We start from the raw sequence: 57,212 nt of genomic DNA, 5'->3' as shown, positions 1-57,212 counted from the left end.
CCGACAGCTGGTCCGACAGCACAGCCTTGCTGTCGTAAAGCAGGCGGCCGATCAGCGTGCTCTTGCCGTCGTCGACGCTGCCCGCCGTGATGAACCGCAACACGCCGAGGTCTTCAGCTTGATAAATGCTCATGATCTGTTTTCCGTTTGGCGTGGTGCTTAGAAATAACCTTGCTTCTTGCGCTGTTCCATCGCGGCTTCCGATGCCTGGTCGTCCATCCGCGTGGCGCCGCGCTCCGTGATTTCCGTCACGGCCGTCTCCGCGATGATCTTCTCGACGTCGTCCGCATCGCTTGCAACCGGGCATGTGCAGCTGATGTCGCCGACGGTGCGGAAGCGCACTTGCGCGACTTCGGCGGTTTCGCCTTCGCGCAGCGGCGTGAGCGGCGTGAGCGGCACGAGCAATCCATTGCGGCGAATGATCTCGCGCTCATGTGCGTAATAGATCGACGGCAGTTCGAGCTTCTCGCGGGCGATGTACTGCCACACGTCGAGCTCGGTCCAGTTCGAGATCGGGAACACGCGCAGGTGCTCGCCCGCATGCAGGCGCGCGTTATAGATGCTCCACAGTTCCGGCCGCTGGGCCTTCGGGTCCCATTGGCCGAATTCGTCGCGAAACGAGAAGATGCGCTCCTTCGCACGCGCCTTTTCTTCATCGCGGCGCGCGCCGCCGATCATCGCCGTGTAGCCGTATTGCTCGATGGTCTCCAGGAGCGTCACCGCTTGCGCGGCGTTGCGCGAGTCCGTCTCGCGGCGCAGGCGAACGGTGCCCTTCCTGATCGAGTCCTCGACATGCCCGACCACCAGTTCCGCACCAATCTCCTTCGCACGGCGGTCGCGGAAATCGATCACTTCGTCGAAATTGTGACCGGTGTCGATGTGAACCAGCGGAAACGGCAGCTGCGTCTTGCGGCCGGCGCCGAGGCCGAACGCCTTCAGCGCGAGATGCAGCACGACGACGGAATCCTTGCCGCCCGAGAACAGGAGCGCCGGCTTGCTGCACTCGGCGACGAGTTCGCGCAGGATGTGGATCGACTCGGCTTCGAGCCAGTCGAGGTGGTCCATCCGGGTCGCCTTATTGGCGATCGGGGCGATGACGGTTGAGTCGAGCGTAGTGCTCATGTTCGTCGATCCTTTTTTTTGCATCGCATTCAGCTTGTGGCGAAGACGCTGCGTTCAATGACAGAGGGTTTGATCCGGCGGCGCATCATCCGTGCGCCTTCGCCGTCAGATGGCCGAGCTGGGTGCTTCCTCGACGATCCGGATGTTCGTGATGTGCAGGCCGCATTCCTTCGTATCGCGCGACTCCCACCACCAGCGGCCCGCGCGGCTGTCTTCGCCGGGACGGACCGCGCGCGTACACGGCTCGCAGCCGATGCTCGGATACCCGCGCGCATGCAGCGGATTCACCGGCACGTCGAAGGCCTTGAGGTAGTCCCACACGTCGGCTTCCGTCCAGTCCGCGAGCGGATTGAACTTCGCGATGCCACGCGGCGCGTCGTGCTCTTCCTCGTGCAGCTCGGTGCGCGTCACCGACTGCTCGCGGCGCTGGCCCGTCACCCACGCGCTCACGTCCGACAGCGCGCGATTGAGCGGCTCGACCTTGCGGATGCCGCAGCAGCTCTTGCGCAGGTCGATGCTTTCGTAGAACGCGTTGAGACCGTGATCGCGGACATACGCCTCGACCGCTTCGGGCCGGGGATGAAACTGCTCGATCTCGTAGCCGTAGCGCTCCTTCACGCGATCGATCATGCCGAGCGTTTCGGCGTGAAGGCGTCCCGTGTTCAGCGAGAAGATTCCGATCGCCACGCCGCGCGAAAGAATGGCGTGGGTGAGCAGCATGTCTTCGGCTGCGAGGCTGCTGGCTAGCTTGACCTTCTCATGACGCTGCGCGATCGAATCGAGCAGCGCGTCGAGCCGTTCAACCCTGGCTTGCAGTTCGGGTGTCATCGCGACGCTCCGGCTGCGGCGATGAGGGCCGCGCGGCGGCGAAAGAGCGGCTCCGGATTGTCGGTCGCGCCCTGATAGTGTTCGCTGAATTCGTCGAAGGCGTGCAGCGCGTCGTTGATGTCCTTGTCTTCGCGCACCGCGAACGCGTCGAAGCCGCAGCGCGCATGGAACAGCAACTGGTCGCGCAGCACGTCGCCGATCGCGCGCAGCTCGCCCGTCCACTGATAGCGCTCGCGCAAGAGGCGCCCGATCGAAAAGCCGCGGCCGTCGCGGAACACCGGGAAATCCACGGCGATGAGCGCAATCTTGTCGAAGTCGGCGACGAGATCCGCGGGTTCGTCGTCGGGCGCGAGCCACACGCCGAGTTCATCCTTCGAGCGCGATGCAACGAGCGCGTCCTTCTGCTCCTTCCACAGCGAAAAAGGCACCAGCACGCGGCCTGCGGCAAGCGCGCCGGCGGCGGGCAATGCGCCGTCAGCGGGCGCACGCACAACGGTCCAGTCGTCGTTCACCACGGCGCGGTTCTTGATAATCAAAGCCATCTGCAAATTCCTCGATTAGGGTCGTGACTTACGCGTGCGCCTGGCGCGACGCGTACACGCGATCCTTGAACGGCGCGATGCCGATGCGGTTGAACGTCTCGATGAAGCGCTCGCCTTCGGCACGGTTCTCGACGAACGTATCGATCACCTGCGAGACGACGTCCGGCATTTCCTCCGCCGAGAATGACGGGCCGATCACCTTGCCGAGGTGCGCGCCGGTCGCGCCCGAGCTCTGCTCGCCGCCGAGCGTCACCTGATACCACTCGGAGCCGTCCTTATCCACGCCGAGCACGCCGATGTTGCCGATGTGATGGTGCCCGCACGCGTTGATGCAGCCCGAGATGTTGAGCGTCAGGTCGCCGAGGTCGTACACATAGTCGAGGTCGCTGAAACGCTCCTGGATCGCACGCGCGATCGGAATCGACTTCGCGTTCGCGAGCGAGCAGAAGTCGCCGCCCGGGCACGCGATGATGTCCGTCAGAAGGCCGATGTTCGATGTCGCGAACCCTACCTGCTTCGCGCGCTCCCACACCGTGTACAGATCGCGCTTCTTCACGTTCGCGAGAATCAGGTTCTGCTCGTGCGACACGCGGATCTCGCCGAACGAGAACTCGTCGGCCAGATCGGCGACGTCGTCCATCTGCTTGTCCGTCGCGTCGCCGGGGGCGATGCCCGTCGGCTTGAGCGAGAGCGTCACCGACGCATAGCCCGGCACCTTGTGCGGACGCACGTTGCGCTCCACCCAGCGGGCGAACGGCTTGCTTTCGATCAGATGCTTTTCGAACGACGCGTCGGTGCCCGGCAGCTTCTCGTAGACCGGCGGCGCGAAGAACTTCGACACGCGGTCGAGTTCTTCCTGCGTGAGCGTCGACGGGCCGTCCTTCAGGTGCTGCCACTCTTCCTCGACCTGCTTCGCGAATTTCTCGGGCGAGAGCGCCTTCACGAGAATCTTGATGCGCGCCTTGTACATGTTGTCGCGGCGGCCGTAGCGGTTGTAGACGCGCAGGACGGCTTCGCAGTAGGTCAGCAGGTGCTGCCAGGGCAGATCTTCCCTGATCACCGCGCCGACGATCGGCGTGCGCCCGAGCCCGCCGCCCGCGAGAATGCTCGCGACCACTTCGCCGGCCTCGTTCTTCTTCAGATAGACGCCGAGGTCGTGCACCTGCACGGCCGCGCGATCCTCGACGGACCCGCTCACGGCGATCTTGAACTTGCGCGGCAGCCACGCGAATTCCGGGTGGAACGTCGACCACTGGCGCAGGATTTCGGCCCACGGACGCGGATCGACCACTTCGTCGGGCGCGACGCCCGCGAACTGGTCGGCGGTGATGTTGCGAATGCAGTTGCCCGACGTCTGAATGGCGTGCATCTGCACCGACGCGAGCTTGCGCAGGATCTCCGGCGTTTCCTCGAGCTCGACCCAGTTGAACTGGATGTTCGTGCGCGTCGAGAAATGGCCGTAGCCGCGGTCGTGCTCGCGCGCGATCGTCGCGAGCACGCGCATCTGGTCGCTGCGCAGATTGCCGTACGGAATCGCGATGCGGTGCATGTACGCGTGGCGCTGCATGTAGAGACCGTTCTGCAGGCGCAGCGGGCGAAACTCCTCTTCGCTCAATTCGCCCGACAGCCGGCGGCGGACCTGGTCGCTGTATTGCGCGACACGTTCGTCGACGATGGTCTGGTCGATCTGATCGTATTGGTACATTCGGGGACCCCAAGGTTTCTTGTTTCGCGCGGACGTCCTGCTACGCGCACCGTGATATCCATTGATCCGCCGTTTCGAATGCCGTTCAGATCGAACGCTCATTTGCTAATGACGAATACAGATATGGATATTGGAAAAATTGGACAAATCGTAATAAACTTTCTTTATATAGCAAACGACTGAAAAATTACTTTGATATGCGGATGGGTTATAAATGAACCTCCACCAGTTCCGCTTCGTGCGTGAGGCCGTCCGCCAGAACTTTAATCTGACGGAAGCCGCTAAGGCCCTCTTTACGTCACAGCCGGGGGTTTCCAAGGCGATCATCGAGCTGGAGGACGAGCTGGGCGTCGAAATCTTCACGCGCCACGGCAAGCGCGTGCGCTCGCTGACCGAGCCGGGGCGCATCATCCTGGCGTCGGTGGAAAAAATACTGCAGGAAGTGGAGAGCCTGAAGCGCGTCGGTAAGGATTACGCGGCGCAGGATCAGGGCAACCTCGTGATCGCGGCCACGCACACGCAAGCGCGCTACTCGCTGCCAACCGCCATCGCCGAATTCAAGCGGCGCTTTCCGAAGGTTCACCTGTCGATTCTTCAGGGCAGCCCGACGCAGGTCGCCGAAATGGTGATCCACGACCAGGCCGACATCGCGATCGCCACCGAAGCGCTCACCAATTACAAGGAACTCGTCTCGCTGCCCTGCTTCCAGTGGCAGCATCTCGCGGTCATGCTGCCCGATCATCCGCTGCTCGAGCGCAAGCTCCTGACGCTCGACGATATCGTCCAGTACCCGCTCATCACCTACGACAACGCGTTCGCCGGCCGCTCCAAAATCAATCAGGCGTTCTCGCTGCGCAATCTGACCCCGGATATCGTGCTCGAGGCGATCGACGCCGACGTGATCAAGACCTACGTCGAACTGGGGCTCGGCGTCGGGATCATGGCCGACATCGCGTTCAACCCGGAGCGCGACAAGCACCTGCGCGCGATGCCGGTCGGCCACCTGTTCGGGACCAACGTGACGCGCCTCGCGCTCAAGCAGGGCGCGTATCTGCGCAGTTATGTATACACGCTCGTCGAGCTGCTTTCGCCGTCCATGAACCGCAAGCTCATCGAACAGGCGCTTTCCGGTGAGCACGAAAGCTACGAGCTCTGACCGGCCGGCCCCTTCATTCGTCAAAACAACCCGTCAACAACACGTTTTTAACCTTCCGCCACGGAGAGACCTTCCATGACGTTGTCGAAGTCCATGCGCCGCCTTGCCTTGTGCGCATTTGCCGCCTTCAGCGTGGCCGCTCACGCCCAGATCAAGGTCGGCGTCGATTTGTCGAGCACCGGCCCCGCGGCCGCGATCGGCATCACCAGCAAGAACGCGATGCTGATGTGGCCGAAAACGATCGCCGGTCAAGAAGCGCAGTACCTGATTCTCGACGACGGCTCCGACCCCGGCGCCGCCGTGCGCAACATCCGCAAGCTGATCACCGAGGACAAGGTCGACGTGATCGTCGGCCCGAACATCACGCCGGCGGCGCTGGCGGCGCTCGATCCGGTCGCCGAATACGAGACGCCGATGATCACGCTGATCGGCTCGGCCTCGGTCGTCGAGCCGCAGGAAGGCAAGAAGGTGTGGGCGTTCAAGATGGCGCAGACCGACCGCGCGATGGCCGACGTGATGACGCGCTACATGGCCAATCACGGCGTGAAGACGGTCGGTTTCATCGGTTTCGCGGACAGCTACGGCGACAGCTGGTTCAACGAGTTCTCGAAGTTTGCCGAGCTGCGGCATATCAAGATCGTCGCGAGCGAGCGCTTCAACCGCACCGACGCGAGCGTCACGGGCCAGATCCTGAAGCTGATGGCGGCCAAACCCGACGCGGTGCTGATCGCCGGCGCCGGGACGCCGACCGTGCTGCCGCAGCGCACGCTCGTCGAGCGCGGCTACAAGGGCGCGATCTACCAGACGCACGGCATCGCGACGCCCGAGTTCATCAAGCTCGGCGGGAAGGATGTCGAAGGCACGCTGTTCCCGACGCAGCCGGTGGTCGTCGCGCGCACGCTGCCGGCCGATCATCCGTCAAAAAAGGCGGCGCTCGCGTTCGTGAACGCCTACGAGGCGAAGTACGGCCCGGGCACCGTCACCCAGTTCGCGGGCGATGCGGCGGGCGTCTATCCGCGCCTGCAGGACGCCGTCGCGCGTGCGCTGAAGGCCGGGCAGCCCGGCACGCAGGCGTTTCGCGTGGCGTTGCGCTCGGAGCTCGAGCACGCGCACGAGCTCGTCGTGCCGAACGGCGTGGTCAACACGAGCCAGACCGATCACGTCGGTCTCGATCAGCGGGCAAGCGTGATGGGCGTGATCAAGGACGGCAAGTTCACGTACCTGAGCCAGTGAGCCCAAGTCGTGCGGGGCGGCGCGCTTGCCGCCGCCCTCGAAATCCGACATAATCGCTGACTTGCCCGCTGGCGCGAACCGGATTTTTGCGGTTTTCAATCCGCGCCCGGCAAGGCAGCGATGTACGGAATGCCCAGGTGGTGAAATTGGTAGACGCAGGGGACTCAAAATCCCCCGCCGCAAGGCGTGCCGGTTCGATTCCGGCCCTGGGCACCAGCCGCTTTCCGCTTCGTTCTCTTCCTTCGGATCCGCGTTTCAACTCCCCCGATTCAGATTGCACGCTCGCCACCGCCAGCGAAGGCGCGCAGTCGCGCGCTCAATTTTCGCTGGTGCCACAGCGCGCATCGCATCAATTCAGATGATTGAATGTGCGCGATCCGCTAGTTCCGCTCGGCCGCTGCGCCCGAGAATCATGTGACGTAAGCGAGGCGGGAGCCTTGCTGCGAAACAACAACAGACCGCCGGGAAAAGCACGCCTCACACACAAAATTGTCCGTTAGTACGACGCTCTTTTGTTCTGCTGAGGTATTCTCGCCGCGAGAATCGTTGCGCCCGGGCATCATCGACGCCGGGCGAAAACCCATCGGGGCCGCCATGATTCGTACAGACCATTCCTTTTCGCTCGATACCGTCATTTGCGGCCGCTGCGGCGGCACGTCGAAGTCGGTCGAAGAGAGATGTCCGCATTGCGGCGCCGATCGCGACGGCGCGATCTTCACCTCGGGTGCCGAGCCCGTGATCGACGACGAGGTGCCGAAGAGGCGCTTGCGCAACTGGCTCGTCGGCCGTCTGCGCAAGCGCCTGGTGGGCACCTATCCGAGCATCCGCGAGGCGGCGGAAGGCGGCTGGCAGCACGACCGCAAGCGCACGTCGGCGGGCACGTTCGTGCTGGTCGGCTGTGGCGCGATTTGTCTGTTCATTGCGACGTTCTTCTACATGCAGGCCGACCCGCCGATCCGGCAGGCGCACGAATCGGCGGCGCAGCGCGCGGCGGGCTCGATTGCCGCGGCGCCGGCAAGCGCTCCGGCGGTTGCGTCGCTGGCGTCGAATGGCCCGCTGCCGGCGACGAAGCCCGCTTCGGCCACGGCTGTCGCTGCGGTCCCTGTCACAAAACCCGCCACACGCGCAGCCACCACGCTTGCCGCATCCCCGCCGACGAAGTCCGCCACGCCCGCATCGACGGTGCTCGCTGCGTCGCCGGCAGTGAAGCCGGAGGCTCCCGCTGTCGGCGCTCCGGCGACTACGGATGTAGCTGCCGCCCCTGTTACAAAACCCGCTGCGCGCGCACCCGCGGCCACCGCTCTTGCTGCGGCCCCGGCGGCGAAACCCTCCGGCTCCGAATCGACGGCGCTCGCCGCGTCGCCTGCAGTGAAGCCTGCGGCTCCCGCTGTCAGCGCTCCGGCGACTACGGATGTAGCTGCCGCCCCTGTTACAAAACCCGCTGCGCGCGCACCCGCGGCCACCGCTCTCGCTGCGGCCCCGGCGGCGAAACCCTCCGGCTCCGAATCGACGGCCCTCGCTGCGTCGCCGGCGGCGAAGCCTGCGGCTCCCGCTGTCGGCGCTCCGGCGACTACGGATGTGGCTGCGGCCCCTGTTACAAAACCCGCTGCGCGCGCACCCGCGGCCACCGCTCTTGCTGCGGCCCCGGCGGTGAAGGCCTCCGCCTCCGAATCGACGGCCCTCGCTGCGTCGCCGGCGGCGAAGCCTGCGGCTCCCGCTGTCGGCGCCCCCGCGACCACGGCTGTGGCAGCGGCCCCCGTTTCAAACCCCGCGGCGCGCGCACCCGCGGCCACCGCTGTTGCTGCGTCGCCTGTGACAAAGGCAGCCACACCCGCGACCCGGAAACTCGCCACGACCACCCTCGCTGCGTCCCCGGTAACGAAGCCCTCACCGGCCCGCACACCCGCGACTACGCGCGTTGCGGCCGCCCGCGCCACGAAGCCGGCCGCGCCCACAACTGCCGCGCCGACCAGATCGGCAGCGACGAAGTCCGCGCAACCGGCCGAGCTCACCGCAGCCGCTTCGCCCGCCGACTCTGACGACGACGCATCGCTCGCGGACGACATCGTCGCGATCAACCGCGCGCTCGGAAGCAAGGATCTCGCGAGCGCCCGCAAGCAGATGCAGGCCCTTTCCGCAAGCCAGGAGCGCAGTCCGGAGCTTCAACGGCTCGCTGAACAGGTGGCGCGCCTCGAACGACAGCGCGACGCCGCCTTGCAGCGCGCCCGGTCGTGCGAGACGTCGAAGGCATCGACGTGCGTGGTGCGCTACGCGAACCGGGCGCTCGCCATCGATGCAAGGAACGCGCAGGCCCATTCGCTCGTGCGGCGCGCCAGCGTGCATCCGAAGCCGACGGCCGTCGTGACCGCCATGTCGCCGGACGCCGAGGCGAACGCGCCGCTGATCGCCGCCCTCGTTGCCGACCAGCGCCACTCCGGGCCGGACGAACGGAACACCACACGCCAGGGCATCGCGGACACGCAATCAGCGCAAGCGGACTCGCCAGGATTGGCGGTATACGGCTGGGGCGCGCCGGCTGCGTCGAAGGGTCGCGGCGAAGCGCATTGAGCGCATTGAGCGCATTGCGTCGGGCGTCGGGCGTCGGGCGTCGGGCGTCGGGCGTCGGGCGAGCGTACGTTTCGAGACGTGCGCTTACCATGGGCGGCGCGCACTTCAGCCGTTGCGCGCCACCGCTGCGAATGCGGCATGATGCGCCGTCGCACGAGCCGACGACAAAGCCGCGACGCAGCTCGCATGGGCCAGCAAGTGCATCACGATCGCGCCCCGGGCGCGCAGCACGCGCGACGCGGCCACCCGCACATTCGGCGAACTGCACGTTCGCACCCCGGGCCTAGCCCACACGCGTTGAAATAAACCGCCGATGCGCAATCACCCGCGCGCGGGTACGCTAGTCTGTGGCTCCCGCAATCTCGCTTCACACCTCGATGCAACTCGGCCCGTTCGCCCTCCCGCTTCCTCCCCTGCTCTTCGCGCTCGGCGTGCTGATCGCGCTCGCCGCGGGCCGCCGCATCGCGGGCGGCGCACAGCAGGCCGGGCAGTACGAGACCGCCCTGCTTTCGACGCTCCTCCTCGCCCTGTGTGCCGCGCGCGCATCGTTCGCCGCCATGCACTGGACGCAGTTTTCCGACGCGTGGCTGCGCATCGCCGACATCCGCGACCTCGGCTTCGAGCCGGTCGCGGGCATCGCGGTGGCGATCGCGTGCGTGGCCTTTTACGTCGTGCGCTCGAAGCCGCTGCGCCGGCCGCTCGTATTCGGCATCGCGGCCGGGCTCGCGAGCGGCGCGCTGGCGTTCGGTATCGCGGCGCGGCTCGCCGGGCCGCTGCCGCCGCTTCCCGCCATCACGCTGACGACGCTCGACGGCCGTCCCGCGCCGCTGCGTGCATCGGACGGACGGCCGACGATCCTGAACGTCTGGGCCACCTGGTGCGGGCCGTGCCGTCGCGAGCTGCCGGTGTTCGAAGCGGCGCAACGGCGGCATCCCGACGTGCGATTCGTGTTCGCCAACGTCGGCGAATCGCGCGAGACCGTGGGCACTTTCCTCCTGAGCCAGCAGCTTCGGCTCGACAACACGCTGCTCGACCGCGAACGGCAGCTCGAAGCGGCGCTGCATATCGCGGGCTTTCCGAGCACCTTCACCTACGACGCCGACGGCCGCTCGATCGCGTCGCACTTCGGCGAGATGTCCGAAGCGACGCTCGCGGATGCAATCGCGCGGGTCACGCACGCGGGCCGCTGACGCACGAGCCGGCGCACGACACAAGGCCCGCACACGGCCCGCGCACGCGACGTTGGTAAAATGCGCGACTCACTCTCCGCTCTCCGATGGACCTCGAAAGCATCCTCTTTTCCCAAGGCTTCGGTTCGCGCCGGCAATGCCGCACGATCGTCGCGCAAGGCCGCGTGCGGATCGCGGGCAGCGTCTGCACGGACGCGGATGCCGAATTCGCGAGCGCACCCGCGCCCGAGTTCGAAGTCGACGGGACCGCGTGGCGGTATCGCGAAAAGGCGTACATCGCGCTCAACAAGCCGGCGGGCTACGAGTGCTCGCGCGATCCGCAGCACCATCTGAGCGTGTTCCATCTGCTGCCCGCGCAGCTCTGCGCGCGCGGCGTGCAGAGCGTCGGCCGGCTCGACCAGGACACGACCGGCCTCTTGCTGCTCTCCGACGACGGCGCCTTCGTCCACGCGTTCACCTCGCCCAGGCGCAAGGTGCCGAAGGTCTATCTCGCGCGCACGCGCCATCCGCTCGACGATGCGCAGATCGACGCGCTGCGCGGGGGCGTGCTGCTGCACGGCGAGCCGAAGCCGATCGCCGCCGTCGCGGCAGAGCGGCGCGACGAGCGCCTGCTTGAGTTGACCGTGCTCGAGGGCAAGTATCACCAGGTCAAGCGCATGGTCGCGGCCGCGGGCAACCGGGTGGAGGCGCTGCATCGCGAGCGGATCGGCGGATTCGCACTGCCGCCGACGCTCGCCGAAGGTGCGTGGTGCTGGCTCGACGAAGCGGATCTCGCGGCGCTGCGCGGCGACTGAGTGCGCCCGGCGCCGGACGCCCCGACGCCTGTGTGGCATAGCGCTCGTACGCTTTCGCACACAAGGCGCGAAATCGGTGTAAGCACCTACCACCGGGCGTTGCGGCGCAGCATGCCTTCTGTAAGGCGGAAACTTATACTTTTCCTACGGGTACCGAATACGACTACCAAAAAAAGCAGGAGGGCATCATGGTCTCCCATATGACCGTCGCGCTGATCGCGTTCGCTGCGCTAAGCGTGGTTCTGATCGGGGTCTTGCTCATCTCGATGCACATACGCCACAAGTACGAGCCGAACCTCATCGGCGCACTGATCGGCGCGCTGATGTGCTTCCTGCTTCTCGAGACCATTCCGGCGCTGATCTAGCCGCGCAGGAAATCGTCGACCGTCGGGTAGCGCAAGGCGTAGCGCAGTTCGCGCTTCATCCGCGTGTTGAGAAGCCGGCGCGACTCGCGCATGAACGAGAGCGTCATCGGCTCGAGCCGGGTCTCGGCCGCTTCCCGCGTGATGCGCGGCACGCGCGGCAGGCCACGCGCGTCGGCCACTCGATCGAAATAGTCCGCCATGCGCAAATCCGTGTCGTCCGACGCGTGGATCACGCGCTGCGGCCGGGCGCGTCCGATGGACCGCACGAGGATGGCCGCGAGGTCGTCGGCGTGGATGTGATTGGTGAAGACGTCGTCTTCGGCGACGAGCGCCGGAGCGCGCCGCCTGAGGCGTTCGAGCGGCAACCGGCTGGCTGCGTAGATGCCCGGAATCCGCACGATCGACACGCGCAAGCGGCCACGCGCCGCCGCGCGCCGCAATTGCGACTCGGCGTCGACACGCCGCTTCGCGCGCGCGTTTTCCGGTCGCACCGGCCGCGTTTCATCGATCAGCGCGCCGCCGCAGTCGCCGTATACCCCCGTCGTGCTCGCATAGACGAGCCTCACGGACCGCCGCGGCGCGGTGCGCAATACCCTTTGACGCATCGGCCGGCCGGTCTCGTCCTGTGGCCGCCGGCGCGGCGCCCGGGAGGACCCGTCGGGTACAATGCAAGGAGCTTTCGCGGACTTTCGCGCACGCGCCGGAGCTTTCGCGGCGGCGGCACGGAACCAGGCGCGCCACGCGCGATGTGCCGCGCTCGCGCTGCAGGCGCTGTACGCGACGCTGCGGTGCGGCGCGCATAGGGCCGCGATTAGCGCGCGGGTGCGGCGATCGTCGTCGCCGTCCTTCTGCGGCGGCGCGAGGTGCAGCACGGTTGGCGCCAGGCCCGCGAGCCGGCAGAGGCTGGCGCGGCGGTCGAGGTCGCCGACGATCGGCGTCGTGCCCGCGGCGCGCAGTTCGCCGCTGCGCTCGGCGTGGCTCGTGAGCGCGATCACGCGGGGCGACGCGGCGCGCGCCCTGAAAAGCGGCACAGAGCGCAGCCCGACATCGCCGCATCCGACGATGAGCACGCGCCGGCGGCGCAGGATTCGAGTGGCAATCATGCCGTGCATTGTATCCGCCGCATGACGCACGTCAGGCATCACGTATTCGACTCACCCAACTCATGACGATCTATGGCTTTTAACGTAACGCTCCGGCAAAGCGGCCGGCAGTTTCAAGTGGAACCCGACGAAGCCGTGCTCACCGCGGCGCTGCGCCAGGGCATCGGCCTGCCATACGGCTGCAAGAACGGCGCCTGCGGCTCGTGCAAGGGCACCATCGTGACCGGCGAAGTCGAGCAGGCGCCGCACTCGTCGTCGGCGCTGTCGAACGACGAAAAAACACGCGGCATGGCGCTCTTTTGCTGCGCGACCGCGCAGACCGACCTCGAAATCGACGTGCGCGAAGTGGCGGGCGTCGGCGACGTGCAGGTGAAGAAGCTCCCCTGCCGCGTCAACGCGCTCGAGCGCCGCGCGGACGACGTCATCGAACTGAAGCTGCAGTTGCCCGCGAACGAGCGGCTGCAATATCTCGCGGGCCAGTACATCGAATTCATCCTGAAGGACGGCAAGCGCCGCAGCTATTCGATGGCGAGCCCGCCGCACCACGAAGGCCCGCTCGAACTGCACATCCGCCACATGCCCGGCGGCACGTTCACGGACCACGTGTTCGGCGCGATGAAGGAGCGCGACATCCTGCGCTTCGAAGGCCCGCTCGGCACGTTCTTCCTGCGCGACGAATCCGACAAGCCGATCGTGCTGCTCGCCTCGGGTACGGGCTTCGCACCGATCAAGGCGATCATCGAGCATGCGGTGTTCAAGAACCTGAACCGCCCGATGACACTCTACTGGGGCGGGCGCCGCAAGAAAGACCTGTACATGATGGAGCTCGCCGAGCAATGGGCGAAGGAAGTGCCGGACTTCAAGTTCGTGCCGGTGCTCTCGGAGCCCGACGCGAGCGACGCATGGACCGGCCGTACCGGCTTCGTTCATCGTGCCGTCATCGAGGATCTGCCAGACTTGAGCGCGTATCAGGTGTATGCGTGCGGCGCGCCGGTGATGGTCGAATCGGCGCAGCGCGATTTCACGAACCATCACCGCCTGCCGGACGACGAGTTCTACGCCGACTCGTTCACGAGCGCGGCCGATCTCGCGCATCCGGTCTGACGCTTTCAGCCTGCCTCGGGCGGAAAAAAATCCGTCCGTTGCGGTTTACATGCACAAACCTCGTATCGTATCCTTCGCGAATGATCGAAATCCAGACCAGCCTCCGACGTCGCCGCTCGCCGCTTCCCTAGGGATGCCGCTGGCTCGTCACGGATTTGCGCTCATGTAAGCTTTCGAAGCGCAGGAAATGAAGCCACGGGATACCGTGGCTTTTGTTTTTTCCGGCGCCGCTTGTAATTGACCCTGCCATCAACCCGTTGTCGCCCTCGTGGAGCCCGCTGTCATGAATTTCAATGAGTACCCTGTCGAATCGCTGATGTTCATCACGAACCGTCCTGAAATCGTGTTCACGCACGGCAAGGGCTCATGGCTCTACGACAATACCGGCAAACGCTACCTGGACTTCATCCAGGGCTGGGCGGTCAATGCGCTCGGCCATTGCAACGACGGCATGATCGAGGCGATCGAGAAGCAGGCGCGCACGCTGATCAACCCGTCGCCGGCTTTCTACAACGCGCCGATGGCGCAGCTCGCGGGCCTGCTCACCGAGCACAGCTGCTTTGACAAGGTGTTCTTCGCGAACAGCGGCGCCGAGGCGAACGAAGGCGCAATCAAGCTCGCGCGCAAGTGGGGCCGCAAGTTCAAGGGCGGCGCGTACGAAATCATTACGTTCGACCACAGCTTCCACGGCCGCACGCTCGCGACCATGTCGGCGAGCGGCAAGGCCGGCTGGGACACGATCTACGCGCCGCAGGTGCCGGGCTTCCCGAAGGCCGATCTGAACGACATCGCGTCGGTGGAAAAGCTCATCACCGACAAGACCGTCGGCGTGATGCTCGAACCGATCCAGGGCGAAGGCGGCGTGATTCCCGCAACGCGCGAATTCATGCAGCAACTGCGCGCGCTCACGAAGAAGCACAACATCCTGCTGATCGTCGATGAAGTGCAAAGCGGCTGCGGGCGCGCCGGAACGCTCTTCGCGTACGAGCTTTCGGGCATCGAGCCGGACATCATGACGCTCGGCAAGGGCATCGGCGGCGGCGTGCCGCTCGCGGCGCTGCTGTCGAAGGCGGAGATTGCCTGCTTCGAGCCGGGCGATCAGGGCGGCACGTACAACGGCAATCCGCTGATGACGGCGGTCGGTTTCTCGGTGATCTCCCAGCTGACGGCGCCCGGCTTTCTCGAAGGCGTGCGCGAACGCGGCGAATATCTGAAGGCGCAGTTGCTTCAACTGTCGGACGAGCGCGGATTCAATGGCGAACGCGGCGATGGCCTGCTGCGCGCGCTGCTGCTCGACAGCGACAAGGGACCGCAGATCGTCGAAAAGGCGCGTCTCATGCAGCCCGACGGCCTGCTGCTCAATGCCGCACGCCCGAATCTGCTGCGCTTCATGCCGGCGCTGAACGTGACGAAGGACGAGATCGACCAGATGATGGCGATGCTGCGTTCGGTGCTGGACTCGCTGTGAAGATCCGCGTGTTCGAGGCGCGCGACACCGATGCGGTGATCGCGCTCTGGCAGCGCTCGTTTCCCGAATACGCCGACCCCGCGAAGCCGCAGCGCGACCCGCGCGTGTCGATCGCGAACAAGCTCGCGACGCAGCCGGAGCTGTTCCTCGTGGGCGAGGTCGGAGCGCGCGTGATCGGCACGATCATGGCGGGTTACGACGGGCATCGCGGATGGCTGTACTCGCTCGCCGTCGCCGAAGAGATGCGCGGCAAGGGTTTCGGCCGCGCGCTCGTCCATCACGCGGAGGCCGAACTCGCGCGGCTCGGCTGTCCGAAGGTGAACCTGCAGGTCCTGGCCGCGAAAGCCGGCGTGCAGGCGTTTTACGCGAAGCTCGGATATCACGCCGACGAAGTCGTGAGCCTCGGCAAGCGGCTCCAACGCGCATAAAAAAACCGCATGCGTTTCAGCGCATGCGGTTTTTTCGTTCGAAGCGGCGAAATCAGCTCGAAGCCGCGGGGGATCACTCGCCCAGATAAGCCGCCCGCACCTTCGGATCGTCGAGCATCTGCTTCGCGTCGCCCGTCATGGTGACGAGCCCCGAGTCCATCACGTAACCGCGGTTCGCCGCCTGCAGCGCGAGCCGCGCGTTCTGCTCGACGAGCAGCACCGTCAGCCCTTCCGCGGAAATCTCGCGCACCACCTCGAAGATCTTCTCGACCATGATCGGCGAGAGGCCCATCGACGGCTCGTCGAGCAGCAGCAGCTTGGGACGCGAAAGCAGCGCGCGCGCCATCGCGAGCATCTGCTGTTCGCCACCCGAGAGCGTGCCCGCGTACTGCGAGGCGCGCTCCTTCAGCCGCGGGAAGAAGCCGAACATGCGCTCGGTGTCCTTCTGGATGCCGTCGTTGTCGTTGCGCAGGTACGCGCCCATCTGCATGTTTTCCAGAATCGACATGCGCGCGAAAATGCCGCGCCCTTCCGGCACCATCGCGAGACCGCGCTTGAGCAACTCGTGCGTCGGCACGCCCTTGATCGACTTGCCCATGTACTCGATGTCGCCCGCCGAATACGGCTTGAGACCCGTGATCGCCTTCATCGTGGTCGTCTTGCCCGCGCCGTTCGCGCCGATCAGCGTGACCAGTTCGCCCTGCCCGACTTCCAGATCCACGCCCTTGACGGCCTGAATGCCGCCGTAATTGACCTGCAGGCCCTTGATTTTCAACATCGCGTTCGTCGTAGCCATCAGTGGACCCCTGCACCCAGATATGCCTCGATCACCTTCGGGTCCTTCTGCACGTCCTGCGGCAGACCCTCGGCGATCACCTTGCCGTAATCGAGCACCGTCATGCGGTTGCACAATCCCATCACCAGCTTCACGTCGTGTTCGATCAGGAGAATCGTCTTGCCATCGGAGCGAATCTTGTCGAGCAGCCGCGTGAGTTCGACCTTTTCCGTCGCGTTCATGCCGGCGGCGGGTTCGTCGAGGGCGAGCAGCTTCGGATCGGTCGCAAGCGCGCGCGCGATTTCCAGACGCCGCTGGTGACCGTACGACAGGTTGCGCGACGTGTAGTCCGCGTACTGCAGCACGCCCACGTAGTCGAGCAGTTCCAGTGCGCGCTCCTTGATCTCGCGCTCTTCGCGGCGCTCGGCCGGCGTCTGGAACACCGCGCCGATCAGGCCGTGCTTCGTGCGCACGTGGCGCCCGACCATCACGTTTTCCAGCGCGGTCATGCCGCCGAAGAGACGAATGTTCTGGAACGTGCGCGCGATGCCCGCCTTCGCCACCTGATAGACGGCGGTCGGCGTGTACGCTTCGCCGTCGAGCTTGAATTCGCCAGAATCCGGCGTGTAGAGGCCCGTGATCACGTTGAAGAACGTGGTCTTGCCCGCGCCGTTCGGGCCGATCAGGCCGTAGATCTCGCCTTCCTTGATTTCGAGGCGCACTTCCGAAAGAGCCTGCAAGCCGCCAAAGCGCTTGTTCACGCCCGTCACGGACAATCGTGTACGTTTATCGCTCATTTTTATTCCCCCGCCTCAGGCGCGCACCGGCTTCTTGCCAGCGCGCTTCGCGATCTTCGCGATCTTGTCTTCGTGTTTCGCCGCCGGCCACAGGCCTTCCGAGCGATACAGCATGATCAGCACCATCGCCAGGCCGTACAGCAGCTGACGGATGACTTCGGTATCGACGATCTGATGGCCGAAGATGGCGTGCTGCAGCGGTCCCATCGTCGAGCGCAGGAATTCGGGGAACACGGCGAGCAGCACCGCGCCGAGAATCACGCCCGGAATGTGGCCCATGCCGCCGAGCACCACGCACGCCAGCACGACGATCGATTCCCAGAACGTGAACGATTCCGGCGACACGAAGCCCTGGAACGCACCGAACATCGCGCCCGACAGCCCGCCGAACGACGCGCCCATCGCGAACGCGAGCAGCTTGACGTTACGGGTGTTGATGCCCATCGCCTTCGCGGCGATTTCGTCCTCGCGGATCGCGGCCCACGCGCGGCCGATGCGCGAGTGCTGCAGGCGCGTGCAGACCCAGATCACGAACAGCGCGCACAGCACGAACAGGTAGTAATACATGTAGACGGACGGGAACTTCAGTCCGAACAGTTCATGAGTCTGCGACAGGTTGAAGCCCACCACCGTCACCGGATCGATACCGGTAATGCCCTTCGGGCCGTTCGTGATGTTGATCGGGCGATCGAGGTTGTTCATGAAGATCCGGACGATTTCCCCGAAGCCCAACGTCACGATGGCCAGGTAGTCGCCGCGCAGACGCAGCGTCGGTGCGCCGAGCAGCACGCCGAAGGTCGCTGCGAGCGCCATCGCGCACGGCACGATCAGCAGGAACGGCACGTGCAGCCCGCCGGGTGCGAGATGCGCGATCCATTCGAACTGCGTCGACAGTTGCGGCGAGGAAAGCAGTGCCGCCGTGTAGGCGCCGACCGCGTAGAACGCGATGTAGCCCAGATCCAGCAGGCCGGCGAAGCCGACCACCACGTTCAGGCCCAGCGCGAGCATCACGTACAGCATCGCGAAGTCGAGCACGCGCACCCAGTAGTTGCCGCCCGCCGCGCCGATCACCATCGGCGCCATGATCACGAGCGCCGCCACCAGGATGGTGATCGCGTAGGTCTTCGCGCCTTTTTTCTCGGGAATGAGCGTTGTGGACGGCTCAATCGGTTGAATCGATGTCATTTTGGTCTTCTCCCTTAAGCCCGGTCTGCAACACGTTCGCCGAGCAAGCCGGACGGACGGAACACAAGCACGATGATCAGCACGATGAAAGCGAACACGTCCTGGTAGTTACTGCCGAAGACGCCGCCCGTCAGGTTGCCGATGTAACCCGCGCCAAGCTGTTCGATGAGACCCAGCAGCACGCCGCCGACCATGGCGCCGCCCAGGTTGCCGATCCCGCCCAGCACCGCGGCCGTGAACGCCTTCAGGCCCGGAATGAAGCCCATGTAGAAGTGCGCGTTGCCGTATTCGGACGCGATCATGACGCCGGCGAGCGCGGCAAGCGCCGAGCCGATCATGAAGGTCGCGGAAATCACGAAGTTCGGGTTCACGCCCATCAGGCTCGCGACGCCGGGGTTCTCGGCGATCGCCCGCATCGCGCGGCCGAGCTTGGTCTTGTGCACGAGCAGGAGCAGGCCCGCCATCACGAGGAACGCGACCACGATGATCACGATTTCGGTCATCGAGATCACGGCGCCCGGACGCGTTTCCGTCGCGGCGATCACGTTGATCGGATCGGTGGGCAGCAGTTGCGGGAACGGCAGCGGGTTGCGGCCCCAGATCATCATCGCGAGCGTCTGGAGAAGGATCGAGACGCCGATCGCCGTGATGAGCGGCGCGAGGCGCGGTGCCTTGCGTAACGGCCGGTAGGCCACGCGCTCGATCGTGTAGCCGACCAGCGCACACACCACCGCCGCCACCGCCAGCGCGATCACGAGCATGATCGGCCCGGGCAAGCCCGGAAAGTGGTTCGTCATAACGCCGATGGCAGAGAGCGCCACCATGGCGCCGACCATCAGCACATCGCCGTGGGCGAAGTTGATGATGCCCAGAATGCCGTACACCATCGTGTAGCCCAGTGCGATGATGGCGTAGACGCTGCCAAGCACCAGACCGTTCAAGATCTGCTGGATGAAAATATCCATTTAAAGCTCCTTAGCCCGTGCGACTGGATATCCGCTTTATCACCGGCCGATAAACCGGTGTGAAGCGAAATCGAGAACGGCACTGCGCGTACTTGAAAAAAAGACCGGTAAGGGTTAAACGCCTCGACCCGCGCCCGCTGCCGGATGTGGCGGCGAGTACATGTCGGACGGATACGAAAACGGCGCCGTCGGGTAGCCGGCGCCGTCAGGCTGCAAACGCCCCGACGTCACTGTTTCACGACGTCGAGGACATTTTTCTTCTTGTCCTTGAAGTCATACAGCGTGATCGTGCCTGCCTTCAAATCGCCCTTGTCGTCGAATGCGATGTGTCCCGTCAGACCATTGAAATCGGTCGACGCGATCGCAGCGAGCACCTTGGGCGCTTCGATGGAATTGGCGCGCTTCATTGCATCGACGATCACGTACACGGCGTCATACGTGAAAGGCGCGTAAATCTGCACTGGCGTGTGAAAACGGGCTTCGTACTTCTGGGAGAAGTCCGCTCCCTTGTCCATCTTCGAAAGCGCGAGACCCGCCTCCGAACAGACCAGGTTTTGCACCGCGTCGCCCGCGAGCTCCACCACCTTGTCGGTACATACGCCGTCGCCGGCAAGGATTTTTGCCTTGATGCCCAGTGCGGCCGCTTCCTTGGCGAACGGCCCGCCCGTCACGTCCATTCCCCCGTACATCACGGCATCGGGCTGGGCACGTTTGATTTTTGTCAGTATGGCCTTGAAGTTGCGGGCCTTTTCGCTGGTCGCCTCGCGGGCGATGACCTTCACGCCCCCCGCCTCCACCGTCTTTGCAAACTCGTCCGCGAGACCGCGGCCGTAGGCCGACGTGTCATCGACGATCACGACTTTCTTCACGTGCAGCGTCTTCATCGCGTAGTCGGCGAGCACGGGACCCTGCAGCGCGTCTGTCGCGACGACGCGAAACGTCGTCTTGTAACCTTGCTTCGTGTATTCCGGGTTGGTCGTCGAGGGCGAGATCTGCGCCACGTTCGCGTCGCTGTAGATCTTCGATGCCGGAATCGACACGCCCGAGTTCAGGTGACCGATCACCGCGACCACGTGGTCGTCGACGAGCCTCTGCGCCGCTTCGGTTCCCACGCGCGGGTCGGCCCCGTCGTCCTGCGCGTCCAGTTCGAGATGGATCGCGCGGCCGTCGATGGTGAGGCCCTGCGCGCTGATTTCCTCCACCGCGAGCCGCGCGCCGTTCTCGTTGTCCTTGCCGAGATGCGCCTGCAAGCCGGTCAGCGGAGCCACATGGCCGATCTTCACGACAGTCGCCGCGCTCGCCGGTGCCGCCGCGGCCGGCGCGGCGGCGGAACTTGCAGCCGATGCCTCAGTGCCCGCCCCGCCATCGCTCTTCTTGCCGCATGCGGTTGCCATTGCAACCGCAGCCGCGATGGACACGGCGTAAGCAAACTTGACTCGCATTCAGTAGGTCTCCTGCGCCCTGAAAAACCGATGTTTCAGGCCCCTTCCGGCCTGGAACGCGCGCATTGTAACTCTAATTATGGGACGGGCAATATTGTTATGTGACAGGGGTTTTCCTGCATTGCAACCGCTATTTTCGACCGATTTTCGCGCTCTGGCGCAACCAGGTTGCGATCCGCATTTGTGCAGCAGTTGCACCATAATCGACTGACGATGCGCAATCTGGATTGTAAGGTTTTTGTATTGCGCTTCGTTATAAGGGGATAGCCGAAGTCAGCCGCGTGACGCGGCGCACCATTTTAGTGCGATCGTGCGTGCTTTTGTTCGCACCGTTTCCGCTGGAGTCCGGCACACGACGATAAATATAGCGCAAACGGGCTAATGAATGACCATGAAAAACGCCCCGAAGGGCGTCTCTGATTTACTGTGGCAAGGACAATCCGCGCGGCAATGGAAACGAAATCGTCTCCTCGATGCCTTCCAGCGAGCGCACGTTGCGCACCCCCAGATCCCGCAATCTCGCGATCACCGCCTGCGCGAGCACTTCCGGCGCCGATGCGCCCGCCGTCACGCCGATGCGCTTCTTGCCCTCCACCCATTTCGGATCGATCTGCGTCGGCGAATCCACCATATAGGCGGGAATGCCGCGCTTTTCCGCCACTTCGCGCAGACGGCTCGAATTCGAGCTGTTCGGGCTGCCGACCACGATCACCACGTCGCACTGCGGCGCGAGAAACTTCACCGCGTCCTGGCGGTTCTGCGTCGCGTAGCAGATGTCCTGCTTCTTCGGTTCCTTGACGAGCGGGTATTTCGACTTGAGCGCGTCGATGATCGCCGAGGCATCGTCCACCGAAAGCGTCGTCTGCGTCACGTAGGCGATGCGCTCCGGATCCGGCAGCGCGAGTGCCATGACGTCGTCGATGTCCTCGACGAGGTGCATGCCTTCGCCCGTCTGCCCCATCGTGCCCTCGACCTCGGGGTGCCCCTTGTGGCCGATCATGACGATGTCGAATCCTTCCTGGCGCATCTTCGCCACTTCCATGTGCACCTTGGTCACGAGCGGACAGGTGGCGTCGAACACGCGCAGGCCGCGCGTTTCGGCTTCCGCACGCACCGCCTTCGAGACGCCGTGCGCGCTGAAGATCAGCGTGCTGCCCATCGGCACGTCCGCGAGGTCTTCGATGAAAATCGCCCCCTTTTTGCGCAGATCCTCCACCACGTAGGCGTTGTGCACGATTTCGTGACGCACGTAGATCGGCGCGCCGAACAGCTTGATCGCGCGCTCCACGATCTCGATCGCGCGATCGACGCCCGCGCAGAACCCGCGCGGCTGCGCGAGCAGGATTTCGACTTCCGTGAGGGTATCAGCGAGGCTCATGGCTACAGAATTCCGATGATTTTCACTTCGAAGGCCAGCGCCTGGCCGGCGAGCGGATGGTTGAAATCGAACAGCGCCGACGTTTCGCCGACTTCCTTCAGCACGCCCGCATAGCGGCCGCCGCCGGGCGCGTTGAATTCGACGAGATCGCCCGGAGAAAAATCCTCACCGATCATGCTGTTTTCGCGCAGCGTCGCGAGCGACACGCGCTGGATCAATTCCGGATTACGGGGACCGAACGCCTCATCCGGCGTTAGCTGAAAGGTCGAATGGTGGCCGACCTTCAGCCCGAGCAGAATGGCTTCGAGCGGCGGTGCGAGCTGGCCCGCGCCGAGCAGGAGCGTCGCGGGCTTGTCGGTGAAGGTATTGATGATGTCTGCACCGTCGGCCAGTGCGAGCCGGTAATGAAGCGTGACGTGCGAGCCGGACTTCACCTCGGAGATATCGATGATGCTCATGTGTATTGGATCAAGCCTTTCAGTCGGCCACCAGACGCACACACGGTGTGCCATGGCTGCCGGGGGGCGCAGCGCGCGAAACCGCTATTGTAAGCCACAGTGGCGAACCGACGCGCCGCGCCGGATCACCACGGATGACTGCGCATACTATATAGAACACGGCCCGCGGAGCGCGCCATGAACGCAAAACTGAGACTCGTCGCCGCCGGCGCGCCGCTCGCGGCGGCCCATGCCGCGTCGCCCGTCACGCCGATTTGCGACTGGGCCGAGAGTGAGCGTCCGCGCGAGCGGCTGCTCGCAAACGGCGCCGCCTCGCTTTCCGACGCCGAGCTCTTCGCGCTGTTCCTGCATGCGGGCATCCCCGGCTGGACGGCCGTGGACCTCGCGCGCGAGCTCCTGAAGCATTTCGGTACCCTGAGAAGCGTCCTCGACGCCTCCGCCACGGAATTGCGCGCGCTGCGCGGCATCGGACCGGCGCGCGCGGCGCAGTTGCTGGCGGTATCCGAGCTGTGCCGCCGCGCGCTCGCCGAGAAGGCCCGCGACCGGGCGCTGCTCGACTCCCCCAGCGCCGTCGAGGACTATCTGAAGCTCCTGATCGGCACGCGTCAGTATGAGGTTTTCGTGTGTCTTTATCTCGACGCACGGCATCAACTGCTGCTCGCGGAGGAATCCGCGCGCGGCTCCATCACCCGGGTTGCCGTCTATCCGCGTGAAATCGTGCGGCGGGCGCTCTCGCTGAATGCGGCAGGACTGATCGTCGCGCATAATCACCCTTCGGGCGGTGTGGCGCCGAGCGCAAACGACCGCCGCCTCACGCGCACGCTTCAGGACGCGCTCGCGCTCATCGACGTGCGGCTGCTCGACCACCTCGTCGTCGCGTCGAACGAGATCTTCTCTTTTGCCCGGCAGGGATGGCTGTGAAGTGAATGCCCGAAGGCTTCGACCCTGGCGGCGGAGAGAATAAGACCAAAAAGGCTTGATATTGCTGAGTTTTTGCTGCTAGAATCGCGGTTTGCTTCTTTCAACCAACCTGTTCCGAGCGCCGAATGTTAGTGTGATTTCCTGTCGGTACCCCTGAAGCGGTAATCCCAAGGGTGCAAGACCGAAGGTGTCACAAGGCGTTCGAACTCAGAATTTAAGCGTATTAGGAGTGCTCTCATGGCACGCGTATGCCAAGTAACTGGGAAGGCGCCGATGAGCGGCAACAACGTTTCCCACGCGAACAACCGTACCAAGCGTCGTTTCCTGCCGAACCTGCAGAACCGCCGTTTCTTCGTTGAAAGCGAAAACCGTTGGGTGCGTCTGCGCGTGTCGAACGCCGGCCTGCGCCTGATCGACAAGAACGGTATCGACGCCGTGCTCGCAGATCTGCGCGCACGCGGTGAAGTCTAAGGAGCACGGAAATGGCCAAGGGCGCACGCGACAAGATCAAGCTGGAATCGACCGCAGGTACGGGTCACTTCTACACCACGACGAAGAACAAACGCAATATGCCGGAAAAAATGGCGATCAAGAAATTCGATCCCGTTGTCCGCAAGCACGTCGAATACAAAGAAACCAAGATCAAATAAATCTGGTTTCCTGAGCCTGAAGACGACAAAAAAGCCCCGCACATGCGGGGCTTTTTTGTTATTTCCGGCCCGCCTGCCCTTTCGGCCGACTGTCCGTCGCGTGCGTCGCACGGTATCCTTGCTGGCTACGGACTTTCGTGCGCACGACGCGCCCGAAGCCGCACACAGCCATATCGACGGAGAAGCGGCAGCATGATTTTCGATGTAGCAATCGTAGGCAGCGGCCTCGCGGGCCTGAGCGTCGCACTGAACCTCGCCGAAACGCGGCGCGTCGCGATCATCGCCAAGCGCACCGTCAGCGACGGCGCGAGCGACTGGGCGCAGGGCGGCATCGCGGCGGTGCTCGATTCCGCCGACAGCACCGACAACCACGTTGACGACACGCTCGTCGCGGGCGGCGGACTGTGTGACGAGGCGGCGACGCGCTTCATCGTCGAAAACGGGCGCGCCGCGATCGAATGGCTGATCAGCGAGGGCGTGCCATTCACGAAGGACGTGTCCGCCGAACTCGGATTCCACCTGACGCGCGAAGGCGGCCACAGCCACCGGCGCATCATTCACGCGGCGGACGCGACCGGCCACGCCGTCGTCACCACGCTCAACGAGCGTGTGCGCAATCATCCGAACATCTCCGTTCTGGAAGACCACTACGCGATCGATCTGATCACGTCCGACCGCCTCGGACTGCCCGGCCACCGCTGCCACGGCCTGTACGCGCTAGACCTGAAAAGCGGGCGCACGGTCACGATCGAGGCGCCCCACACCGTGCTGGCGACGGGCGGCGCCGGCAAGGTCTATCTGTATACAACCAATCCCGACACCGCGACCGGCGACGGCATCGCGATGGCCTGGCGCGCGGGCTGCCGCGTGTCGAACATGGAGTTCATCCAGTTCCATCCGACCTGCCTGTTCCACCCTTACGCCAAATCGTTTCTGATTTCGGAAGCGGTGCGCGGCGAAGGCGGCATTCTGCGTCTGCCCGACGGCACGCGCTTCATGCCCGCCCACGACGAGCGCGCCGAACTGGCGCCGCGCGACATCGTCGCGCGGGCGATCGACTTCGAAATCAAGAAGCGCGGCATCGACTGCGTTTATCTCGATATCAGCCACCAGCCGCGGGCGTTTCTCGAAGAGCATTTCCCGACCATCCTCGCGCGCTGCCGCGAGTTCGGCATCGACATCAGCAAGCAGCCGATTCCGGTCGTGCCCGCCGCGCATTACACGTGCGGCGGCGTCGTCACCGATCTGGCGGGCCGCACCGATCGCGCAGGGCTCTACGCGGTCGGCGAGACATCGTGCACAGGTCTGCACGGCGCGAACCGGCTTGCCAGCAATTCGCTGCTCGAGTGCCTCGTGGTCGGCCGTGCGGCGGCGCAGGCGATTGAAGCCGACGGTTTTTCGGCGGGCTGCCACGCGCCGCTGCCCGACTGGGACGAAAGTCGCGTTTCCGATCCGGACGAGGAAGTGGTCGTCGCGCACAACTGGGACGAACTGCGGCGCCTGATGTGGAACTACGTGGGCATCGTGCGCACGGACAAGCGGCTCGCCCGCGCACAGCACCGGATCGCGCTCCTTCGCGACGAGATCCACGAGTACTACGCGAATTTCAAGGTGAGCCGCGATTTACTGGAGCTGCGCAATCTGGTCGATGTGGCGTCGCTGATCGTGGAAAGCGCGTGCTCGCGGCGCGAAAGCCGCGGACTGCACTACAGCCGCGACTGGCCGGACACGCTGCCGAAGGCCCTGCCGACCGTGCTGACGCCGCCGGTCGCCCGGCGGATCAAGGTCTAGCGTCTGGCGAGAAGCTCTAGATCAGGCGCATGGAGTAATCGGTCGCGCGCACGTCCTTCGTGAGCGCGCCGATCGAAATCCTGTCGACGCCGGTTTCCGCGATCGTGCGCACGGTCTCGAAATTGACGCCGCCCGACACTTCCAGTACGGCCCGTCCGCCCGCGATGCGCACGGCATCACGCATCGCGTCGAAGGTGAAATTGTCGAGCAGGATCGACTCCGCGCGGTGAGCCAGCGCCGATTCGAGCTGTTCGAGCGTTTCCACTTCGATCTGGATCGGCACGCCGGCATCGAGCGCGATCGCGGCGTCCATCGCCGCACCGACACCGCCCGCCGCGGCGATGTGATTTTCCTTGATGAGAATGCCGTCGTAGAGCGCGAGCCGCTGATTCGCGCCGCCGCCCACGCGCACCGCGTACTTCTGCGCGAGGCGCAGGCCCGGCAGCGTCTTGCGCGTATCGAGGATGCGCGCGCGAGTGCCTTCGATCGCATCGACGAAGCGACGCGTCGCAGTCGCGACGCCGGACAGCAATTGCAGAAAATTCAGGCCGTTGCGCTCGGCGGTCAAGAGTGAGCGAGCCGGGCCGTCGAGCAGCACGACCGGCGTGTTCGCCGCCATCCGGTCCCCTTCCCGATACTGCCACGTCACCGCAATCGACGGATCGACGCGACGCATCACCTCCTCAAACCACGGCACGCCGCAGAGCACCGCCTCCTCGCGCACCGTGATGCGCGCCGTGCGGCGGGCGTCGGCGGGAACGAGGCGCCCGGTCTGGTCGCCGGTGCCGACATCTTCCGCCAGCGCATCCGTGACATTGCGAACGAGCGCTGCATCGAATGCTTCGCCGTATTGCGCGCGAATTTCCGCCCAAAGCGGTGACACGAAATCGTTCGACGCCATCACGCCGCCCCCACGTTGGAAAAGAGCGCGCCGTCCTTCGCCAGATCGCCGCTCGCCTGCACGCGCTTCTTGTGGCGCGCCGCGAAGTCGAGCATGCGGTCGATCGGAAGACGCGCACGCGCACCGATCGCCGGATCGACGAAGATTTCGTTGTGACCGCGCTCCAGCACCTCCGCGAGATTCGCGAGGCCATTCATCGCCATCCACGGGCAATGCGCGCAACTCTTGCAGGTCGCACTGTTGCCGGCCGTCGGGGCTTCGATGAAGGTCTTGCCGGGCGCGGCGAGCCGCATCTTGTGCAAAATCCCGAGATCCGTCGCGACGATGAAGCGCTTCGCGTCGAGGCGCACGGCGGCGTCGATGAGCTGGGTCGTCGAGCCGACGACATCCGCGAGCGCCACCACCGCTTCCGGCGATTCCGGGTGAACGAGAATCTTCGCGTCGGGATATTCGGCGCGCAGCAGATCGAGTTCGATGCCCTTGAACTCGTCGTGCACGAGACACGAGCCCTGCCACAGCAGCATGTCGGCGCCGGTCTTTTTCTGGATGTAGCCGCCGAGATGGCGATCCGGCGCCCACAGGATCTTTTCGCCGCGCGCGTGCAGGTCGGCCACGATTTCCAGCCCGATCGACGACGTCACCATCCAGTCCGCCCGCGCCTTCACGGCCGCGCTGGTATTCGCGTAGACCACGACAGTGCGGTCCGGATGCGCGTCGCAGAAAGCGGAGAATTCGTCGGCGGGACAGCCGAGGTCGAGCGAGCAGGTGGCGTCGAGATCGGGCATCAGCACGCGCTTTTCGGGGCTCAGGATTTTCGCGGTCTCGCCCATGAAGCGCACGCCGGCGACGACGAGCGTCTGCGCCGCGTGATCGCGGCCGAAGCGCGCCATTTCGAGCGAATCCGCGACGCAGCCGCCGGTCTCGTCGGCGAGTTCCTGCAATTCGGGGTCGACGTAGTAGTGCGCGACGAGCACCGCCTTCTCGCGCCTGAGCAGCGCGCGGATCTGCTCCTTCAATTCCCGCCTGCGCTCGGCCGACGGCGCATCCGGCACCCTCGCCCAAGCCTCTCCGACTCCACACGTCAAGCCCTGCGGCCGATCGTACTCGACGCTCCTGATGATCGCTTCCATGCTGTCCTCTGTCTCCCGCCGAACCTGCAGCACAAACCCTGGCGCCCAAAAACAAAAACCCCGCCAGAGCGGGGTCTTGTGACGTCACGAAATTTTAACGGATATTGATCCGTCAGGCGTAACGGCGAAGGCGTATCGCGAAATCCTGCAGCGCCTTGATGCCGCTTTGCTCCGCGCGATGGCACCAGTCCTGCAATTGCGCGAGCAGCTGTTCACGCGATGCGTTCGACCGGTCCCACATTGCCGACAGATCCTTGCGCAATTCGATGTATGTGCGCAATTTCTGGTTGTCGGAGAAGATTTCGGGCAACTGTTTGCGCTGCGGCTCGTTCAGGCCGTCTTCTTCCTTGTGGAACCACTTGCGCGCGCCGTGCATCAGCTGATATTTCTCGCGCGCACCGGCTTCCTTGAGCTTCGCGAGTTCCTGGCGATACGCCCGCTTGACCGCCTTTCCGTAGCGCGCCATCACTTCATAGCGGTTCGACAGGACGGCTTGCAGCGTATCGTGATCGAGCACCGGCTTGGTGGCGGAGAGGCGCGGCGTCGGCGCGAGCTTCTTCACCTTGGCGAGCTTGAACGCCGAGAGGATGCGGATATACATCCAGCCGATGTCGAACTCGTACCACTTGTTCGACAGCTTCGCGGACGTCGCGTAGGTATGGTGGTTGTTATGCAGTTCCTCACCGCCGATGATGATGCCGAGCGGGAAAATGTTGGTGCTGGCATCCGCCGAGTTGAAGTTGCGGTAGCCCCACCAGTGTGCGAGACCGTTGACCACACCCGCGGCCCAGAACGGAATCCAGATCATCTGCACTGCCCACACCGACAGCCCGACGATGCCGAAGAGCGCAACATCGATCACCATCATGATGCTGATGCCGAGAATCGGGTAACGCGTGTAGACGCTGCGCTCCATCCAGTCGTTCGGCGTGCCGTGGCTGAACTTGCGCATGGTTTCTTCGTTCTTCGCTTCCGTGCGATACAGTTCCGCGCCTTCGAGCAGCACCTTCCAGATGCCGCGCGTCTGCGGGCTGTGCGGATCTTCCTCGGTCTCGCACTTGGCGTGGTGCTTGCGGTGGATCGCCGCCCACTGGCCGGTCAGCATGCCCGTCGTCATCCAGAGCCAGAAGCGGAAAAAGTGGCTCGCGACGGGATGCAGGTCCAGCGCCCGGTGCGCCTGGCAGCGGTGCAGATAGACCGTGACGCCGATGATCGTGATGTGCGTCATCACGAGCGTGAACAGCAAGATTTGCCACCAGGAAAAGTCGAGCAATCCGTTGGCAAGAAATTCAAGCGAGGAATTCAGCAAGGCAATTTACCTGTTGAGGCGGAAAAATTGGCCGGTTGTGGCCGGTTGTGAGTGCGCTTCGACGACTGTCGGGCACCTGAAAGAAACATGCACAACTTCGATCGCATTCTACTTCATGCGTTCCAAGTCGTTGTGTCAAAGGAGAAATTTTTTGATTGCAGCCAAAATGAAGAAGATCTGACGCCCGCGCGATAGGCAGCTATCCGTATGATCGAAAGGATTTTGCCTTTCGATACGCGGATTGCCGATTTACCGGAGCATCGGGACGGCCGGCGCCGGTATTTATTGCCGGGGTGGGGGCGCGGCAGGCGTGCCTTCGACGATCCGGATCTCGCGCTGCGCGAACGGAATCTCGATGCCGCGCTCGGAAAACAGCCGCCAGATGTTGCGGTTCACCTGCGACTTTACGCCGCCCGTCCCCTTCGCCGCATCTTCGATCCAGAAGCTCAGCTCCAGATTGATGCCGTCGGTGCCGAAACTGGCGAGGAGCGCCGCGGGCGCCGGGTCCTGAAGCACGCGTTCGACGTCCCGGGTCGCCTTGACCAGCAGTTGCATCGCGAGTTCGAGATCGCTGCGGTAGCTGACCTGCACGGCCACCTTGGCGTTGCCGCGCGTCAGGTACGACGAATGGTTCTGCACGACATCGGTGATCAGCTTTTCGTTCGGAATCAGCGTCTCGATGCCGTCGAGCCCGCGCACCACGGTGTAGCGCGTGCGGATCTGCGTGACGGTGCCCTGATAGTTCGCGACGTTGATCATGTCGCCGAGGCGCAGCGAGCGGTCGAGCAGGATGATGAACCCCGACACGTAGTTGCTCGCGATCTTCTGCAAGCCGAAGCCGAGCCCCACGCCGAGCGCGCCGCCGAACACGCCGAGCACGGTCACGTCGATGCCGACGATCGACAGGCTGATCAGGATCGCGGCCAGGATCATCAGCGCCCGGCCGACGCGCGCGAGCACCACCTTGACGTTGGCGTCGAGCGAGCGCGAGCGCATCAGGCGATCTTCGAGCGCCGCGCCCGCCCAGAGCGCCACGATCAGCGTCACGCACACCCACAGCACGCCGGTCGCAAGCGAAAGGAGCGTCAGGTGCGCATTCGCGAAGTCGAAGCGAACGCTCGCCATCCAGGCGACGACGTCATCCTGGATGCCCATCACGGTGAGCAGCATCACGACCCAGACGAGCGTCGTCACGACCTTCTCGAACAAGAAGAGGAGCGCGTGCGTCTCGCCGCCGCGGCTGAACACGCGCCGCGCGATGTAGAACATCGTGTAGATGACCGTGATGCCGCAAAGCGGCACGAGCGCGAGCCGCAGCAGCGACGTGTGCATGAACTGCGATATCACGAGCTGCGCAACGCTCACGAGCACGGTGCCGAGCAGCGGGAAGAGCGCCTTGTTCAGGCTCTCCGCGCCGAAACGCAGCGCCTCGAAGCGCGACTGGCGGCGCGCGTCGAGCCGTTTGCGCAGGCTCCGGGCGAGCCACCACGCGATCGCGAGCGAGCCCGCCAGCACGAGCGCCTGCCAGATCACCGCGGGCTCGCCGAAGTCGCGGATGAGGCCGCCGGACAGAGGCGAAGAGGAGCCGTTCGGCATGCTGGCGGCGCGTCAGATCACTCGGACGGCACTTCGGACGCCGCTTCGTCCGGCAATCCGGCTTTCGCGGACGCGGGCGCGGCCACGCGCTCGAGCACGGCGGCAAAGAAGCCGTCGGTGCCGTGCCGGTGCGGCCAGAGCGACAAATAGTCGCCCGTATCGAGGTCGATGCGCTGCTCCGCCAGCACGTCGCGCGCAGGGACGAGCCTGAAGTTCGGATGCGTTTCCAGGAATTGGGCGACGATGCCCTCGTTTTCCACCTCGAGCATGCTGCACGTGGCATAGACGAGCCGGCCGCCCGTCTTCACGAGCCGCGCCGCGCTCGAAAGAATCGACAGTTGCTTCGGCGTCAGTTCCGCCACCGATTCCGGCGACTGCCGCCACTTCAGGTCGGGATTGCGGCGCAGCGTGCCGAGACCGGAACAAGGCGCGTCGACGAGCACGCGGTCGATCTTGCCCGCGAGCCGCTTGATCTTCGCGTCGTGCTCGCTGTCGATCAGCACCGGATTCACGTTCGACAGGCCGCTCCTCGCGAGCCGCGGCTTGAGCTTGGCGAGCCGCCGGTCGGACACGTCGAACGCATAGAGACGGCCCGTGGAGCGCATCATCGCGCCGAGCGCGAGCGTCTTGCCGCCCGCGCCCGCGCAGAAATCGACGATCATCTCGCCGCGCCGGGGCGCGACGAGCGAGCAAAGCAGCTGGCTGCCTTCGTCCTGCACCTCGATCCAGCCCTCCTGAAACGCCGGCAGGCGCGTAAGCGCGGGTTTGCCGTCGACGCGGACGCCGAACGGCGCGAACGGCATTTCGCCCGCGTCGATGCCGGCCTCGGTCAGCGCCTTGATGACCGCGTCGCGGGTGGCCTTGACCGGATTGGCGCGCAAATCCAGCGGCGCCGGGTAATTCAGCGCCGCGGCGAGCAGCGCGAGCTCCTCGGGGTCGAACCGCTTGCCCATCGCGTCGTAGATCCATTGCGGCAGGTTCGTGCGCACGCGCACGGGCAGGCTCGCCGGATCGATCTTGGAGACCTGGTTCAGCCACTGGTACTCGTCGGCGGAAACGAACGGCTTCACCGCCGAGAGCCCCGCCGTCTGCATCAGCCCGAGCAGCGCAAGGCGGCGCGCCTGGCTGCCGCTGCCGCTTTCCGCGAGATGCGAGAACTCCATCTTCCGGCGCAGCACGGCGAAGACCGCTTCCGCGATCACGCCGCGCTCGCTGTGGCCGAGCTTCGGGTGCGCGCGGAAAAAGCGGCTCGTCGCGGCGTCGGCGGGGCCGGAAAAGCGCAGCACGTCGGCAAGCAGCGTCTCGGTTTGTCCAATCAGAAATCCGTGCAGCCTCATACGCCCTCCCCGGCAATGTCGGCAAAGAGCCATTGCGGCTCCGGTGGCGTGAGCACGACGCGCTCGCCGTCGATGGCAAGACGCCCCTCGACGAACCAGCGCACCGCACGCGGATAAATAATGTGTTCGACGGCCAGCACCCGCGTGGCGAGCGCCGCGGCGTCGTCGCCGGCGATGACGGGCACCGCGCCCTGGGCCACGATCGGCCCGTGATCGAGCGCCGGTGTCACGAAATGCACGCTCGCGCCATGCACGCGCACGCCGGCGTCGAGCGCCCGCTGGTGCGTCTTCAGGCCCGCGAAGCAGGGCAGCAGCGACGGATGGATGTTCAGCATGCGCCCGGCGTAGCGGTGGACGAACCCGTCCGTCAGCACGCGCATGAAACCGGCGAGCACGACGAGATCGGGTGCAAACTGGTCGACAGCGGCGGCGAGCGCCGCATCGAACGCTTCACGGCTTGCGAAGCCGCGATGGTCGACCACCGCGGTTTCGATGCCATTCGCGGCCGCAAAGCCAAGCCCGGCGGCATCCGGCCGGTTTGAAACGACGGCGCGAACCTCGGCCGGCCAGCCTTCGCGAGCGCAGGCGCGCACGACGGCCTCCATGTTGGTTCCTCGCCCGGAAATCAGAATGACGATTTTTTTCATGCGCGGATTTTATCATTCGGCGGTGCGAAAACCGTGCCAAAAGCACCGCCGGCCGGCGGGCGGTCGTGCGAGCGTTTATAATTGAACGCTTTGCTGCACCAGCCCCAAGCATCAGGCGAAGCATCAGCCCAACCACCGACCATCCGCTATCGTGAGAGTCTTTCGCGGCCTACCCAATGCCGAGAGCCGGGCGCCCTGCGCACTGACCATCGGCAACTTCGACGGTGTCCACCGCGGCCACCAGGCGCTGCTCGCGCGCGTGCGGGCCGCCGCCGACGCCCGCGGCCTGCCGGTCTGCGTGATGACCTTCGAGCCGCATCCCCGCGAGTTCTTCAATCCGGCCGGCGCCCCGCCGCGCATCGCGATGCTGCGCGACAAGCTGGAGGCGCTGCGCACGAACGGCGTCGACCGCGTGGTGGTCGAGCATTTCAATCACACGTTCGCGAGCCAGTCGCCGGACACGTTCGTCGAGAACATCATCGTGAACGGGCTGCACGCGCGCTGGATCATGATCGGCGACGATTTCCGCTACGGCGCGAAGCGCGCGGGCGACTTCGCTTCGCTCAGGGCCGCGGGCGAGAAGCACGGCTTCGAGGTCGAGCAAATGGCGACCGTCGCGCATCCGAACGGCGCGCGCATTTCGTCGTCGTCGGTGCGGGCGTCGCTGGTGGCGGGCGACCTCGATGCCGCGCACGTCGCGCTCGGCCGCCCGTACGTGATCAGCGGACATGTCGTGCACGGCGCGAAGCTCGGCCGCGATCTCGGCTTTCCCACGCTCAACCTGCCGATCGCCCACAAGCGGCCGGCGCTCGCGGGCATCTTCGTCGTGCGCGTGCACGGCCTTGGGCCGGAGCCGCTGCCGGCGGTCGCGAGCCTCGGGCTGCGCCCGACCGTCGACGATTCGGGCCGCGTGCTGCTCGAAGTCTTCATACTCGACTGGCACGGCGACGCGTACGGCAAGCTCGTGCGCGTCGAATTCCTGAAAAAGCTGCGCGACGAGGAGAAGTTCGTCGATCTCGAAACCCTGACGGCCGCAATCGCCCGCGACGTCCAGAACGCACGCGAATACTTCGGCGCGAGCGCACGCACGCACGGCAGCGCGAGCGGCTTCGCCATTTCGGCGACCGATCGAATTAGGTAAGCGCGCGGCGCTTGTGATTGCGCGTCGCCCGCTGCCTCGCCCGTCGATTCATGGCACGCCGGAAAAGCGCCGCCCCACAGAATTCACACTGAATATTCCATGAGCAACAAGAAAGCCCCTTCGAAGCCTGACGCCAAGCCGCAGTCGAAATACCCGGTCAACCTGCTCGACACCCCGTTTCCGATGCGCGGCGACCTGCCCAAGCGCGAACCCGCGTGGGTGCGCGAGTGGCAGGAGAACAAGGTCTACGAGAAGATCCGCGCCGCGAGCCGCGGCCGCGCGAAGTTCATCCTGCACGACGGGCCGCCGTATGCGAACGGCGACATTCACCTCGGCCACGCGGTCAACAAGATCCTGAAGGACATGATCGTCAAGGCGCGCAATCTCGCGGGCTTCGACGCTGTCTACGTGCCCGGCTGGGACTGCCACGGCATGCCGATCGAGATCCAGATCGAAAAGCAGTTCGGCAAGTCGCTGCCGGCGGCCGAGGTGATGCAGAAGGCCCGCGCCTACGCGACCGAGCAGATCGAGAAGCAGAAGGCGGGCTTCCGGCGCCTGGGCGTGCTCGGCGACTGGGACAACCCGTACAAGACGATGAATTTCGTCAACGAGGCCGGCGAAATCCGCGCGCTCGCGAAGATTCTGGAAAAGGGCTATGTGTTTCGCGGGCTGAAGCCGGTGAACTGGTGTTTCGACTGCGGCTCGGCGCTCGCCGAGGCGGAAGTGGAATACAAGGACAAGACCGATCCGACCATCGACGTGATGTTCGCCTTCGCCGAGCCTGACAGAACCGCGCAGGCCTTCGGGCTCGCCGCGCTGCCGAAGGCGGAAGGCGGCATCGTCATCTGGACCACGACGCCCTGGACCATCCCGGCGAACCAGGCGCTCAACGTGCACCCGGAGATCGTGTACAGCCTCGTCGATACGGCGCGCGGCCTCCTGATCCTCGCCGAGGAGCGCGTCGAGGAGTGCCTGAAGAATTACGGCCTCACCGGCACGACGCTCGCAACGGCGAAGGGCGAAAAGCTCGCCAACCTGCGCTTTCACCATCCGCTCGCGGCGGCGCATCCCGGTTACAAGCGTACTGCGCCCGTGTATCTCGGCGACTACGTGACCACCGAAAGCGGCACCGGCATCGTGCATTCGTCGCCGGCGTACGGCGTGGAGGACTTCGTGTCGTGCAAGGCGCACAGCATGGCGGACTCCGACATCATCAACCCGGTGCTCGGCGACGGCCGCTATATCGAATCGCTGCCGCTCTTCGGCGGGTTGTCGATCTGGAAGGCGAATCCGCAGATCGTCGAGGCGCTCGCGGGCGCGAAGTCGCTGCTCAAGTCGGAAAAGTACACGCACAGTTACATGCACTGCTGGCGCCACAAGACGCCGATCATCTATCGCGCGACGTCGCAATGGTTCGCCGGCATGGACGTGAAGCCGCGCGACGCCGGCAAGACGCTGCGCGAGACCGCGCTGGAAGGCATCGAGGCGACGGCGTTCTATCCGTCGTGGGGCAAGCAGCGTCTTTACAGCATGATCGCGAACCGTCCCGACTGGACGCTCTCGCGCCAGCGCCAGTGGGGCGTGCCGATGGCGTTTTTCGTGCACAAGGAAACGGGCGAGCTGCATCCGCGCACGCTGGAGCTGCTGGAGGAAGTGGCGAAGCGCGTCGAGACGAGCGGCATCGAGGCGTGGCAGACGCTCGATGCAGAGGAGCTGATCGGCAACGATGCCAACATGTACGAGAAGAACCGCGACACGCTCGACGTCTGGTTCGACTCGGGCACGACGCACTGGCACGTGCTGCGCGGCTCGCACAAGGACTCGCTGCAGTTTCCCGCCGACCTGTATCTGGAAGGCTCGGATCAGCATCGCGGGTGGTTCCATTCGTCGCTGCTCACCGCATCGATGCTCGATGGCCGGCCGCCGTACAACGCGCTGCTCACGCACGGTTTCACCGTCGATGGCGAAGGCCGCAAGATGTCGAAGTCGCTCGGCAACGGCGTCGATCCGCATGAGGTGTCCAATCGCCTGGGCGCGGAAATCATCCGCCTCTGGATCGCGTCGACCGACTATTCGGGCGAACTCGCGATCTCCGAGGAAATCCTGAAGCGCGTGACCGAGACGTACCGGCGCATCCGCAACACGTTGCGTTTTCTGCTCGCGAACCTGTCGGACTTCGACTTCGAGAAGGACGCGGTGCCTGTCGGGGACTGGCTCGAACTCGACCGCTACGCGATCGCGCTCGCGCAGAACCTCCAGGACGACGTGCTCGCGCATTACGAAAAATACGAGTTCCATCCGGTCGTCTCGAAACTCGCGACGTTCTGCTCGGAAGACCTGGGCGGCTTCTACCTCGACGTGCTGAAGGACCGTCTCTACACGACGAAACCCGATTCGCGCGAGCGCCGCGCGGCGCAGACCGTGCTTCATCACATCGCGCATGGCCTGCTGCGGCTGATCGCGCCGTACCTGTCATTCACGGCCGAAGAAGCGTACAAGGTGCTCAAGCCGGGCCAGGACACGATCTTCACCGAGGTTTATCACACGTATCCGCAGATCCCCGATGCGGGCGAGCTGCTCGACAAGTGGACCCTCGTGCGCGCGGCCCGCGGCGACGTGACGAAGGCGCTGGAAGAAGCGCGCACGGCGAACGAGATCGGTTCGTCGCTGCAGGCCGAAGTCGAAGTGCGCGCGAGCGGCGCGCGCTACGACGCGCTCGCGAGCCTCGGCGCGGATCTGAAATTCGTGCTGATCACGTCGGCGGCCGGGCTGGTCAAGGTCGCGAGCGAAGCGGAGGAAGGGGTCGACGTGACCGCGTCGAAGTACCTGAAGTGCGAGCGCTGCTGGCACTATTGCGCGGATGTCGGCGCGAACGCCGAGCATCCCGGCCTGTGCGGCCGCTGCATCTCCAACCTCTTCGGCGCCGGCGAAACGCGGAGCGCAGCATAATGGCAAGGACGATGGCGAAACAAGGCAGTGGTTCTCTCGCGCCGTGGCTGGGCGTCGCGGCAATCGTGATTCTCTTCGACCAGTTGACGAAAATCGCCGTCGCGCGCGTGTTCGCCTATGGCGAGCCCCACGCGCTGACGCCGTTCTTCAACCTGCTGCTCGTCTACAACCGCGGCGCGGCGTTCAGCTTTCTCGCGGCCGCGGGCGGCTGGCAGCGCTGGGCGTTCACGGCGCTCGGCGTCGTCGCGGCGGTCGTGATCTGCTACCTGCTGAAAAAGCACGGCACGCAGCGGCTCTTCTGCACGGCGCTCGCGCTCATCATGGGCGGCGCGATCGGCAATGTGATCGACCGGCTCGCCTACGGCCACGTGATCGATTTTCTCGACTTCCACGTGAACAACTGGCACTGGCCGGCGTTCAATCTCGCTGACAGCGCGATCACGATCGGCGCGGTGCTGCTCGTGTTCGACGAACTTCGGCGCGTGCGCGGGTCGCGCTGAAGCCGCACCATACAGCGGTAACCCCACGCAGACAAACCGTATTCAGGCGCCGCGCGCTCGGACAACGCGAAGCAGTCAGCCCGCGAGCGGCGCAACCCAGCGGAGGCAAGTTGGACACGACTGCAGAACTCGCAGGAAAGCACCTGGTCCTCGGACTGACGGGCGGCATCGCCTGCTACAAGATCGCCGAGCTCACGCGCCTGCTCACCAAGGCGGGCGCGACCGTCCAGATCGTGATGACCGAGGCGGCGACCCAGTTCATCACGCCCGTCACGATGCAGGCGCTCTCCGGCCGGCCCGTCTACACGTCGCAGTGGGACGCGCGCGTGCCGAACAACATGCCGCACATCGATCTGTCGCGTGAAGCCGACGCGATCGTCATCGCGCCCGCCTCCACCGATTTCCTCGCCAAGCTCGCACACGGCATGTGCGACGACCTGCTCTCGACGCTGTGCATCGCCCGCGACTGCCCGCTGCTCGTCGTGCCCGCGATGAACCGCCAGATGTGGCAGAACCCGGCGACGCAACGCAACGTCGCGCAGCTTCGCGGCGACGGCGTCGAAGTGCTCGGGCCGGATTCGGGTGCGCAGGCGTGCGGGGAAGTCGGCGACGGGCGAATGCTCGAACCCTCCGCCACGTTCGAGGCGATCTGCGCATTCTTCCAGCCCAAGATCCTGCGCGGACGGCGCGTGCTGATCACGGCCGGCCCGACTTTCGAGCCGCTCGATCCGGTACGCGGCATCACGAACCGCTCGTCGGGGAAGATGGGCTTCTCGCTCGCGCGCGCAGCCGCGCAGGCCGGCGCCGACGTCCACCTGATCGCCGGCCCCGTTGCGCTGGAGACGCCGTGGGGCCTCTATCGCGAGGACGTGCAGACCGCGCAGCAGATGTACGACGCCGTCATGCGCGCCACGCCGGACGTCGACATCTTCATCGCGGTCGCCGCCGTGGCCGACTGGCGCGTCGATCACGTGAGCGATCACAAGATCAAGAAGGCAGAGGGCCAGCCGCTGCCGGCGTTCAGTTTCGTCGAGAATCCCGACATCCTCGCGTCGGTCGCGAAGCTCCCGAACCCGCCGTTTTGCGTGGGTTTCGCAGCGGAGAGCGGTGATCTCGACGTGCACGGCGAAGAAAAACGCGTGCGCAAGAACGTGCCGCTCCTGATCGGCAATCTCGGCCCGCTGACCTTCGGACTCGACGACAACGAGGTCGTGCTGTTCGAAGCATCGGGCAAGACGCGCCTGCCGCGCGCCGACAAGAAGCTGCTTGCTCGCACGCTGATCGGCGAGATCGCGAAACGCGCGCCGCGCGCCGGCGGCTCGCTCCTCACCTGACGCCATGACGCCATGACGAAGCTCTCGGTTCTCGATCAGACGCCGGTCATTCACGGCCACAGCACCGCCGACGCACTCGCCGCCACGCTCGATCTGGCGCAGCTCGCCGACGACCTCGGCTACACGCGCTACTGGTGCGCGGAACATCACGGCTTGCGCGGCGTCTCGAACCCGTGCCCCGAAGTGCTGCTCGCGCGCATCGGCAGCCTGACGAAGCGCATCCGCATCGGCTCGGGCGGCGTCATGCTGCCCTACTACAGCCCGTTCAAGGTGGCCGAGCAGTTCCTGATGCTCGAGGCGCTGTTTCCGAACCGCGTCGATCTGGGCGTCGGGCGCGCGCCGGGCGGCGACATGCGCACGGCGCAGGCCGTCGCGGCGGGCTCGTATAACCGCGGCGACATTTTTCCGCAGCAGGTCGCCGATCTGGTCGGTCTCTTCAACGGCAGGCTTGCCGACGACCATCTCGCGAACGGCGTGCTCCTTCAGCCGCAGATCGACACGCGGCCCGAGCTGTGGATGCTCGGATCGAGCGACTTCGGCGGGCTGCTCGCGGCGGAACTCGGCATCCGCTTCGCGTTTGCGCATTTCATCAATGCGCAGTACGGGCATCGCGTGGGCGAGTCGTATCGCGAGCGCTTCACGGCCGGCAACGAGACCACGCCGTATCTCGCCGCCGCCGTGTTCGTGATCTGCGCCGACACCGATGAAGAAGCCGCCGCCCTGGAAAAAGCCGTCGACTTGCGCCGCGTGCAGATGGCCTACGGTCTGAACATGCCAATTCCGTCCATCGAGCAAGCCGCCGCGCAGCACTACGGCGAGCGCGAACTCGCTGTGATTGCGCGGGAGAAAAGCCGCAGCATCATCGGCACACCCGAGCGCGTGACCGAAGCGCTTCACGCGCTGCAAGAGCGCTTCGACGCCGACGAACTGATCGTGCTGACCGTTGCCGGCAGCTACCAGGCGCGCACCCGTTCCTATCAACTACTGGCCGAAGCCTTCGATCTCGGCCGCTCCGACTGAACTCATGAAACTCGACGTCAAGATCCTCGATGCGCGCATGCGCGACTTCCTGCCCGCCTACGCCACGCCCGGCAGCGCCGGACTCGACCTGCGGGCGTGCATCGACGAACCGCTCGTCATCGCGCCGGGGCAGACGTCGCTCGTGCCGACCGGCCTCGCGATCCACCTGGGCGACCCGGGCTATGCCGCGGTGATCCTCCCGCGCTCGGGCCTCGGCCACAAGCACGGCGTCGTGCTCGGCAATCTCGTCGGGCTGATCGACTCGGATTACCAGGGCCAGTTGATGATCTCGACGTGGAATCGCGGCGACACGGCCTTCACGCTGAACCCGATGGAACGGCTCGCGCAGATGGTCATCGTGCCGGTCGTGCAGGCAGAGCTCAATATCGTCGACAATTTCGAGGAAAGCGAGCGCGGCGCAGGTGGCTTCGGGAGCACCGGCAAGCATTGAGCTGTGGCGGGACGGCCGCGTGCCGCCCGTTTCGTTTCACGAGACGCACATTCGAGCGCCTTTCACACCGATTGCCGCTCACAATCGCGATGATGCCGCGCATTGTTTCAGCGCGCGGCACGGCGAGCAGTTTCCTTTCGACCAATAAAAAAGCGAGGCGGCGCGGAAAAATCCGCCTCGCCTCGCTTTGCGTGACGCACCTCGACGGCGCGTCAGCCTGCCACGGTCAACCTTGAATCACTCCACTTCCACCGCTTCCGGATTCGGATTGCGCGGAACCGGGTTTTCATCGAACGTCAGCTGCACCTTGTCGTTCTCGTCCACATCGACGGTCACGCGGCCACCCGAAAGCAGCTTGCCGAACAGCAATTCGTCGGCGAGTGCGCGGCGAATCGTGTCCTGAATCAGGCGCTGCATCGGACGCGCACCCATCAGCGGATCGAAACCGTGCTTCGCGAGATGCTTGCGCAAAGCATCGGTGAAGAGCGCATCGACCTTCTTCTCGTGCAACTGATCTTCCAGCTGCATGAGGAACTTGTCGACCACACGCATGATGATTTCCTCATCGAGCGAGCGGAAGCTGATGATCGCATCCAGCCGGTTGCGGAACTCGGGCGTGAACATCCGCTTGATATCGACCATTTCGTCGCCGGTTTCGCGGCGGCTCGTGAAGCCGATCACCGACTTGCCCATCGCCTCGGCGCCCGCGTTCGTCGTCATGATGATGATGACGTTGCGGAAATCCGCCTTGCGACCGTTGTTGTCGGTCAGCGTGCCGTGGTCCATCACCTGCAGCAGCACGTTGTAGATGTCCGGATGCGCCTTTTCGATTTCGTCGAGCAACAGCACGCAATGCGGCTTCTTCGTGACGGCTTCGGTCAGCAAACCGCCCTGATCGAATCCGACGTATCCCGGCGGCGCGCCGATCAGCCGGCTCACCGCGTGACGTTCCATGTACTCGGACATGTCGAAACGCAGCAACTCGATGCCGAGCGTGAACGCCAGCTGTTTCGCGACTTCCGTCTTGCCGACGCCCGTCGGGCCCGAGAACAGGAACGCGCCGATCGGCTTGTCCAGCTTGCCGAGACCTGCGCGCGCCATCTTGATCGACGCCGACAGCGCGTCGATGGCCGGATCCTGCCCGAACACGACGCTCTTCAGGTCGCGGTCGAGCGTCTGCAGCTTGCTGCGGTCATCCTGCGACACGCTTTGCGGCGGCACGCGCGCGATCTTCGAGATGATCTCTTCGATCTCGTTCTTGCCGATAGTCTTCTTCTGCTTCGACTTCGGCAGGATGCGCTGCGCCGCGCCCGCTTCGTCGATCACGTCGATCGCCTTGTCGGGCAGATGACGGTCGGTAATGAACCGCGCCGACAGTTCAGCCGCCGCCGACAGCGCACCCGACGAATACTTCACGCCGTGGTGTTCCTCGAAACGCGACTTGAGCCCGCGCAAAATCGCAACCGTCTGCTCGATGGTCGGCTCCGTCACGTCCACCTTCTGGAAGCGCCGCGACAATGCCGCGTCTTTTTCGAAGATGCCGCGATACTCGGTGAACGTCGTGGCGCCGATGCACTTCAACTGCCCCGACGACAACGCCGGCTTCAGCAGGTTGGATGCATCGAGCGTTCCGCCCGAAGCCGCGCCCGCGCCGATCAGCGTGTGAATCTCGTCGATGAACAGAATGGCGTGCGGACGCTCCTTCAGTTCCTTCAGCACCGTTTTCAGGCGCTGCTCGAAATCGCCGCGATACTTCGTTCCGGCGAGCAGCGCACCCATGTCGAGCGAGTAGACCTGCGCATCGGCCAGAATGTCCGGCACTTCGCCGCGCGTGATGCGCCAGGCGAGACCTTCCGCGATTGCGGTCTTGCCCACGCCGGCTTCACCGACGAGCAGCGGATTGTTCTTGCGCCGGCGGCACAGCACCTGCACCACACGCTCCACTTCCGATTCGCGGCCGATCAGCGGATCGATCTTGCCATCCTTCGCGAGCTGGTTCAGGTTCTGCGTGAACTGGGCGAGCGGCGTTTCCTTTTGCGCGGCGGCGTCGTCCGATTCCGGATTCGCCTCGCTGCTCGCCTTCGCGGCGTCGCCGCTGTTCGTCTTCGCGATGCCGTGCGAAATGAAATTCACGACGTCGAGGCGCGTCACGCCCTGCTGCTGCAGGTAGTAGACGGCGTGCGAGTCCTTCTCGCCGAAGATCGCGACCAGCACGTTCGCGCCGGTCACTTCCTTCTTGCCATTCGACGTCGACTGCACGTGCATGATCGCGCGCTGAATCACACGCTGGAAACCAAGCGTCGGCTGGGTATCGACGTCGTCCGTGCCAGGCACGGTCGGCGTGTTGTCATGAATGAAATTGCGCAGGTTCTGACGCAAATCTTCGATGTTTGCTGCGCAGGCGCGCAACACTTCAGCCGCGGTCGGGTTGTCCAACAAGGCCAGTAAAAGATGCTCGACCGTAATGAACTCGTGCCGCGCCTGACGTGCTTCCATAAACGCCATGTGCAGACTGACTTCCAGTTCCTGGGCAATCATGCTTCCTCCATCACACACTGCAGCGGATGCCCCGCCTGCCGTGCATGGCTAACGACTTGCTCAACTTTGGTCGACGCAATGTCCCGCGTGTAGACCCCACAAACTCCCCTGCCCTCGCGATGAACCTTCAGCATGATTTGCGTCGCAGTCTCACGATCTTTGTTGAAATACTCCTGCACGACCATCACGACGAATTCCATCGGCGTGAAGTCGTCATTCAGCAGCACCACCTTGTACATGGCAGGCTTTTTCAGCTTTTGTTCCTGCCGCTCCAGTACAGTGCCATCCTGCTTGTTGGGATTGATCGCCATACACCCATTCTAAACAACTCGGACAGGCCCGCAATGCCGCCGAAACACCGACCGCCCGGTCGGAAAAACTGGCGCAAAGTACGCGGAGCAAGTGCCTGTCACCCCTGAATCCCGCCGCCACGCACTCGCGCGCCGGCCCGCTTGAACTTCCCTGAATCCAGTATCGCACAGCTTCAAAAAAAACAAACCGCACGCTGTCTCGGATGGGTCGCCGGTACAACTGATGTGAGTCGATTATGCGACTTTTCAAGATGCCTTGCTTGGGCGGCACCGCACACGGAAAGCAGGAATAACCCTACAAATGCGTTCTTTACAACGGCATATCTGCTGTCCCAAAAATTCCTTGACACTCGATTTAAGAGATTTAACAATCAAACTGGCACTTTTTTCCGAAGGCCATTCAGACGAAAAAAGGCCGAGGTGAGCTTGTTAGGAGGGGGCGGCACATGGTGTGATCCGCCGAACTTTTCGAGCGTGCTCGTGGTAGCGACGAGAGTTAGAGGGGATGTAGGTATGTCAACTGGTACGGTCAAATGGTTCAACGACGCGAAAGGCTACGGATTCATCACGCCCGATGAAGGCGGCGAGGATCTGTTCGCACATTTCTCGGCGATACAGATGAACGGTTTCAAGACGCTCAAGGAAGGCCAGAAGGTCAGCTTCGAGATCGTCCAGGGACCGAAGGGCAAACAGGCATCGAATATCCAGGACGCGGCCTGACCGTTCGATCGCATTTTTGCCTGTGGAGCCCGGCCTTGTGCCGGGTTTTTTGCTTTCTTGAGCGCCCCGCGGGCAGCGCGATCGCCGATGCACCGTCCGCGTGCGCGATAAAAAAAGCCCGGACCAGCGCCCGGGCTCTTTTTTCGGCGATGCCGCAGACTTTCCGCCTGCGGCAGCATCGTGCTTACATGTTTTCGATCAGCACCTGACCGAAACCGGAGCACGACACCTGTGTCGCGCCTTCCATCAGTCGCGCGAAGTCATACGTGACGCGCTTCTGCTGAATCGACTTTTCCATCGCGCTGATGATCACGTCGGCCGCTTCGGTCCAGCCAATGTGGCGCAGCATCATCTCGGCGGACAGAATCTCCGAGCCCGGGTTCACGTAGTCCTTGCCCGCGTACTTCGGCGCCGTGCCGTGCGTGGCTTCGAACATCGCGACCGAATCCGACATGTTCGCGCCCGGCGCGATGCCGATGCCGCCCACCTGCGCGGCGAGCGCGTCCGAAATGTAGTCGCCGTTCAGGTTGAGCGTCGCGATGACGTCATATTCCGCGGGGCGCAACAGGATCTGCTGCAGGAACGCGTCGGCGATCACGTCCTTCACGACGATCTCGCTGCCCGACTTCGGATTCTTGAACTTCATCCACGGGCCGCCGTCGACGAGTTCCGCGCCGAATTCCTTCTGCGCGAGTTCGTAGCCGTAGTCACGGAACGCACCTTCCGTGAACTTCATGATGTTGCCCTTGTGCACGAGCGTGACCGAGCGGCGGTCGTTGTCGATCGCGTACTGGATCGCCTTGCGCACGAGACGCTGCGTGCCTTCCTTCGAAACCGGCTTGATACCGATGCCCGACGTTTCCGGGAAGCGGATCTTCTTCACGCCCATCTCTTCCCGCAGGAACTTGATGACCTTCTTCGCTTCCGCCGACTCCGCCGCCCATTCGATGCCGGCGTAGATGTCTTCCGAGTTCTCGCGGAAGATGACCATGTTGGTCTTCTCCGGCTCGCGCACCGGCGAAGGCACGCCCTTGAAGTACTGCACCGGGCGCAGGCAGACGTACAGGTCGAGCTGCTGGCGCAGCGCCACGTTGAGCGAACGGATGCCGCCGCCGACCGGCGTCGTGAGCGGGCCCTTGATCGACACGACGTATTCCTTCAGCACGTCGAGCGATTCTTCCGGCAGCCACACGTCCGGGCCGTACACCTTCGTCGCCTTCTCGCCGGCGTAGATTTCCATCCAGTGGATCTTCTTCTTGCCTGCGTAAGCCTTTTCGACTGCCGCATCGACGACCTTGATCATCACCGGGGTGATGTCGAAGCCCGTGCCATCGCCTTCGATGTAGGGAATGATCGGCTGGTCGGAAACGTTGAGCGAGTAATCCGCATTAACGGTGATCTTGTCACCGCCCGTCGGAACCTTGATGTGCTGATACGGCATGGTCGACTCCAAAGAAGGCTGGGCTGGTTGAAAGCTAGCTGAAGCAGATTGCGACGATGGAAAGGACCACGGCCGGCGGAACCGGCGGTCGCCCCCGAGGCAGCCAGAAGGATATTCTAGCCCACAGGCGCCGGGAGGCGCGCCGGCATGCTCGCGCTGACAGACGCGGCTCGCGAGGCGAATCCGCCAGAGCGCACCGGGAACACCGTCCGATCGTTCCAAATCGTTTCAATCGTCTCTCAGGTCTTGTTCAGATCGGGTGCGGGTGCTGCACGTCTGGCGCAGGCCCGGTTCAGGTCTTATATAAGACAAAAGAGTTGCTGTTTCATATTATGCATTAATATCCCGTCATCCGCCATAGGGAAGACGCCCGCGAAAGCACGCGCCTCAAGGCGTTGCGCCCTACTCCACTTTTTTTCCGCGCCGCCATGCCGCTCATCGCATTGAACAAACCGTTCGGCACGATCTGTCAGTTTTCGCCGCACGAGACGCGCCCTTCGCTCGGCGACTGGGTGAAGACGCCGGGCGTCTACCCGGCCGGCCGCCTCGACGCGGACAGCGAGGGTCTCCTTCTTCTCACCGACGACGGCGCATTGCAGACGCGCATCGCCGAGCCGCGACACAAGCTCGTCAAGCGCTATTGGGCGCAGGTGGAGGGCGCGCCCGACGCGAGCGCGCTCGCGCGTCTCGCGAAGGGTGTCGATCTCGGCGACTACGTCACACGACCCTGCCGCACGAAGTTCGTCGAGCCCGAAGCGGCCAGCCTGCTCTGGCAGCGCAGTCCGCCGATCCGCTTTCGCGCCGCGATCCCGACGACCTGGATCGAGCTGTCGATCACCGAAGGCAAGAACCGGCAGGTGCGCCGCATGACGGCGGCGGTGGGCTATCCGACACTGCGTCTCGTACGCGTGGCAATCGGCGCACTCGACATCTTCGCGCTCGGGCTCGCACCCGGCGAGACGACGGAGCTGCCGCCGCGCGCGCCATGGAACGGCATGGCGTGATTCGTTTTGCTTGACCAGAATGTCACGAACACGCGTCAAGGCATTGGCGCGTGAAAAGAATGACGAGCGACGCATGAATATCGAATGAGATTTGCGTCAACCGACTCCCGGTACGCTGCGTTATTGGACGCAGATGCCTGCAAAGCTATCCGGCATTCGCGAATGACCCTGCATTGATAACCTGCGTTTCCACAGGCTGTTTGTAAGGTTTTAGCGCTCGCAGCGGTATCGCTTTTATTTGTCGATATCACTGTCAACCGAAAGGTGGATAGCTCGTTTACCGACATGACTCAAGACCGGGTCGTTTGGTTAAATTAACTCATGCTGAGGATTCACAGATGAACAAACTGATCGCTGCTCTCGTCGCTGGCCTGTTCGCATCGGCTGCTTTCGCACAAGCTTCGGACGCTACGGCTCCGGCAGCAGCTGCTTCGTCGGCTCACAAGTCGTCGGCACACAAGAAGACCTCCCACAAGACGTCGCACAAGAAGGCAGCAGCTGCACCGGCTGCCGCTACGGGCGCATCGCAGTAAGTTCGTTGTAAGAGGCTGTAAAGCGAAGTCAAGAATCAGCAGTGCCGCCATTCATTTGGCGTTGAAAGGCAGATTGCCGCGTGGCGATCTGCCTTTTTTCTTTTTGCGCACGCATCAAGTAACATGCGCCAGATCTTTTCGGCTTTTCATGGCAATCAGGTTTTCAGAGGAGTTTCGCCGTGCGTCTTTTGCTGCGCTCATTCAGCTCGCTTGATCCGTTTCATCGCGTAATGCGCCGCGGGCGCTTCCTTCGCGCCCTGCGCAATCTGGCGGTCGCGCTCGCTTTGCCGCTCGCGGTATTTTCCGCCGCCAGCGCGCAGCAAATGCCGCCGGGCGCGAAGCAGCCGACCGACTTTCCGCGCGCGAAGCTCACGGCCGGCATGTACGTGATCGACGCGGCCGTCGCGGCCAGCGACGCCGATCGCGAACAAGGCCTCATGTACCGCACGCAGCTCGCCCCGAACGAAGGCATGCTGTTCGTGTTCAACGAGAACGCGGTGCACTGCTTCTGGATGAAGAACACGCTGATCCCGCTGTCGATCGCGTTCATCCGCGCCGACGGCACGATCACCGACATCGACGAGATGCAGGCGGAGACGACCAACAATCACTGTCCGCGCAACAATGGCGTCTATGCGCTCGAAATGAGCAAGGGCTGGTTCGACGCGAAGGGCATCAAGCCGGGGATGAAGATCCAGGGCCTGCCCGCCCCGCGATAAGTCTGACGCTGATCGCGAGCCTCATCGAACAAGAAGCACTAAAAAGCACCAGAAGGCACCCTACCCTGAGCCGGCGCGTTCGCAAGACGCGCCGGTTTTTTTTGCGCCCGCCGCGGCTTTTTGCGCGCCGCACGAGCCGCGCGAGCGGCGTCTGCCGTGGCTGGCAAGATTCCTGCAAAGAGCCTGCCGAAGCGCTATCCTAATAGACCGGCGAGACGCTCGTCAGCGCTTGTTCCGGGTGCGAGCCGCGTGCGGCGCTTCCGCGAAAAGGCGTATTTCGCGAGGCGCCTTGCGCTGTTTCACCGGAACGCCGCCATCGGCTCTGCCTTATCCACAGGAGGTTCAAGTGCCCCGCAAGACTCCCATCGAGCGCTACCGCAACATTGGCATCAGCGCTCACATCGATGCCGGCAAGACCACCACCACCGAACGCATTCTTTTCTACACCGGCGTGACTCACAAGATCGGCGAGGTTCACGACGGCGCGGCGACGATGGACTGGATGGAGCAGGAGCAGGAGCGCGGCATCACGATCACGTCGGCGGCCACGACGGCCTTCTGGAAAGGCATGGCCGGCAATTATCCGGAGCACCGGATCAACATCATCGACACGCCCGGACACGTCGACTTCACGATCGAAGTCGAGCGCTCGATGCGGGTGCTCGACGGCGCGTGCATGGTCTACGACTCGGTCGGCGGCGTGCAGCCGCAGTCCGAAACCGTGTGGCGTCAGGCGAACAAATACAAGGTGCCGCGCATCGCGTTCGTCAACAAGATGGATCGCGTCGGCGCGGACTTCTTCCGCGTGCAGCGGCAGATCGCCGAGCGGCTGAAAGGCGTCGCGGTGCCGATCCAGATTCCGATCGGAGCGGAGGAGCATTTCCAGGGCGTCGTCGACCTGGTGAAGATGAAGGCGGTCCTCTGGGATGACGAAAGCCAGGGCATCAAGTTCGCCTACGAAGAGATTCCGGACAACCTGAAGGAACTCGCGCACGAGTGGCGCGGGAAGATGATCGAGGCCGCCGCCGAATCGAGCGAAGAGCTGCTCGAAAAGTACCTCGAGGATCACGAGAGCCTGACCGAAGACGACATCAAGGCGGGGCTGCGCAAGCGCACGATCGCCAACGAAATCGTGCCGATGCTGTGCGGCAGCGCGTTCAAGAACAAGGGCGTGCAGGCGATGCTCGACGCCGTGATCGACTACCTGCCCTCGCCGGTGGACGTTCCCGCCATCCTGGGTCACGACGAGGACGACAAGGAAGCGGAACGTCATCCGAGCGACGACGAGCCGTTCTCCGCGCTCGCGTTCAAGATCATGACGGACCCGTTCGTCGGCCAGCTGATCTTCTTTCGGGTGTATTCGGGCGTCGTGAATTCGGGCGACACGGTCTACAACCCGGTCAAGGAAAAGAAGGAACGGCTCGGCCGGATCCTGCAGATGCACGCGAACGAGCGCAAGGAAATCAAGGAAGTGCGCGCAGGCGACATCGCCGCCGCGGTCGGCCTGAAGGAAGCGACGACGGGCGACACGCTCTGCGACCCGAACCATGTGATCGTCCTCGAAAAGATGGTGTTCCCGGAGCCGGTGATCTCGCAGGCCGTCGAGCCGAAAACGAAGGCCGACCAGGAGAAGATGGGCATCGCGCTCAACCGGCTCGCGCAGGAAGATCCGTCGTTTCGCGTGCAGACCGACGAGGAGTCCGGCCAGACGATCATCTCCGGCATGGGCGAGCTGCACCTCGAAATTCTCGTCGACCGGATGAAGCGCGAATTCGGCGTGGAGGCGACGGTCGGCAAGCCGCAGGTGGCTTACCGCGAGACGATCCGCGTGCCGGTGGAAGACGTGGAAGGCAAGTTCGTCAAGCAGTCGGGCGGACGCGGCCAGTACGGTCACGTCGTGCTCAAGATGGAGCCGCAGAAGCCGGGCGGCGGCTATGAATTCGTCGATGCGATCAAGGGCGGCGTCGTGCCGCGCGAATACATTCCGGCCGTCGACAAGGGCATTCAGGAAACGCTGAAATCGGGCGTGCTGGCGGGCTATCCGGTCGTCGACGTGAAGGTGACGCTCACGTTCGGCTCCTACCACGACGTCGACTCGAACGAAAACGCGTTCCGCATGGCCGGATCGATGGCGTTCAAGGACGGCATGCGCCGCGCGAAACCGGTGCTGCTGGAGCCGATGATGGCCGTCGAGGTGGAAACACCGGAAGACTTCATGGGCAACGTGATGGGCGACCTGTCGGGCCGCCGCGGCATCGTGCAGGGCATGGAGGACATCGCGGGCGGCGGCGGCAAGCTCGTGCGCGCCGAGGTGCCGCTTGCGGAGATGTTCGGCTACTCGACCACGCTGCGCTCGCTGTCGCAAGGCCGCGCGACGTACACGATGGAGTTCAAGCATTACGCGGAAACGCCGACGAACGTCGCGGATGCGATCGTGAATGCGAAGGTGAAGTAAGCCGCCGAAGCACGCTGAAATTGCAGTTCGTCTGAACCGAGTCCGTTGCCGCCCGGGTACAAGCGTGGCGGCAATGGATTTTTTTATCCGCATGCCTGGCGGCTGAACCGGCCGCCACGGAGACCGCAATGAGCGATGAACAGAAGATTGACTGGCGCGAGCATGGCGTGAAGGTCATCAGGGGCGACCAGCTCGACACCAACACGCCGCAGACGCCCGGCATGAACCGCGCGGCGGCGATCAACGCAGCGCGCGTCGGCGCGCAGAAGATCTGGGCCGGCACGGTCACGATCCACCCGAACGCGAAGACCGGCGCGCACCACCATGGCGCGCTGGAGAGCGTGATCTACGTCGTGCGCGGACAGGCGCGCATGCGCTGGGGCGAGCATCTGGAATTCACCGCCGAGGCCGGTCCCGGCGACTTCATCTTCGTGCCGCCGTACGTGCCGCACCAGGAGATCAACGCGCGCACCGACGAGCCGCTCGAATGCGTGCTCGTGCGCAGCGACAACGAAGCGGTGGTCGTGAACCTGAATATCGACGCCGTCGAGACGCCGCAAGAGGTCTACTGGGTCGACCCGATCCACAAGCATCCGCACGAGCACTGATCCCGCCGCGATCGCTTTCACGGGGCCTGCCGCGCACCGCACGCCGCGGCATGGCGCTTGCATGCCCTCGCACCCGGCGCGGGCGAAAGCGTCGCATGGCGTCCACACACCGCACGAATAATCGCCGCTCCAGCACGCCGCGGCGGGTCCGATCGCTGCCGGCTCGGCTAAACTGGTCGCTCCGCCAGTCCTGGCGCGGCCGCCGTGATTCCGTGACCGCGCACGGACGTATCGCCGCTCGCGACAACTACAACTCACACGACATACGCAACGGAACGCCATCGATGAAGAACTCTCCGACCGACGAGGCACAGGCCGCCGAACGCGCCCTTGAACAGTCGCGCGCGAGCGCGGGCGAACTCGGTAATCACGCGATTGACGAGTTCAGGGCCGGCCGTCTTTCGCGCCGCGAGTTGCTGCGCCATGCGAGCGTGCTCGGCTTTTCGCTTGCGGCAACGGGTGTCGCGGGCCTCGCCGGCATGCGGCAAGCGCGCGCGCAAGGCGTGGCGGGCAAGCCGGGTGGAACCATTCGTGTCGCGCACCTCACGCCCGCGGGCGCTGTCGATCCGCTCACCGTCACCGATCCCGCGGGTCTCGTGCTCATCAACCAGACGGGCGAGTTCCTGATCGACGACGACGGCGAGAAGCTCGTGCTGCGCCCTGCCCTCGCATTGTCGTGGAAGTCGAACGACAAGGGCGACGTGTGGACCTTCAAGCTGCGCGACAACGTGAAGTTCCACGACGGCCAGAAGATGACCGCGAAGGACGTCGCCGCCACGTTCAACCGCCTCGCCGACCCCGGCAGCGGCTCGGCGGCGCTGTCAGTGCTGAAGGGCGTGCTCTCGAAGAATTCGGTGAAGGCGATCGACGATCTCACCGTCGAGTTCCACCTCGACGCGCCGAACGGCAACTTTCCGTATTACGTTTCCTCCGACAACTTCAATGGCGTGATCCTGCCCGCGAATTTTTCGGGTACGTACGAAAAGTCGTTCATGGGCACCGGGCCGTTCAAGTTCGAGAAGTACACGCCGAAGGTGGGCGCGTCGTTCGTGCGCAATCCGGACTACTGGGGCGAGAAGGCGCTGCCCGATCGCGTCACGTTCGCGTTCTACGCCGACCAGCAGGCGCAGCTGCTCGCGCTGCAGGGCCGCCAGGCCGACGTGATGGGGGACTTCACCGTGCAGGGCGGCGTAAGCGTGCTGAACAACCCGCAGTTCAAGGTGCTCGGGGTGAAGTCGAGCGCGCACCGGCAGCTGCACATGCGCAACGACACGGGCCCGTTCAGGGACAAGCGCGTGCGCCAGGCGCTCGCGCTCGCGGTCGATCGCGAGATCATCGTGAAGGGGCTGTTTCGCGGCCGCGCGTCGCTCGGCAACGACAGCCCGTTCGCGCCCGTGTTTCCGTCGAGCGACCTGTCCGTGCCGCAGCGCAAGCTCGATGTCGCGAAGGCGAAGCAGCTGCTCGCGCAGGCGGGCGTTCCGAACGGCTTCGACGTCACGCTCACGACCGAAAAGTACATGGAGATCCCCGATCTCGCCGTCGTGATCCAGAACGCGGCGAAGGCGGTCGGCATCCGCATCTCGCTGAAGGTCGAAAGCCAGGAGCTGTATTACGGCGCGGGCGTCTTCGGCAAGTCGGACTGGCTCGATTCGCCGCTCGGCATTACCGACTACGGACATCGCGGCGTGCCGAACGTGTTTCTCAACGCGCCGCTCACGAGCGGCGGCACGTGGAACGCGGCGCACTTCAGGGATCCGCAGTACGACAAGCTGGTGGCGGAATTCGTCGCCGCGCTCGACGTCGCATCGCAGAAGAAGCTGTCGGGGCAGATCCAGAATCTGCTGCTCGACGAAACGCCGGTCGTGATTCCGTATTTCTACGACCATTTGATCGTCACCCGGGCAAACGTGAGCGGCGTGCGCTTCAACGCGATCTCGCAGCTTTTCCTCGATCGCGCGACGATCGGCGCGTAGGCACCCGGGCGACTGCGCGCGGCGCGCCCCGGCACGCTTCGCATGAGGACTCTTCGACCATGAACACGGCCTCGCCACCCGCATCGCAAGGCACGCGGCCAGCACGCGGCGACGCCCGCGCGTGGCGCGTGGCGCGCTTCATCGGCACGCGGCTCGTGCTCGCGCTCATCACGCTGTGGCTGCTGTCGGTGATCGTGTTCGCGGGCGGCCAGCTGCTGCCGGGCGATGTCGGCCGGGCGATCCTCGGGCCGCTCGCCGACGCCCGCGCGGTCGCCGCGCTCAATCACCAGCTCGGCGTGGACCGGCCGTGGCTCACGCAGTACACCGGCTGGATCAGCCACTTCGTGCGTGGCGACATGGGCGAGTCGTATGCGTACCGCGCCCCCGTCGCGCCGTTCATCCTCGATGCGCTCGCCAACTCCGCGAAGCTCGGCGCGCTCGCGTTCATCGTCGTGGTGCCGGCGGGCATCGCGGGCGGCGTGTACGCGGCGCTGCACGCGGGGCGCTGGATCGACCGGGCGATCAGCATCACCGGCCTGTCGGCGACGGTCGTGCCCGAATTCGTGTCGTCGATCGTGCTGATTCTCGTGTTCGGCGTTTGGCTGCAATGGCTGCCGATCGAAGCCACCTTCGCCCCCGACGCCGGCCCGCTCGTGCAACTGAAGCACCTGATCCTGCCCGTGCTGCCGCTCGTCTTCGTGTTCTTCGGCTATATCGCGCGCATGGCGCGCGCGGGCACGGTCGAAGCGCTCGACGCCGACTACACGCGCACCGCGATCCTCAAGGGCCTGCCGCGGCGCACCGTGATCTGGCGGCACGTGCTGCGCAACGCGCTCCTGCCGACCGTGACCGTCGCCGCGACGCAGCTCGGCTACATGATCGGCGGGCTCGTCGTGGTCGAGACGCTGTTCCACTATCAGGGCATCGGCTCGCTGATCTACAACGCGGCGAAGGCGAAGGACTTTCCGATGCTCGAAGCCGGCGTGCTGACGGTCGGCGTGGTCTACACGGCGGCGAACCTGATCGCCGATGCGCTCTACGTCGTGCTCAATCCGCGCCTGCGCGTGAGGGAGTCGCAATGAGCAGCGTGCCCTCGCCGTCGATCAAGGCGCCGCGCTTCGAGCGCACGGCGGCACTCCTGCGCTCGCCCACGTTCGTCATCGGCGCGCTGATCCTGCTCTTCTGGGTCGCGTGCGCGCTCATCGGGCAGCACGTCGTGCCGCAGGACCCGTACGCCTCCGATCCGCTCAACTCGCTCGCGCCGCCCGGCGCCGCGCACTGGTTCGGCACCGACCAGCTCGGCCGCGACGTGTTCGCGCGCGTGATCGTGGGCGCGCGCGACATTCTCACGATCGCCCCGCTCGCAACCCTGCTCGGCACGCTCGCGGGAACCGCGGTGGGCCTGATCGTCGGCTATTTCGACGGCTGGGTCGACAACGTGGTCGGCCGCCTGATCGACGCGGTGCTCGCGCTGCCGCTCGTGATCGTCGCGCTGCTCGCGCTCGCGGCGGTCGGCGCGAGCAACACCACGGTGATCCTCGTGATCGGCATCACCTTCACGCCGATCACGGCACGCACCGTGCGCTCGGCCGTGTTCGCCGAGCGCAATCTCGACTACGTGCTCGCGGCCCAGCTGCGCGGCGAGAACGCGTTCTACATCATGTTCGCGGAGATCCTGCCGAACGTGCTGCAGCCGGTCATCGTCGAGGCGACGGTGCGGCTCGGCTATGCGATCTTCGCGGTCGCCACGCTGTCGTTTCTCGGCTTCGGCATCCAGCCGCCGTCCGCCGACTGGGGTCTCGCGCTCTCCGAGAGCTACACGCTGATGGCGGGCGGCGCATGGTGGACGGTGGTGTTCGACGCCGCCGCGATCGCGTCGCTCGTCGTCGCCGTGAATCTCGTGGCGGACGCCATTGAGGGAGTGCTCGACCGATGAACGGACCGCCGCCCGCCGCCTTCCCCGCGTTCGATGTTTCGAAGCGCGACCGCGCCGACGCGCTGACCATCGTCGGCCTGACGGTCGCGTACAGGACGCGCGGGCGCGAACGCGACGTGCTCCAGGACATCACGTTGCGCGTGCGGCGCGGCGAGGCGTACGGGCTCGTCGGCGAATCGGGCTGCGGCAAGTCGACAGCCGCGCTCGCGGTGCTGCGCTACCTGCCGCGCAATGGCCGCGTGAAGGCGGGCCGGATTTCGATCGGCGGGCAGGATATCGCCGCGCTGGACGCCGACGCGCTGCGCGAGATGCGGGCCAATGCGGTGTCGATGGTCTATCAGGACCCGGGCCGCGCGCTGAATCCGTCGCTCACCATCGCGCGCCAGGTGTCGGAAGCGTTCGAGGCATCCGGCGCATCGGCGGCTCACGCGCTCGAGCGCACCGCCGACATCCTGCGACGCGTGCGCATCGCCTCTCCCGCGCGGGTGATGGAAAGCTATCCGCATCAGCTTTCGGGCGGCATGCAGCAGCGCGTCGTGATCGCGATGGCGCTCGCGTGCAACCCCGAGCTCCTGATCCTCGACGAACCGACCACCGGGCTCGACGCGACCGTCGAGGCCGAAGTGCTCGACCTGATCGCGCAACTGCGCGCGGAGCTCGGCACCGCCGTGCTCTTCATCAGCCACAACCTGGCGGTGATCGGGCGGATGTGCGACCGCGTGGGCGTGCTGTATGCGGGCAAGCTCGTGGAGGAAGGCGCGACCCGCGACGTCTTCGCGCGCCCGCGCCATCCGTACACGGTCGGCCTGCTGCGCTGCCTGCCGAGCACGGGCCGCAGCAAGGACACCGGCCGTCTCGACACGATTCCCGGCTCCCTGCCGCTGCCGGGCACGGTGACGCAGGGCTGCATCTACGCGGAGCGCTGCAAGCTCGCCGACGAACGGTGCCTGCGCGACGCGCCGCCGCCGTATCGCGTGGCCTCGGCGAACGGCGACCAGATGGCGCGCTGTCACTATCACGAGCGCGCCATCGACCTGCCGCACGCGAGTTCCGAAGTGCCTGCGCAGCCCGCGCAGCCGGCGGATCTCGCGCGGGCACCCGTCGCACTGCGCGCGCAGAACGTATCGAAGACGTTTCATGTCGGGAATGAATTCGTGCGCGCGGTTCACGACGTATCGCTCGAACTCGCGCAGGGCGAGACGCTCGGGCTCGTCGGCGAATCGGGCAGCGGCAAGACGACGCTCGCGAAGCTGCTGCTCGGCCTTGTGTCGCCCGACGAGGGCGCGACGCTCGAGCTCGACGGCGCCAGCCTCGCGTCGCGCGTGACGAGGCGCAACGGCGCGCAGGTGAAGTCGCTGCAGATCGTGTTCCAGAATCCCGACTCGGCGCTCAATCGCGCGCATTCGGTGCGGCGGCTGATTGCGCGATCGCTGTCGAAGCTCGCCGCGCTGCGCGGCGCCGCGAAGGAAGCGCGGCTGCAGTCACTCGCGGAATCGGTGCGGCTGCCCGAGCGCTATCTCGCTTCGCGCACGCGGCAATTGTCGGGCGGGCTCAAGCAGCGCGTGGCGATCGCGCGCGCGTTCGCGGGCGATCCGCGCGTCGTCGTGTGCGACGAGCCGACGTCTGCGCTCGACGTATCGGTCCAGGCCGCGATCCTGAACCTGCTTGCCGATCTGCAGCGCGAGCGCGGCGTGAGCTACGTGTTCATCTCGCACGACCTGCATGTCGTGCGCTATCTGTCGGACCGCATCGCGGTGCTGTATCTCGGGCGCATCATGGAGATCGGCCGCGCGGCCGAGGTTTTCGGCGGTCCGCAGCATCCCTATACAGAGGCGCTTCTGTCGTCGGTGCCGTCGCTCGATGCGGCCAACGGCGGCGCCGCTGCGAGCGAGCGCATCCGCCTGTCGGGCGAATTGCCGAGCGCGGCGCATCCGCCTTCGGGATGCGTGTTCAACACGCGCTGTCCGCGCAAGCTCGGCGCGATCTGCGAGGAGCGGGAACCACCCTTCGCGGACGCCGGCGACGGCCATCGCATCCGCTGCCACATTCCGGTTCAGGAACTGCGCACGCTGCAACTCGTGCAAACCTAGCGGAACCAATCGACGAAACGCGCCCTCTGAATCGAATTCAATGTTCGACATGAGGAATACAACGATGAAGCGTAACGTCTCGATTGCCGCGGTCATTGCCGCTGCGTGCGCGCTGGGCGCGAGTGCCGCCGTCCTTGCCCAGCAGAGCCAGTCCGCCGCGGTCGATCCGAGCTTCTCGGCGTGGTCGCTTGCGCAGCAGTGCGCGCAGAAGACCGACAACACGGCGCAGGGGCAGTGCGTGGGCGCGGTTCGCGGGATCGTGCGCGGCTACCAGTACGGCGTGCTGTTCCTCGGGCAGCGGTCGTCGCTGCCGGCCAACGAGACGCAGCGCGTGTCGCTCTGCCTGGACAATACGAAGGTGTCGAGTATCGTCGACGATTTTCTCGCCGATGCGAAGCAGGTCAATGAGGATGCGCTCAAGCGCCCGCCCGCGGAAGTCGCCGTGCTGGGGTCGGTGCATTCGCACCATGCGTGTATGTGATCGGTTTTTTTGGCGCTGGCGCTTGGGGTTGGGTTGGTGGTTCGCGGTTCGCCGTTGGCCGTGTAGAACCGTTTGATGCGCTCGTGCCTTCACGAAACTTGCTTTGATATTGGTCTATTA

At 64.8% G+C, this 57,212-nt stretch carries 52 protein-coding genes and 1 tRNA gene (1 of these 53 running past the window's edge); 31 read left to right on the top strand and 22 right to left on the bottom strand.

Going from position 1 to position 57,212, the window contains the following annotated elements:
- The 5 genes from BG61_RS02075 to BG61_RS02055 form a co-directional block, all read right to left on the bottom strand.
- On the bottom strand, positions 1–133 hold the start of the coding sequence (locus tag BG61_RS02075) for a sulfate adenylyltransferase subunit 1 (RefSeq protein ID WP_035926411.1). It extends 1,181 nt beyond the left edge of the window; the window shows 133 of its 1,314 coding nt (coding positions 1–133); its start codon is at positions 131–133; its stop codon lies beyond the left edge, outside the window.
- A gap of 26 nt (positions 134–159) precedes the next feature.
- Positions 160–1,122 (bottom strand): sulfate adenylyltransferase subunit CysD, encoded by a 963-nt coding sequence (gene cysD / locus BG61_RS02070; protein WP_035926724.1) that lies wholly within the window; start codon positions 1,120–1,122, stop codon positions 160–162.
- 105 nt (positions 1,123–1,227) lie between these two features.
- A complete protein-coding gene (locus BG61_RS02065; protein ID WP_035926414.1) occupies positions 1,228–1,950 on the bottom strand; it encodes a phosphoadenylyl-sulfate reductase in 723 nt (240 codons plus the stop codon).
- Positions 1,947–2,492: a DUF934 domain-containing protein gene (locus tag BG61_RS02060; protein WP_035926417.1), complete on the bottom strand. Its 546-nt coding sequence runs from the start codon at positions 2,490–2,492 to the stop codon at positions 1,947–1,949. Before BG61_RS02060 ends, BG61_RS02065 begins: the two co-directional genes overlap by 4 nt.
- A 28-nt stretch (positions 2,493–2,520) precedes the next feature.
- Positions 2,521–4,197 (bottom strand): nitrite/sulfite reductase, encoded by a 1,677-nt coding sequence (locus BG61_RS02055; RefSeq protein WP_035926420.1) that lies wholly within the window; start codon positions 4,195–4,197, stop codon positions 2,521–2,523.
- Between the two features lie 214 nt (positions 4,198–4,411).
- Here BG61_RS02055 and BG61_RS02050 point away from each other — a divergent pair, with 214 nt between their 5' ends.
- The 7 genes from BG61_RS02050 to BG61_RS43170 all read left to right on the top strand — a co-directional run bounded on the left by BG61_RS02050 (position 4,412) and on the right by BG61_RS43170 (position 11,503).
- Entirely contained in the window at positions 4,412–5,353 is a 942-nt protein-coding gene (locus tag BG61_RS02050) for a CysB family HTH-type transcriptional regulator (protein ID WP_035926424.1), read from the top strand.
- Between the two features lie 75 nt (positions 5,354–5,428).
- Positions 5,429–6,586, top strand: coding sequence for an ABC transporter substrate-binding protein (locus BG61_RS02045; RefSeq protein WP_035926426.1), 1,158 nt, complete (start codon positions 5,429–5,431; stop codon positions 6,584–6,586).
- Positions 6,587–6,717: 131 nt separating this feature from the next.
- Positions 6,718–6,802, top strand: a tRNA-Leu gene (locus BG61_RS02040).
- A gap of 378 nt (positions 6,803–7,180) precedes the next feature.
- Positions 7,181–9,154 (top strand): hypothetical protein, encoded by a 1,974-nt coding sequence (locus BG61_RS39130; protein ID WP_051672213.1) that lies wholly within the window; start codon positions 7,181–7,183, stop codon positions 9,152–9,154.
- Between the two features lie 347 nt (positions 9,155–9,501).
- The gene (locus tag BG61_RS02030) at positions 9,502–10,344 is read left to right on the top strand and encodes a TlpA family protein disulfide reductase (RefSeq protein ID WP_129572042.1); all 843 of its coding nucleotides are present in this window, start codon (positions 9,502–9,504) and stop codon (positions 10,342–10,344) included.
- Between the two features lie 86 nt (positions 10,345–10,430).
- Positions 10,431–11,138 (top strand): pseudouridine synthase, encoded by a 708-nt coding sequence (locus BG61_RS02025; RefSeq protein ID WP_035926435.1) that lies wholly within the window; start codon positions 10,431–10,433, stop codon positions 11,136–11,138.
- Between the two features lie 188 nt (positions 11,139–11,326).
- Positions 11,327–11,503: a hypothetical protein gene (locus BG61_RS43170; protein WP_035926437.1), complete on the top strand. Its 177-nt coding sequence runs from the start codon at positions 11,327–11,329 to the stop codon at positions 11,501–11,503.
- Here the strand turns inward: BG61_RS43170 and BG61_RS02015 are convergent.
- Entirely contained in the window at positions 11,500–12,606 is a 1,107-nt protein-coding gene (locus BG61_RS02015) for an NAD-dependent epimerase/dehydratase family protein (protein ID WP_035926730.1), read from the bottom strand. The two genes, BG61_RS43170 and BG61_RS02015, sit on opposite strands and share 4 nt — an antisense overlap.
- A gap of 72 nt (positions 12,607–12,678) precedes the next feature.
- Between BG61_RS02015 and BG61_RS02010 the strand changes: the two genes are divergently transcribed.
- The 3 genes from BG61_RS02010 (at position 12,679) to BG61_RS02000 (ending at position 15,606) form a co-directional block, all read left to right on the top strand.
- Positions 12,679–13,710, top strand: a complete 1,032-nt coding sequence (locus tag BG61_RS02010) for a CDP-6-deoxy-delta-3,4-glucoseen reductase (RefSeq protein ID WP_035926439.1) — start codon at positions 12,679–12,681, stop codon at positions 13,708–13,710.
- A 283-nt stretch (positions 13,711–13,993) separates the two neighbouring features.
- Entirely contained in the window at positions 13,994–15,178 is a 1,185-nt protein-coding gene (locus BG61_RS02005) for an acetylornithine transaminase (protein WP_035926442.1), read from the top strand.
- A complete protein-coding gene (locus tag BG61_RS02000) occupies positions 15,175–15,606 on the top strand; it encodes a GNAT family acetyltransferase (RefSeq protein WP_035926445.1) in 432 nt (143 codons plus the stop codon). Before BG61_RS02005 ends, BG61_RS02000 begins: the two co-directional genes overlap by 4 nt.
- Positions 15,607–15,679: 73 nt before the next feature.
- On the opposite strand, the gene BG61_RS01995 is transcribed toward BG61_RS02000, so the two are convergent.
- The 7 genes from BG61_RS01995 to BG61_RS01965 all read right to left on the bottom strand — a co-directional run bounded on the left by BG61_RS01995 (position 15,680) and on the right by BG61_RS01965 (position 22,606).
- Positions 15,680–16,402: an ABC transporter ATP-binding protein gene (locus BG61_RS01995; protein ID WP_035926448.1), complete on the bottom strand. Its 723-nt coding sequence runs from the start codon at positions 16,400–16,402 to the stop codon at positions 15,680–15,682.
- Complete coding sequence (locus BG61_RS01990) at positions 16,402–17,178, bottom strand: ABC transporter ATP-binding protein (protein WP_035926451.1); 777 nt, start codon at positions 17,176–17,178, stop codon at positions 16,402–16,404. Before BG61_RS01990 ends, BG61_RS01995 begins: the two co-directional genes overlap by 1 nt.
- 15 nt (positions 17,179–17,193) lie before the next feature.
- A complete protein-coding gene (locus BG61_RS01985; RefSeq protein ID WP_035926454.1) occupies positions 17,194–18,363 on the bottom strand; it encodes an ABC transporter permease subunit in 1,170 nt (389 codons plus the stop codon).
- A 14-nt stretch (positions 18,364–18,377) separates the two neighbouring features.
- A complete protein-coding gene (locus BG61_RS01980) occupies positions 18,378–19,328 on the bottom strand; it encodes a branched-chain amino acid ABC transporter permease (RefSeq protein ID WP_035926456.1) in 951 nt (316 codons plus the stop codon).
- A gap of 227 nt (positions 19,329–19,555) precedes the next feature.
- A complete protein-coding gene (locus BG61_RS01975; protein ID WP_035926459.1) occupies positions 19,556–20,770 on the bottom strand; it encodes a branched-chain amino acid ABC transporter substrate-binding protein in 1,215 nt (404 codons plus the stop codon).
- Positions 20,771–21,191: 421 nt separating this feature from the next.
- Positions 21,192–22,148: a 4-hydroxy-3-methylbut-2-enyl diphosphate reductase gene (gene ispH, locus BG61_RS01970; RefSeq protein ID WP_035926462.1), complete on the bottom strand. Its 957-nt coding sequence runs from the start codon at positions 22,146–22,148 to the stop codon at positions 21,192–21,194.
- Between the two features lie 2 nt (positions 22,149–22,150).
- Positions 22,151–22,606 carry an FKBP-type peptidyl-prolyl cis-trans isomerase gene (locus tag BG61_RS01965; protein WP_035926466.1) on the bottom strand — a complete coding sequence of 152 codons (456 nt, stop codon included), beginning with the start codon at positions 22,604–22,606 and terminating at the stop codon, positions 22,151–22,153.
- Positions 22,607–22,783: 177 nt separating this feature from the next.
- Between BG61_RS01965 and radC the strand changes: the two genes are divergently transcribed.
- The 4 genes from radC (at position 22,784) to nadB (ending at position 25,968) form a co-directional block, all read left to right on the top strand.
- Positions 22,784–23,527: a RadC family protein gene (radC, locus tag BG61_RS01960; RefSeq protein WP_035926469.1), complete on the top strand. Its 744-nt coding sequence runs from the start codon at positions 22,784–22,786 to the stop codon at positions 23,525–23,527.
- 237 nt (positions 23,528–23,764) lie between these two features.
- Positions 23,765–23,998: a 50S ribosomal protein L28 gene (gene rpmB, locus BG61_RS01955; protein ID WP_035926472.1), complete on the top strand. Its 234-nt coding sequence runs from the start codon at positions 23,765–23,767 to the stop codon at positions 23,996–23,998.
- A gap of 11 nt (positions 23,999–24,009) precedes the next feature.
- A complete protein-coding gene (gene rpmG / locus BG61_RS01950; RefSeq protein ID WP_006478046.1) occupies positions 24,010–24,177 on the top strand; it encodes a 50S ribosomal protein L33 in 168 nt (55 codons plus the stop codon).
- A 192-nt stretch (positions 24,178–24,369) separates the two neighbouring features.
- Positions 24,370–25,968, top strand: coding sequence for an L-aspartate oxidase (gene nadB, locus BG61_RS01945; RefSeq protein ID WP_035926481.1), 1,599 nt, complete (start codon positions 24,370–24,372; stop codon positions 25,966–25,968).
- A 16-nt stretch (positions 25,969–25,984) separates the two neighbouring features.
- Here the strand turns inward: nadB and nadC are convergent, their stop codons facing one another.
- The 6 genes from nadC to purN form a co-directional block, all read right to left on the bottom strand.
- Positions 25,985–26,869 (bottom strand): carboxylating nicotinate-nucleotide diphosphorylase, encoded by an 885-nt coding sequence (gene nadC, locus BG61_RS01940; RefSeq protein ID WP_035926484.1) that lies wholly within the window; start codon positions 26,867–26,869, stop codon positions 25,985–25,987.
- Positions 26,869–27,999: a quinolinate synthase NadA gene (gene nadA, locus BG61_RS01935; RefSeq protein WP_035926486.1), complete on the bottom strand. Its 1,131-nt coding sequence runs from the start codon at positions 27,997–27,999 to the stop codon at positions 26,869–26,871. Before nadA ends, nadC begins: the two co-directional genes overlap by 1 nt.
- Before the next feature lie 112 nt (positions 28,000–28,111).
- On the bottom strand, positions 28,112–29,308 hold the full coding sequence (locus BG61_RS01930) for a DesA family fatty acid desaturase (protein WP_035926489.1): 1,197 nt from the start codon (positions 29,306–29,308) through the stop codon (positions 28,112–28,114).
- 282 nt (positions 29,309–29,590) lie between these two features.
- The gene (locus BG61_RS01925; protein ID WP_035926492.1) at positions 29,591–30,904 is read right to left on the bottom strand and encodes a mechanosensitive ion channel family protein; all 1,314 of its coding nucleotides are present in this window, start codon (positions 30,902–30,904) and stop codon (positions 29,591–29,593) included.
- 17 nt (positions 30,905–30,921) lie between these two features.
- On the bottom strand, positions 30,922–32,241 hold the full coding sequence (locus tag BG61_RS01920; RefSeq protein ID WP_035926495.1) for an RsmB/NOP family class I SAM-dependent RNA methyltransferase: 1,320 nt from the start codon (positions 32,239–32,241) through the stop codon (positions 30,922–30,924).
- Positions 32,238–32,888 (bottom strand): phosphoribosylglycinamide formyltransferase, encoded by a 651-nt coding sequence (gene purN / locus BG61_RS01915; protein ID WP_035926498.1) that lies wholly within the window; start codon positions 32,886–32,888, stop codon positions 32,238–32,240. The genes BG61_RS01920 and purN overlap by 4 nt, the downstream gene beginning before the upstream one ends.
- A 151-nt stretch (positions 32,889–33,039) precedes the next feature.
- On the opposite strand from purN, the gene BG61_RS01910 reads away from it, so the two are divergent.
- The 6 genes from BG61_RS01910 to dut all read left to right on the top strand — a co-directional run bounded on the left by BG61_RS01910 (position 33,040) and on the right by dut (position 40,283).
- Positions 33,040–34,029: a bifunctional riboflavin kinase/FAD synthetase gene (locus tag BG61_RS01910; protein WP_035926501.1), complete on the top strand. Its 990-nt coding sequence runs from the start codon at positions 33,040–33,042 to the stop codon at positions 34,027–34,029.
- A gap of 99 nt (positions 34,030–34,128) precedes the next feature.
- Positions 34,129–36,978, top strand: a complete 2,850-nt coding sequence (ileS, locus tag BG61_RS01905; protein ID WP_035926505.1) for an isoleucine--tRNA ligase — start codon at positions 34,129–34,131, stop codon at positions 36,976–36,978.
- Positions 36,978–37,478, top strand: coding sequence for a signal peptidase II (gene lspA / locus BG61_RS01900; protein WP_035926507.1), 501 nt, complete (start codon positions 36,978–36,980; stop codon positions 37,476–37,478). The genes ileS and lspA overlap by 1 nt, the downstream gene beginning before the upstream one ends.
- Positions 37,479–37,588: 110 nt before the next feature.
- Positions 37,589–38,812, top strand: coding sequence for a bifunctional phosphopantothenoylcysteine decarboxylase/phosphopantothenate--cysteine ligase CoaBC (coaBC, locus tag BG61_RS01895; RefSeq protein WP_035926509.1), 1,224 nt, complete (start codon positions 37,589–37,591; stop codon positions 38,810–38,812).
- A 12-nt stretch (positions 38,813–38,824) separates the two neighbouring features.
- Positions 38,825–39,832 carry an LLM class flavin-dependent oxidoreductase gene (locus BG61_RS01890; RefSeq protein ID WP_035926513.1) on the top strand — a complete coding sequence of 336 codons (1,008 nt, stop codon included), beginning with the start codon at positions 38,825–38,827 and terminating at the stop codon, positions 39,830–39,832.
- A gap of 4 nt (positions 39,833–39,836) precedes the next feature.
- On the top strand, positions 39,837–40,283 hold the full coding sequence (gene dut, locus BG61_RS01885) for a dUTP diphosphatase (protein WP_035926516.1): 447 nt from the start codon (positions 39,837–39,839) through the stop codon (positions 40,281–40,283).
- Between the two features lie 237 nt (positions 40,284–40,520).
- Here the strand turns inward: dut and clpA are convergent, their stop codons facing one another.
- Together clpA and clpS are read right to left on the bottom strand one after the other, a co-directional pair.
- Positions 40,521–42,821: an ATP-dependent Clp protease ATP-binding subunit ClpA gene (clpA, locus tag BG61_RS01880; RefSeq protein WP_035926519.1), complete on the bottom strand. Its 2,301-nt coding sequence runs from the start codon at positions 42,819–42,821 to the stop codon at positions 40,521–40,523.
- Complete coding sequence (clpS, locus tag BG61_RS01875; RefSeq protein WP_014190611.1) at positions 42,818–43,132, bottom strand: ATP-dependent Clp protease adapter ClpS; 315 nt, start codon at positions 43,130–43,132, stop codon at positions 42,818–42,820. Before clpS ends, clpA begins: the two co-directional genes overlap by 4 nt.
- 513 nt (positions 43,133–43,645) lie before the next feature.
- Here clpS and cspD point away from each other — a divergent pair.
- A complete protein-coding gene (cspD, locus tag BG61_RS01870) occupies positions 43,646–43,852 on the top strand; it encodes a cold shock domain-containing protein CspD (RefSeq protein WP_008351201.1) in 207 nt (68 codons plus the stop codon).
- 184 nt (positions 43,853–44,036) lie between these two features.
- Here the strand turns inward: cspD and icd are convergent, their stop codons facing one another.
- Positions 44,037–45,293, bottom strand: a complete 1,257-nt coding sequence (icd, locus tag BG61_RS01865; RefSeq protein WP_035926533.1) for an NADP-dependent isocitrate dehydrogenase — start codon at positions 45,291–45,293, stop codon at positions 44,037–44,039.
- A gap of 428 nt (positions 45,294–45,721) precedes the next feature.
- Between icd and BG61_RS01860 the strand changes: the two genes are divergently transcribed.
- From BG61_RS01860 to BG61_RS01820, 10 genes are all read left to right on the top strand, one after another.
- On the top strand, positions 45,722–46,297 hold the full coding sequence (locus tag BG61_RS01860) for a pseudouridine synthase (protein WP_035926536.1): 576 nt from the start codon (positions 45,722–45,724) through the stop codon (positions 46,295–46,297).
- Between the two features lie 338 nt (positions 46,298–46,635).
- Positions 46,636–46,830, top strand: coding sequence for a hypothetical protein (locus BG61_RS39860; RefSeq protein WP_075584111.1), 195 nt, complete (start codon positions 46,636–46,638; stop codon positions 46,828–46,830).
- 230 nt (positions 46,831–47,060) lie between these two features.
- Entirely contained in the window at positions 47,061–47,549 is a 489-nt protein-coding gene (locus BG61_RS01855; RefSeq protein ID WP_035926539.1) for a DUF192 domain-containing protein, read from the top strand.
- A gap of 346 nt (positions 47,550–47,895) precedes the next feature.
- Positions 47,896–50,004: an elongation factor G gene (gene fusA / locus BG61_RS01850; protein WP_035926542.1), complete on the top strand. Its 2,109-nt coding sequence runs from the start codon at positions 47,896–47,898 to the stop codon at positions 50,002–50,004.
- 128 nt (positions 50,005–50,132) lie between these two features.
- Complete coding sequence (locus BG61_RS01845; protein WP_035926544.1) at positions 50,133–50,612, top strand: cupin domain-containing protein; 480 nt, start codon at positions 50,133–50,135, stop codon at positions 50,610–50,612.
- A gap of 284 nt (positions 50,613–50,896) precedes the next feature.
- Positions 50,897–52,585, top strand: a complete 1,689-nt coding sequence (locus BG61_RS01840; RefSeq protein WP_035926547.1) for an ABC transporter substrate-binding protein — start codon at positions 50,897–50,899, stop codon at positions 52,583–52,585.
- A 59-nt stretch (positions 52,586–52,644) separates the two neighbouring features.
- The gene (locus BG61_RS01835; RefSeq protein ID WP_035926549.1) at positions 52,645–53,667 is read left to right on the top strand and encodes an ABC transporter permease; all 1,023 of its coding nucleotides are present in this window, start codon (positions 52,645–52,647) and stop codon (positions 53,665–53,667) included.
- Complete coding sequence (locus BG61_RS01830) at positions 53,664–54,521, top strand: ABC transporter permease (protein WP_035926552.1); 858 nt, start codon at positions 53,664–53,666, stop codon at positions 54,519–54,521. The genes BG61_RS01835 and BG61_RS01830 overlap by 4 nt, the downstream gene beginning before the upstream one ends.
- Positions 54,518–56,611: an ABC transporter ATP-binding protein gene (locus tag BG61_RS01825; RefSeq protein ID WP_035926553.1), complete on the top strand. Its 2,094-nt coding sequence runs from the start codon at positions 54,518–54,520 to the stop codon at positions 56,609–56,611. The genes BG61_RS01830 and BG61_RS01825 overlap by 4 nt, the downstream gene beginning before the upstream one ends.
- Before the next feature lie 64 nt (positions 56,612–56,675).
- The gene (locus BG61_RS01820; protein WP_035926733.1) at positions 56,676–57,092 is read left to right on the top strand and encodes a Rap1a/Tai family immunity protein; all 417 of its coding nucleotides are present in this window, start codon (positions 56,676–56,678) and stop codon (positions 57,090–57,092) included.
- Positions 57,093–57,212: the final 120 nt, after the last annotated feature.

The organism is Caballeronia glathei (assembly GCF_000698595.1).
Classification (GTDB): domain Bacteria; phylum Pseudomonadota; class Gammaproteobacteria; order Burkholderiales; family Burkholderiaceae; genus Caballeronia; species Caballeronia glathei.
Note: the sequence above shows the minus strand (reverse complement) of the source record. Positions and strands in the feature narration are given on the sequence as shown.

What these genes read in the sequence shown, in the direction of transcription:
- radC (WP_035926469.1), top strand. Translation starts at nt 22,784, where the DNA reads ATGAACGCAAAACTGAGACTCGTCGCCGCCGGCGCGCCGCTCGCGGCG.
- BG61_RS01890 (WP_035926513.1), top strand. Translation starts at nt 38,825, where the DNA reads ATGACGAAGCTCTCGGTTCTCGATCAGACGCCGGTCATTCACGGCCAC.
- BG61_RS01855 (WP_035926539.1), top strand. Translation starts at nt 47,061, where the DNA reads ATGCGCCGCGGGCGCTTCCTTCGCGCCCTGCGCAATCTGGCGGTCGCG.
- nadA (WP_035926486.1), bottom strand. Translation starts at nt 27,999, where the DNA reads ATGGAAGCGATCATCAGGAGCGTCGAGTACGATCGGCCGCAGGGCTTG.
- BG61_RS39130 (WP_051672213.1), top strand. Translation starts at nt 7,181, where the DNA reads ATGATTCGTACAGACCATTCCTTTTCGCTCGATACCGTCATTTGCGGC.
- nadB (WP_035926481.1), top strand. Translation starts at nt 24,370, where the DNA reads ATGATTTTCGATGTAGCAATCGTAGGCAGCGGCCTCGCGGGCCTGAGC.
- BG61_RS01845 (WP_035926544.1), top strand. Translation starts at nt 50,133, where the DNA reads ATGAGCGATGAACAGAAGATTGACTGGCGCGAGCATGGCGTGAAGGTC.
- BG61_RS02055 (WP_035926420.1), bottom strand. Translation starts at nt 4,197, where the DNA reads ATGTACCAATACGATCAGATCGACCAGACCATCGTCGACGAACGTGTC.
- BG61_RS02010 (WP_035926439.1), top strand. Translation starts at nt 12,679, where the DNA reads ATGGCTTTTAACGTAACGCTCCGGCAAAGCGGCCGGCAGTTTCAAGTG.
- clpA (WP_035926519.1), bottom strand. Translation starts at nt 42,821, where the DNA reads ATGATTGCCCAGGAACTGGAAGTCAGTCTGCACATGGCGTTTATGGAA.
- cysD (WP_035926724.1), bottom strand. Translation starts at nt 1,122, where the DNA reads ATGAGCACTACGCTCGACTCAACCGTCATCGCCCCGATCGCCAATAAG.
- BG61_RS01835 (WP_035926549.1), top strand. Translation starts at nt 52,645, where the DNA reads ATGAACACGGCCTCGCCACCCGCATCGCAAGGCACGCGGCCAGCACGC.
- BG61_RS01830 (WP_035926552.1), top strand. Translation starts at nt 53,664, where the DNA reads ATGAGCAGCGTGCCCTCGCCGTCGATCAAGGCGCCGCGCTTCGAGCGC.
- BG61_RS02005 (WP_035926442.1), top strand. Translation starts at nt 13,994, where the DNA reads ATGAATTTCAATGAGTACCCTGTCGAATCGCTGATGTTCATCACGAAC.
- BG61_RS01980 (WP_035926456.1), bottom strand. Translation starts at nt 19,328, where the DNA reads ATGGATATTTTCATCCAGCAGATCTTGAACGGTCTGGTGCTTGGCAGC.
- BG61_RS02025 (WP_035926435.1), top strand. Translation starts at nt 10,431, where the DNA reads ATGGACCTCGAAAGCATCCTCTTTTCCCAAGGCTTCGGTTCGCGCCGG.
- rpmB (WP_035926472.1), top strand. Translation starts at nt 23,765, where the DNA reads ATGGCACGCGTATGCCAAGTAACTGGGAAGGCGCCGATGAGCGGCAAC.
- dut (WP_035926516.1), top strand. Translation starts at nt 39,837, where the DNA reads ATGAAACTCGACGTCAAGATCCTCGATGCGCGCATGCGCGACTTCCTG.
- BG61_RS02065 (WP_035926414.1), bottom strand. Translation starts at nt 1,950, where the DNA reads ATGACACCCGAACTGCAAGCCAGGGTTGAACGGCTCGACGCGCTGCTC.
- BG61_RS01965 (WP_035926466.1), bottom strand. Translation starts at nt 22,606, where the DNA reads ATGAGCATCATCGATATCTCCGAGGTGAAGTCCGGCTCGCACGTCACG.
- purN (WP_035926498.1), bottom strand. Translation starts at nt 32,888, where the DNA reads ATGAAAAAAATCGTCATTCTGATTTCCGGGCGAGGAACCAACATGGAG.
- BG61_RS02015 (WP_035926730.1), bottom strand. Translation starts at nt 12,606, where the DNA reads ATGATTGCCACTCGAATCCTGCGCCGCCGGCGCGTGCTCATCGTCGGA.
- icd (WP_035926533.1), bottom strand. Translation starts at nt 45,293, where the DNA reads ATGCCGTATCAGCACATCAAGGTTCCGACGGGCGGTGACAAGATCACC.
- BG61_RS01860 (WP_035926536.1), top strand. Translation starts at nt 45,722, where the DNA reads ATGCCGCTCATCGCATTGAACAAACCGTTCGGCACGATCTGTCAGTTT.
- cspD (WP_008351201.1), top strand. Translation starts at nt 43,646, where the DNA reads ATGTCAACTGGTACGGTCAAATGGTTCAACGACGCGAAAGGCTACGGA.
- BG61_RS39860 (WP_075584111.1), top strand. Translation starts at nt 46,636, where the DNA reads ATGAACAAACTGATCGCTGCTCTCGTCGCTGGCCTGTTCGCATCGGCT.
- BG61_RS01995 (WP_035926448.1), bottom strand. Translation starts at nt 16,402, where the DNA reads ATGGCTACGACGAACGCGATGTTGAAAATCAAGGGCCTGCAGGTCAAT.
- BG61_RS02050 (WP_035926424.1), top strand. Translation starts at nt 4,412, where the DNA reads ATGAACCTCCACCAGTTCCGCTTCGTGCGTGAGGCCGTCCGCCAGAAC.
- BG61_RS01925 (WP_035926492.1), bottom strand. Translation starts at nt 30,904, where the DNA reads ATGCCGAACGGCTCCTCTTCGCCTCTGTCCGGCGGCCTCATCCGCGAC.
- clpS (WP_014190611.1), bottom strand. Translation starts at nt 43,132, where the DNA reads ATGGCGATCAATCCCAACAAGCAGGATGGCACTGTACTGGAGCGGCAG.
- ispH (WP_035926462.1), bottom strand. Translation starts at nt 22,148, where the DNA reads ATGAGCCTCGCTGATACCCTCACGGAAGTCGAAATCCTGCTCGCGCAG.
- BG61_RS01825 (WP_035926553.1), top strand. Translation starts at nt 54,518, where the DNA reads ATGAACGGACCGCCGCCCGCCGCCTTCCCCGCGTTCGATGTTTCGAAG.
- BG61_RS01990 (WP_035926451.1), bottom strand. Translation starts at nt 17,178, where the DNA reads ATGAGCGATAAACGTACACGATTGTCCGTGACGGGCGTGAACAAGCGC.
- lspA (WP_035926507.1), top strand. Translation starts at nt 36,978, where the DNA reads ATGGCAAGGACGATGGCGAAACAAGGCAGTGGTTCTCTCGCGCCGTGG.
- BG61_RS02060 (WP_035926417.1), bottom strand. Translation starts at nt 2,492, where the DNA reads ATGGCTTTGATTATCAAGAACCGCGCCGTGGTGAACGACGACTGGACC.
- BG61_RS43170 (WP_035926437.1), top strand. Translation starts at nt 11,327, where the DNA reads ATGGTCTCCCATATGACCGTCGCGCTGATCGCGTTCGCTGCGCTAAGC.
- BG61_RS02045 (WP_035926426.1), top strand. Translation starts at nt 5,429, where the DNA reads ATGACGTTGTCGAAGTCCATGCGCCGCCTTGCCTTGTGCGCATTTGCC.
- BG61_RS01975 (WP_035926459.1), bottom strand. Translation starts at nt 20,770, where the DNA reads ATGCGAGTCAAGTTTGCTTACGCCGTGTCCATCGCGGCTGCGGTTGCA.
- BG61_RS01820 (WP_035926733.1), top strand. Translation starts at nt 56,676, where the DNA reads ATGAAGCGTAACGTCTCGATTGCCGCGGTCATTGCCGCTGCGTGCGCG.
- nadC (WP_035926484.1), bottom strand. Translation starts at nt 26,869, where the DNA reads ATGGCGTCGAACGATTTCGTGTCACCGCTTTGGGCGGAAATTCGCGCG.
- BG61_RS01985 (WP_035926454.1), bottom strand. Translation starts at nt 18,363, where the DNA reads ATGACATCGATTCAACCGATTGAGCCGTCCACAACGCTCATTCCCGAG.
- BG61_RS01920 (WP_035926495.1), bottom strand. Translation starts at nt 32,241, where the DNA reads ATGAGGCTGCACGGATTTCTGATTGGACAAACCGAGACGCTGCTTGCC.
- rpmG (WP_006478046.1), top strand. Translation starts at nt 24,010, where the DNA reads ATGGCCAAGGGCGCACGCGACAAGATCAAGCTGGAATCGACCGCAGGT.
- BG61_RS01840 (WP_035926547.1), top strand. Translation starts at nt 50,897, where the DNA reads ATGAAGAACTCTCCGACCGACGAGGCACAGGCCGCCGAACGCGCCCTT.
- ileS (WP_035926505.1), top strand. Translation starts at nt 34,129, where the DNA reads ATGAGCAACAAGAAAGCCCCTTCGAAGCCTGACGCCAAGCCGCAGTCG.